Here is a 57,325-nt window from a genome sequence, read left to right as displayed (position 1 = left end):
GTCGACGGCCATCGGCCCGCTGGTGGGTGGTCTGCTGATCGACTCTCTCGGTTGGCAGTCGGTGTTCTGGATCAACCTGCCGATCTGCGCCGCGGCGCTCGCCGGCACATTCCTGGTGGTGCCGGAGTCCCGCTCGGCATCGGCTCGCCGCATCGACCCGATCGGCCAGGTCTTCGCGGTGGTCACGCTGTTCACGCTCGTCTTCGGCCTCATCGAGAAGCGGCCGCTGATGCTGATCGTCACGGTTGCGGCGCTGGCCGGGTTCATCTGGCATGAGCGTCGCCACCCGACCCCGTTCATCGACCTGCGGTTCTTCCGCAGCATCCCGTTCTCGGCCGCGACCGTGACCGCGGTGTTCGCGTTCGCAGGGCTCGCCGCATTCCTCTTCACCATGTCCATCTATCTGCAGGACACGCGGCACTTCTCATCGATCGAGACCGGCGTGCTGTTCCTCCCCATGGCGCTCGGCGTGTTCCTCGCCGCGCCCCTGTCCGGACGGCTCGTCGGCAGATACGGGACGCGGCCCTCTCTCCTCGGCGCCGGGATCCTCATGACCGCCGCTTCGGTCCTGCTGACGACCGTGACCTCGGCCACGCCGGTCCCCCTACTCGTCGTGGTGTTCGCGGTCTTCGGCGTGGGCTTCGGTCTGGTCAACGCTCCGATCACCAATTCGGCGGTGAGTGGGATGCCCATCGAACGCGCCGGTGCCGCGTCCGCCGTCGCATCGACGAGCCGGCAGGTCGGATCGAGCCTCGGCGTCGCCCTGTGCGGTCTGCTGGCGGGGGCGGGGCTCTGGTGGGTGATCGCGGCACTCGCGGCCGGCGTGCTGGTGCTGGGAATACTGTCGAATTCCGCTGCAGCGCAACGCTCGGTCGAGCGCACGGCGCCACTGCTCGGGGCGGGGGCCGGCGATGCCCGATGACACTCCCGACGAGGTCTGGGCGCTGCTCACGCACGCGGTGATGGAGCGCCGCGGGGCGTTCCGTCGCGCGGCGGCCGAGCGAGCCGGACTACCCTTCAGCAGGGTTCGCGTGCTCAAGCGGCTGCGGCGCGGCCCCATGACGATCGGGCGCATTGCGGAATCCGCCGATATGGACGCCCCGGCCGCCACCGTCGCCGTCAACGACCTGGTCGAGCGCGGGCTCGTGGACAGGACCCCGGACCCGCACGACCGTCGCGCGCGGCTGGTCTCGCTCACGGCTGCGGGACGGGCCACAGTAGCGGACGCCGTCAGTCCACCTGGAATCGCGCCACCCGAACTCGAGGCCCTGACCACGGACGAACTGCGCGTGCTCGCAGATATCGCCCGCAGGCTGCAGGTCCCCTGAATCAGCTTGCGCGGATCGAGATCCCGGCATCGTCGAACACGGCCGTCGACTGCGCGGCGGCGATGCGCCACCGGCCGTCGTCACGGGAGAGCACGTAGAGCGGCGCGGTGTCCGGCACATGGCGCAGCCGGGCACCGTCGAGGGCGTGCGGGCGGACCCGCACGGTGACGACGGCGACGTCGGGGCGCACGAACAGGATCCGCTCGATGTCGTAGTCGCCGGTGTGGTCGGCCATCGAGCGCGGCAGCGCGGTGGCGGTGAACGCGTCGATCGCGGCCCGGCCGGTCAGCCGCCGGCCGTGCGCGGTGGTCCACACGGCGTCTTCGCGGAAGAGCTCGCGGAACTCCGCAGCGCGGCCCGCACGCTGCACCCGCGGCAGCCGCTGCACGAACTCCACCACGGCGCGCACGTCGTCGTCGGTGCCGCCCACCGAGAGCGGGGCGATGGGGTGCGGGGAATCAGACATACTTCAACCCTCCCGCATCAACCCCACTCGAGGTCAACATTGCGCTCACGCCGATCGGATCGGCACCGCTCAGCGCCCCGTGAACACGGCCGGCCTCCGCTCGACGAACGACCTCATCCCCTCCGCACCGTCGTCGGTGCCGAACAGCCTCGCCACCTCGGGCGCGAGACGCTCGGCCGCCGCGGCATCGCCCTCCAGGCGCGCTCGGTGCGCACTGTCGAGCACGGCCTGGACCCCCAGTGGGGCAGCCGATTCGGCCACGGTCCGGGCGATCTCCCGAGCGCGGGCGAGCGGATCACCGTCGACGATCTCCTGCACGACGCCGATACGGTGTGCCTCCGCGGCGTCGAACTCGTCTCCGGTGAGCATCCACCGCATGGCGTCGCCCCACCCCGCCGTCCGCGGGAACCGCAGGGTGGCCCCGCCGAACGGGTAGATCCCACGGCGCACCTCGAGTTGACTGAAGCGTGCGCCCGTCGAGGCGACGCGGATGTCGGCCGCGAGCAACAGCTCGATGCCCAGCGTCATGACCCAGCCCTGTGCCGCGGCGACGATCGGTGTCGTCCAGGTGCCGTCGAGCCGCCACGGGTCTCGCCCGCCCTCCGGAAACGGCGAACGTCCCGACGCGATGGCGGGCCCGACGTCCACGAGATCCAGACCACCGGTGAAGTGGTCGCCGTGGGCGAACAGGACGCCGCACCGCAGGTCGCCGTCCTCCTCTAGCAGCGCGTAGGCCTCGGACAGCTCGCCCAGCATCGCCAGGTCGAACGCGTTGCGCTTGTCTGGTCGGTTCAGCCCGATGAGCAGAACGTGCCCGTCCCGCTCGAGCGTGATGGTCTCCAATGGTCACTCCCGTCTGCCTTGTAGACCGATCGGTCTACTCGGCAGCCGACGCTACACCGCTATAGACTGATCGGTCTATAGGAAGGACTTCGGAGATGACGACCGTCGGGCCCCGGCAGCGACTGCTCACCAGCGCCGCCGTACTCATGTGCGAGCGCGGAGTACATGCGACCGGCGTGGCCGAACTGCTCGCCCACAGCGGCACGGCGAGAGGGTCCCTGTACCAGTACTTCCCGGGTGGCAAGACCGAACTGATGGAGGCCACCACACGCTGGGCCGGCTCCGTGATCGGCGACGTGTTCGCCGAGTTGCTCTCGGGTCACGATGCGGCGGACGCGGTCACCGGCATGGCCGGCTACTGGCGACGTGTGCTCGCGGAGAGCGACTACACGCGCGGGTGCCCCGTACTCGCCGCTGCCGGCGCGGGCCCCGACGAGCCGGCCCTAGCCGCCGCAGCCGAGGAGGTCTTCGAGTCGTGGCGCCGGCGGTTCGCGGCCCGACTCGTCGCCGACGGCGCCGATGCCACCTCGGCCGAACAACTCGCGAGCGTCTGCATCAGCACGCTGGAGGGCGCCATCGCGCAGGCCCGCGCTGCACGCGACACCGCCGCCCTGGACGCTGCGGGCGCGGTACTCGCGCCGTTGTGCAGGGCGGCGGTGCGGACTTCGGTGACCTGAATCAGGCCGAGACCTCGACGCTCTCAGCGGGTTCCGCCACCTGCGCCCCGGGGACCGCGAGGTGGAAGTGCGGCCGGTTCTTGCCGACGAAGCTGCCGAACCAGGACAGGACGGCCACGTACCTGTTGCGGAAGCCCACCAGGTACAGGAGGTGCACGGCGAGCCACATCATCCACGCGACGACACCGGTCAGCTTCACCGGCCCCACCGACGCTACGGCGTGGAACCGGTCGATGGTGGCCATCGACCCCTTGTCGAGGTAGCGAAAAGCGGTCCCGCGGGCCGTTTTTCCCGCGATGATGCAGGCTGCGTGCCGCCCCTGCTGCATCGCGACGGGCGACTGACCGGGCAGCCCGCCCAGGCTCGTCATGTCACCGATGGCGAAAACGTCCGCATGGCCGCCGACGGTGAGGTCGTCACCCACCAGTAGGCGCCCCGCACGGTCCTGCGCGCAGCCGGTGGCCGCCGCGAGGACGCCGGCGAAGCCCGACGCCTCGACGCCCGCCGACCACACGACGGTGCGCGCGGGAATCCGCGCGGCCCGGCCGTCGGCGTGCAGCTCGACGCCCTCGTCGTCGACGGCGGTCACGACGGCCGCAGTGCGCACGTCGACGCCCGCCCTGCGCAGCGTGCGCGCCGTGTACTCGGACAGCTTGCCGCCATAGACGGGGAGGACGTCGGGCGCACCGTCGACGAGGACGACTCGTACGTCGTCCGCGGGAATTCCGCCCGACCCGCTGTCGAAGTAGCGGCGGGCGAGTTCCCTGATCTGCCCGGCGAGTTCGACGCCGGTCGCGCCGGCCCCGACCACCACGAAGCTCAGCAGCTCATCCCGCTCGGCCGAAGACGGAAGTGCATGCGCAAGTTCGAAATTCGCGAGGATATGGTCGCGCAGCGTCAGGGCGTCGTCGATGGTCTTCAGCGCGAACGTGTTCTCCGCGAACTCGGGGTGCCCGAAGTAGGACTGACTCGCGCCGGTCGCCGCGACGAGGTAGCGATAGCCGACGACGGTGCGTGCGTCACCCCAGCGATAGGTCACGGTCTTCGCGTCGGCATCCACATCGATCACCTCACCGAGACGGACGTCGATGTTCTTGTGGCGCCCCAGGATCGAGCGTATCGGGGGTGCGATCTCGCCGGGCGCGAGGACGCCGGTAGCGACCTGGTAGAGCAGCGGCTGGAACAGGTGCTCGGTCGTCTTCGAGACGACCAGCACGCCGAGGTCGGTGCCGGCGAGCTTCTGGGCGGCGGCCAGAGCGCCGAACCCCGAGCCCACGATGACGACGTCCACATCGATGCGGACGGGCTGCGTAGTGGTCATGGCGAACTCCTTCTTCTTTCGGTTACCTCTCATACAACGCCCGGTGCGACCGGTCATCAAGCGCGATTACGCGATACTATTGATCGATGATCGAGATAAGTGACGCCACTCACCGCTGCCCATCGATCGCAGCAAGGAACGCCTTGTGGAGCTGAATAGGCTGCGGCTCTTCGTGTCTGTGTGTGACGAGCTCAGTTTCTCCCGGGCCGCGGAGCGCGAGTTCGTATCGCAGTCGTCGATCAGTCATCACGTCGCCGCACTCGAACGCGAGCTGGGCGCGAAGCTCCTCGACCGGTCGACGCGCACCGTGCGGATCACCGACGTCGGCGCACGCGTCCTACCGATCGCCCGCCAGATGCTCGCGCTCGAGCAGGCTATGCACACCGCCGCCGCAGAGCCACGCGAGAAGATCCGGATGGCCGGCAACATGAGCTTCGGGGCCCAGGCGCTCGCCGCGGTGTCGCTACTGCGCCGCGAGTACCCGGACACCGAAGTCGATTTCGTCATCAGACCGTTCGCCGAGCGCGTATCCGCCGTGGCACGTGGTGTGTGCGATATCGCCCTGATCCGAGGGTCGACGTCGATGCCGGGCATCCAGCTCGAGCCACTGTGGTCTGGCGACCTGGCGATAGCGGTCGCCCGCCGGCACCCGCTGGCCGCGCGGAGCACGGTGGACATCGGAGAGCTGGCGGACTACCCGCTCCTGTTACCGCCGCGCGGAGAGCAGGTGCTGATCCACAAGGTCGTAGACGAGGCGTTCGCGGCGACCGGCCGCACGGCGATGATGGGCCCGCCTGTGCCGCAGCAGAAGTCATCGCTGCTCGAGATCGTCGCCGACCCGCGTGCCTGGACCGTGTTGTACGCGTCCACCGCACCGCCATCAGCCGAGATCGTGCTGCTACACGAGGCGGACGCGCGGCTCACGGTCACGGCCTCCGCGGTACTACCCGACGATCGCGAGGCCTCCGCCCCGGTTCGGGCATTGCTGTCGGCGCTGCGCGAGGTCGGCCCCCGCGGCGAGTACGCCTGAGTCGCCTGGCCGCCGGCGGAGATCGCGGCGCACACGAAACAGACGATTCGGGCAACCCGGCGGCTCACCTGTGAGACCTCTGTGATTAGGTAGGCCTTACCTGTTCGACAGAGAGAAGGAAGCATGTCCCTGCGAAGCACACTGCGGGTCGGCCTCGCGGCCACGATCATCGGCCTGGTGGCCGCGTGCGGCACGTCCGCGCCGGACCCCCGCCCGACATCGCCGTCGTCGACAGCAGGGGGATTCCCGCGCACCGTCATAGACGCGACGGGCGAAGTCGAGATCCCCGCACAGCCTCATCGTGTTGCGGCCCTGGACAACTCGTACGCCGAGGCAGTGCTGATGCTGGACACGCCGCTGATCGCGTACACGCAGTATCACAACATCACCGACGCGCTGCCCGGCTACCTCGGAGCATCTGCGAAGAACTACGGCGCGCACGCGGTGTCGGTCGGGCCGATCGCGTCTCCCGACCTGGAGCAGCTGATCACCCTGAAGCCCGACCTGATCGTGAGCGCGAAGGTCCGGCACGAGAAGATCCACGACAAGCTCGCCAAGATCGCACCGACGGTCATGTCACAGACCACTGGGCCGACGTGGAAGCAGAACATCACGCTGCTTGCCAAGGCGCTCGGCAAGGAGCAGCTCGCCGCCGAGCGGATGCATGAGTACGAGGCCGCCGCCAAGCAGGTCGGCGACGCCGTGAAAGCGAAGGCCGGCGCGGGAACCACGATCTCGGTCGTTCGGTTCCTGGACGGCCCGACGCGCTTGTACGCCCTGGACTCGTTCTCCGGCAACGTCCTGCAGGACGCCGGGCTCGCACGCCCCAAGCCGCAGGACGTGCACGAATTCACCGTGGAGATCAGCGAGGAGCAGATCGCGATGGCCGACGCGGACAAGATCTTCACGACGACCTATGGCGACGCCGGCAACGCGGCCAAGTCTGCATTCGCGCGTAACCCACTGTGGACTCCGTTGGCGCCCAAGGTCGTTCAGGTCTCCGACGAGGAGTGGATGACATCCGTCAGCGTGCAGGGCGCCTACCGCATCCTGGCTGACATCGCGAGGGCGTTCGACGTGCCGGCACCGAAGACGCCGGCCTGGATGGCCTGACTCACCCGGATCGCGGCGCAGACCCGGCGATTCGCCCGGTCTGCGCCGGTTCCGTTGCGGTGCATCGACCGGAGGGGCATGGTGGGCACCATGGCCACGAACCCGTTCCGCTTCGCAGTCACAGCCCTGCCAGCGCCGAACCTCGGTGACTGGGCGTCCTACGCCCGCGCCGTGGAGGCCGACGGCTTCGACGCCCTGCTGATCCCCGAGAACTACCCGCTGCCCGACGGTTTCACCGCCGCTGGGGTGGCGCTCGGCGCCACCACGACCCTGGAGGTCGGCACGTTCGTCGTAGCGTCACCGCTGCACGATCCGAGGCATGCGGCGTGGCAGGCCCGTTCGCTCGCCACGGTGAGCGGCGGCCGGTTCCGACTCGGCATCGGTACCGGGCGACCGGATGTGGCCGCCGACGCCGAGGCACTCGGCGTCCCGTACGGCACCGCGGGGGAACGCCTCGCGCGCGTCCAGCAGACGATCGACGCGCTCGCGGAGATCGACGGCGACGGACCGCACACGCCCGTATTGCTCGCGGCCGGCGGCCCCAAGGCCCTCGCGCTGGGCGCGGCGCGCGCCGACACCGTGGCCCTCGCGGTCCCGCCGTCGACGACGGCGCAGCAGCTCGCCGCCGCCACCGAACCGCTGCGTGGGCGGGTCGAGATCGCGGCGTCGGTGTTCGTGGTGGGCCGCGAGGCTCCCGAGTTCGTGCAGCGTTTCATAGGCTCCGACCTGGATGCGCTGGCGGCGAACGACTCCCCCGCGTTGCTCGACGGCGACACGGATCAGATCTGCGAGACCCTGATCCGCCGGCGCGAGCAGTACGGCATCTCGCTGCTGTCGCTCGGCGGCCACACCGTCGACGCGATGCGCCCCGTCGTGGCCCGTCTCAGGGGCCGGTGAGGTCGACCCGGTACTCGATCTCGAGACCCGCGTAACCGTCCTGCCACGCCCGGACGTGCACGCGCGCCACGGCGAGCGCATCCTCCGGGCGGGCCGGCCGGACCACGAGACCTACTGCGCCAGCGAGATGTCCGCGCGAGCGGGGACGACTACGGGGTGGATGCCCGACATACGCTCGAGGACGCGGACGACCTGGCATGAGTAGCCGTACTCGTTGTCGTACCAGACGTAGAGCACCAGGTTGACGCCGTCGACGATGGTCGCCAAGCCGTCGACGATGCCCGCGCGATGCGATCCGACGAAGTCGGTGGACACGACCTCCGGGGACTCGACGTAGTCGATCTGCTGGCGCAGCTTGGAGTGCAGCGAGACGCGACGAAGATAGTCGTTGACCTCGTCCTTCGTCGTCTCCCGGTCCAGCGTGATGTTGAGGATCGCCAGAGACACGTCCGGGGTGGGCACGCGGATACTGGAGCCGCTGAGCTTGCCCTCGAGCTCCGGCAGCGCCTTCGCGACGGCCTTGGCGGCACCGGTCTCGGTGATCACCATGTTGAGCACCGCCGAGCGGCCCCGGCGGTCACCCTTGTGGAGGTTGTCGATGAGGTTCTGATCGTTGGTGAACGAGTGCACCGTCTCGACGTGGCCTCGCTGGATGCCGTACGCCTCGTTCAGCGCCTTGAGAACCGGTGTGATGGCATTCGTGGTGCAGGAAGCCGCCGACACGATCCTGTCCGCGTCGGTGATCGTGCTGTCGTTGATGCCGTGCACGATGTTCTTCAGCGGCGCCTTGCCCGGCGCAGTCAGCAGTACTCGCGCGACGCCCTTGCTCCGCAGGTGCTGTGCGAGCCCCTCCTCGTCGCGCCAACGACCCGTGTTGTCGACGACGAGGGCGTCGGAGATTCCGTACGCGGTGTAATCGATCGATGCCGGATCGTCGGAGTAGATGACCTGGATCCGCGTGCCATTGGCGACGATGACGTCGTTCTCCTCGTCGAGCGTCACCGAGCCCGGGAAGGGACCGTGAACAGAGTCCCGAGCCAGCAGGCTCGCTCGCTTCTCCAGGTCGTTCTTCGCACCCCGGCGGACGACGACGGCCCTCAGCCGCAGGCCGTGTCCGTTGCCGCCGTGGCTGATCAGGATGCGCGCGAGCAGGCGCCCGATCCGGCCGAAACCGTAGAGCACCACGTCGGCGCCGTCCTCAGCACCAGCCTCAGGCAGGTTCCGCTTCGCGATCTCCTCGCGCAGGAAGCGCTCGACAGCGGCGTCGTCACCAGCGGCGTCGCCGCGCTCACGCAGCAGCATCGCCAGCCGGGCCACGTCGATCGAGGCCGGTGCCGGCGCGATGGCGAGAAGACCCCGCAGCACCTTCTCGGTCTGCTCCAGGGTCAGGGCCTCGTGACCGAGCTCCTGTGCTCGCTCGTGCACCGATATGACAGCGGTGGCGGACAGGTTGATGATCCGGTGCCCGTGGATCGACGTGACGACGCCGTAGTCGCGGTACAGGCGACCGATCAGGGGGATCAGCCGCTCCGCGAGCTCCTCGCGCGCCACCCATGCGTCCCGGTGCGTGTCATACGACGCGCGGGAATCGCCCGTACCCTGTGAGTTCTCAGCCATCGCCTCAAATACCTACCGCTTCGTCCGAATCGACCCTGACACGCGAGACAGTATGCCAACCGCGTTGATGTGCTGTTCATCACTCCTTCACCGGCCGGTAGCCGACAGTGCCCGGGACAGTTTGCCGCCGTCTATTCCAGGTTTGCGCCCGGCCCTGGCTACCCGCTGGTAACCGGGTGCACGATGGAGTTATGAGCACCTACTTCGATATCGACATGGGCCCCGATACCGAGGCGACCGTAGAGACCTTCACGGGTCGCGAGCTGTACAACGCGTTCAGCGAGGACTACGACGGGGTCACCGACCGAGCCGCTCAGATCTTCGACAAGAACGGCACGCTGCTGGCGTCGGGCCGCCTGATGGGCCTCCGGTTCGAGCCGGTCGGTCAGCTCGCCGCCGACGGCTCGCAGGAGACGCGCGTGCTGTACAGCTTCGGCTCGCTGAACCCGGACATCCCCTGGGATCGCTCGCACCGCATCGAACTCACCCGTCGCTGACACCGCTGCCACGCCCCGGTCCTAGGGTGGGGGCATGCGAGCAGTAGTGGTGGAATCGAAAGGCGCTGCGGCGCAGGTAATCGATGCCGACGAGGCCTCGATGCTCCAGGGGGATGTGCAGGTCGACGTACTCTACTCCAGTTTCAACTTCAAGGACGGCCTCGCCATCGCTGGCTCAGGCGTGGCACGAACCTTCCCGCTCATTCCCGGCATCGACGTCGTAGGTCGGGTCACGTCCTCCTCTTCGGAGGCGTGGAAGCCCGGTGACGTGGTTGTGGCGAACGGCGACGGCCTCGGCGAATTCAAGCACGGGGGCTTCGCCACCCGCGCCCATCTGGCTGCGGATTCGCTGGTGCGACTCCCCGACTCGATCTCCCCCGACCGTGCTGCGGCGATCGGCACGGCCGGGTTCACCGCCATGATCGGGGTGCTCAAGCTCTCCGACGCGGGTCTCACGCCGGACTCCGGCGACATCCTCGTGACGGGCGCTGCGGGCGGCGTCGGGTCGGTCGCGATCTCTCTGCTCGCGCGGCGTGGATACCGCGTGGTCGCCTCGACAGGGCGCATCGACGAGCAGGGCGACTACCTGCGCGGCCTCGGCGCCGCAGACCTCATCGACCGTGCCGAGCTCGCCGAGGCCGGGCGGCCGCTGCAGTCGCAACGCTGGGCGGGAGCGTACGACTCCGTCGGCAGTGCGACCCTCGCGAACATCCTTGCGCAGACGAACTACGGCGGCACCGTCGTGGCCTGCGGCCTCGCGCAGGGGCCGGATCTGCCGACGACGGTGATGCCGTTCATCCTGCGCGACGTCACGCTGACCGGCGCGAACTCCGTCGACGCACCGCATGAGGTCCGGCAGCGGGCGTGGGACGCTCTGGGGTCGGAACTCGACCTCGGCCTCCTCGACTCGATGACCGAGACGATCAGCCTCGCCGACACGATCACCCTCGCACCCGAGATCCTTGCCGGGCGCGTCCGCGGACGCACGGTCGTCGACGTCAACAGCTGAACCATCGATGCGCGGCCGGAACCACGAAACCCCAGCAGGTCCCGAGGGATTGCTGGGGTTTTCGCGGAGCCGCCCACGGGAATCGAACCCGCGACCTGCTCATTACGAGTGAGCTGCTCTACCGACTGAGCTAAGGCGGCGTAGCCCGCGCGACAATGCCGTAGCGGGCCGAGTGCACAGTCTACTGACCGACACCTCGCCGACCAAACCGGCTGGACAGGCACCTTCGGGCGTCAGCGCCCCGACCTGCGCAGGGCGGAGGAGACCCCGGCAGCCATGGCGTCGAGGGCGACGACGGGCTTGACGTTCTGATCGATGGCCTCCCGGCACGCGAGGATCGCTTCGACACACTGCAGCAGGCGCTCGGGTGAGGCGAACCCGGCGAGGCGGCGGGTCTGGTCGGCCTCGTCGGGATGCATCAGCGTCACGGAAGCTCCCGTGCCCTGCACCAGGGCATCGCGGAACAGGGAGGCGAGGTCCATGAGCGCACGATCGAGCGTGTCGCGGACCGCACGCGTACCCCGCGCCTTCTGCCGCTTCTCGAGGTCCTTGATCTGGCCCGCGCTGCCCCGCATGACACCGGCGGTGCCGCGACCCGTGCCGCCGGCTCCGAGCGCGGTCTTCAGCTCCTCGGTCTCGCGCTCGTTGATCTCGGCGTTCGCATCGTTCGCCGCGGTCGCCGCGTCCTTGTAGAGCTTCTCGACGGCGCCGTACACCGCGTCGGACGTGGCGGCACGCGCCAGCGCGAGCGCCTGTTTGCGCTGCGCCTGCGCGTCGGGGTCGGTTGCCAGGCGCTTCGCGCGCCCGACGTGGCCCCCGCTCACCCCGGCCGCCCACGCGGCACGCTCGCCGTCGATGCCGTCCCGCTCGAGGACCGCAGCGATCGCGGTCGCCGACGGCGTGACGAGCGGCACATGCCGGCACCGGGACCGCAGGGTCACGGAGATGTCCTCTGGATCCACGCTGGGTGCGCACAGCAGGATGATGGTCTGGTCCGGCGGCTCCTCCACCATCTTGAGCAACGCGTTCCCGGCCTGCTCGGTGAGGCGGTCGGCGTCCTCGATGAGTACCACCTGCCAGCGCCCCACGGACGGCCTCCGCGACGCGTCCGCCACCACCTCGCGCATCTGCTTGACGGCGATCGACAGCCCGTCGGGCGCGATCGCGCGCACGTCGGCGTGGGTACCGGCCAGCACCGTCGTGCATGCGCGGCAGCGGCCGCACCCGGGCTGATCGAGGTCATCGCACTGGAGAGCGGCGGCCAGCGCGCGGGCGGCCACCGAGCGACCCGACCCGGGCGGACCCGTGAAGAGCCAGGCGTGCGTCATCGCGGAACCGGCGAGATCCGCGACCGTGCCCGAGGACAGCGCGACCTCCCGCGCGGCCTGCGCCGCGGCGGTCATCGTCGCGACCACGGAATCCTGGCCGACCAACCGGTCGAACACACCACTCACGGCACACCAGCCTAGCCGTGTCTCGGCCACGGAAGCTCACGCTAAGTTGGGTGGGTGTCCACAGCGCCCAGTCGAATCAGCCGCGCCCTGCGGCTGGCGCGCTGGCTCGCCAAGACACCCTGGCCCATCTTCGCGCTGGACATCCTGCGGTCGAACATCGTGGGCGCGGTCTTCGTGTTCGGCTTCCTGCGGTTCGCTCTGCCCGTGGACGACTCGGTGCAGCTGCAGTCGATCGGTGGCGTCAACCTGGTGCTCTTCGTCGGCTATCTCACGCTGGCGAGCGTGATCGGGACCGCGGTCGGCCTGTATATGACGATGCCGGTGCTGCGGTGGCACCGGCGGAGCGCACCCCACGACCCCCGGATATCGAAGCGCGCGCTCTCACTGCCGCTGCGTATGGCGTTGCTGCAGGCGGCCCTGTGGTTCGTCGGCGGTTGCATCTTCGTGTTCGTCAACTTCGACCACTCACGGCGCGTCTCGGTGGTGATCGCGCTGACGGTGCTGCTCGGCGCCGGCACGACCTGCGCCCTGTCGTACATGCAGACCGAGCGGGTACTGCGGCCCATCACGGTCGCCGCGCTCGCGCAGGAGCCACAGGGGACGAAGGGACTCTCCGTCACCACCCGCATCATGCTGAGCTGGGTACTCGGTACGGCGATGCCGATCATCGGGATCATCATGGTGGTCTTGATCGAGCATTTCGGGATCATCGACACGACCGATACGGCTGTGGTCAATCCGGTCCTGCTGCTGTGCCTGGTGGCGCTCGCGGCGGGCGCACTCGGCACGATCCGGGTGTCGTCCGCGATCGGCGATCCGATCAAGGAGCTCTTCCGGGCGCAGCGTCGCGTGCGCGACGGCGACTTCGGGGCATCAGTGAAGATCTACGACTCGTCCGAGCTGGGGTTGCTGCAGGCCGGGTTCAACGACATGGTGCACGACCTAGCCGAGCGGCAGCGGATGCGCGACATGTTCGGCCGTTACGTCGGCCAGGACGTGGCGCGCCAGGCGCTAGAGCACGGCACGCAGCTGGGCGGGGAGATTCGCGAGGTGTCGGTGCTGTTCGTGGACCTGGTGGGATCCACCCGCATCGCCGTCAGCGAGGAGCCCGCCGCCGTGGTCGAGCTGCTCAACGACTTCTTCAAGGTGGTCGTCGACACCGTCGACCTGCACGGGGGGTTCGTCAACAAGTTCCAGGGCGACGCCGCACTCGCGATCTTCGGCGCGCCGCTGCACCACCCCGACTCTGCGGGCGCTGCCCTGGCGGCCGCGCGCGACATGCGCGGGCAGCTGCGGGACGTGCTCGGCGGCACCGGCTTCGGCATCGGGGTGTCGGCGGGCACCGTGGTCGCAGGCCATATCGGAGCGAAGGCCCGCTTCGAGTACACCGTGATCGGTGACCCGGTGAACGAGGCAGCCCGTATCACCGAGCTCGCGAAGAACGAGCCGTCGTGCCTGCTCGCCGCGGGCCGCGCCGTCGCGGCATCTACACAGGCCGAGCGCGACCTGTGGGTTCTCGGCGAACGCGTCGAACTGCGGGGCCGGGGCGAGCTCACACAGCTCGCCCGCCCCCGATTCGCCGAGTAGCTTTCAGCGGCCGTTCGGGGTCAGAACGGCGGGTCGAGTTCCGCGGTCGCGGTCGCCGACGCGCCGGTCGCCTTCTTCGCCGCCGCCGCGGTGGTCTTCTTCGCAGCGGTGGTCTTCTTGGCGGCGGTGGTCTTCTTCGCCGCCGCGGTCTTCTTCGCGGCCGTCTTCTTGGCCGGCGCCTTCTTGGCGGTCTTCTTCGCCGCCTTCTTCTTGGCCGGGGCGCGCAGGCGCCGGTCCGCGAGCAGCTCCGCGGCACGCTCATCGGTGATAGTCGCGACCTCGTCCCCCTTGCGCAGGGAGGCGTTGGTCTCACCGTCGGTCACGTACGGACCGAATCGGCCGTCCTTGATCACCATCGGGTTACCGGACGCCGGATCGGACCCGAGCTCGCGCAGCGGCGGGGCGGCCGCGGCCCCGCGGCCGCGGCGCTTCGGCTCGGCGTAGATCTTCAGCGCCTCGTCGAGGGTCACGGTGAACAACTGCTCCTCGTCGGCCAGCGACCGCGAGTCCGAGCCCTTCTTCAGGTACGGCCCGTAGCGGCCGTTCTGCGCGGTGATCTCGTCGCCGGACTCCGGGTCCTGTCCCACCACGCGGGGTAACGACAGCAGCTTGAGCGCGTCATCGAGCGTGACGGTCTCGATGTCCATGCTCTTGAAGAGCGACCCGGTCCGAGGCTTGGGCCCGTCCGGCTTCTTGCTCTTCTTGGCGGGCTTGCCCTCGCCATCGTCCGGGCCCTCATCGGGAGTGGGCAGGATCTCGGTCACATACGGCCCGAAGCGCCCGTCCTTGACGACGACCTCGTGGCCGGTCGCGGGGTCCACACCCAGCGGCCGCCCGTCCTGCGGCGTCGCGAAGAGCTTCTCCGCGACCTCCTCGGTGAGCTCGTCGGGAGTCATCGACTCCTTGATGTTGGCGCGCTGGCTCTCCTCGGCACCGTCGGCTCCGACGACGGTCCGCTCCAGGTACGGGCCGAACCGGCCTACGCGGACGAACACAGTCCGGCCTTCCGCGTCCCGGTACAGCGGGATCGAGTTGACCTCACGGGCGTCGATGCCCTCGAGGTTCACGCCGACCATCTGCTTGAGCCCGACGCCGTGGTCGGCCTCGGCGGTCTCGTCGCGGCCGTCGGGATCCTCACCGCCGAAGTAGAAGCGCGAGAGCCACTGCGTGCGCCCTTCGTCGCCCGAGGCGATCTGGTCGAGATCGTCCTCCATGGAGGCGGTGAAGTTGTAGTCGACCAGCGTCCCGAAATAGCCCTCGAGCAGACCGGTCGCCGCGAACGCGACCCACGACGGGACCAGAGCGTTGCCCTTCTTCACGACGTAGCCGCGGTCCTGAATGGTCTTGATGATCGACGCATACGTCGACGGGCGCCCGATACCCAACTCCTCCATGGTCTTCACGAGCGAGGCCTCGGTGAACCGCGCGGGCGGGCTGGTGGTGTGGTCGTCCGCCGTGAGCTCCGCTGCGGTCACCGTCTGCCCCTCGCGCAGCTGCGGCAGCCGCGACTCGGCGTCGTCCGCCTGACCCAGGCTGGTCTCGTCGAGGGTCTCGACGTAGGCCGACAGGAAGCCGGGGAACGTGATGGTCCGACCGGACGCCGTGAACTGCGCGACCTCGCCCGTGCTCGACGTGCCCTCGATACGCAGGCTCAGGGTGGTGCCCTTGGCATCGGCCATCTGCGAGGCGACGGTGCGCTGCCAGATCATCTCGTAGAGCCGGAACTCGTCGCTGTTCAGCACCGACGCCAACTGGCCCGGTGTCTGGAATGTATCGCCGGCGGGCCGGATCGCCTCGTGCGCCTCCTGCGCGTTCTTCACCTTCCGCGTGTACTGGCGCGGGCTCGGGTGCACGAAATCGGAGCCGTAGAGTTGCCGAGCCTGGTTACGCGCCGCGTTGATGGCCGTCTCGGACAGCGTCGTCGAGTCGGTACGCATGTAGGTGATGTAGCCGTTCTCGTACAGCCGCTGAGCGATCTGCATGGTGCGGTCGGTGGAGAAGCGGAGCTTACGGCCGGCCTCCTGCTGCAACGTCGACGTCATGAACGGCGCATAGGGGCGGCGGGTATAGGGCTTCTCCTCGACGGAGGTCACCGTCATCGGCCGGTCGCGCAGGCCGTCGGCCAGTGCGGTCGCGCGCTGCGCGTCGAGGACGACGACACCGGACGCCCGCTTGAGCTGCCCGCGCGAGTCGAAGTCGCGACCGGTGGCGATCTTGTCCCCGTCGACGGCGGCGAGACGCGCGGAGAAGCGCCGGGGCGTCGCGTCGGCGCCCGCATCGATACTCGCGGCGATGTCCCAGTACGCAGCGGAGCGGAACGCCATACGCTCGCGTTCACGGTCGACGATGATGCGCGTCGCCACCGACTGCACGCGGCCCGCCGACAGCCGCGGCATGACCTTCTTCCACAGCACGGGGCTGACCTCGTAGCCGTACAGCCGGTCGAGGATACGGCGGGTCTCCTGCGCGTCGACGAGGTTCATGTCGAGCTCACGCGGGTCCTCGGCCGCGGCCAGGATCGCCTGCGGCGTGATCTCGTGGAAAACCATCCGCTTGACGGGGACCTTCGGCTTGAGCGCCTCCAGCAGATGCCAGGCGATGGCCTCCCCCTCGCGGTCACCGTCCGTCGCGAGATAGAGCTCGTCGACGTCCTTGAGCAGGGCTTTCAGCTCGGTGACCGTGGACTTCTTGCTGGGGGACGTGACGTAGATCGGCTCGAAGCCGTGATCGACGTCGACCCCGAGGCGCGCCCAGGGCTCACCCTTGTACTTGGCGGGGACCTCGGCGGCACCACTAGGCAGGTCGCGGATGTGGCCCATCGACGCGCGGACGGTGTAGTCGTTCCCGAGGTACGAGGCGATCTTCTTGCCCTTGGCAGGGGATTCCACGATCACCAGGCGGCGAACACCGTTCGAGTTCTTGGTCCCCGCTCCCGCGCGCTGTGCCATGTAGTTCCCCTTCCCGTCGCCCGTCACGTCCCTCGACCACCGGCTGGTCTCCGGCTCGAATGGTCCGCTTCGCGTAACGCCACGCAGTGCGCAGTATGTCGCACCGCGGGCTCCACCTTATATACAGGTGCCGCTGCGCAGTCCACCTCATATCGCCGGAGACGCGTCAGACGAGCGGCCACGCAGAGTATGCAGCGGGGTCCACAGGTGGCTCGCCGATCATCTCCACAAGCCGGGTCAGCCGCCGACGCCCCGACACGCGGAGAGCGGGATGCGAGCCTCGGGTCCCGATCAGCGTCGGCGCGACTCCGGTGCGCATCAGGGCGGTCGCGAGGGTCGAATAGGACTCCGGGCTGTGCGGGTCGAGGCCGAGCTCGTAGCGGAGCACGTCCTCGTCGTCGGCGCGGCCGGACGCGAGCGCCCACAGCCGTACTGCGCGGGGGCCGGGGACCCAGGTGGGCGGGGCCAGCTTGACCGCACCGCGGGTCCATTCCTGCGCGAGCGGAAGCAACGCCGGCGACGGTGCGGTGCCGACGACGGGCGAGCCCTCGTCCGAGATGCCTCGCTGTGCGATCAGTCCCGTTCCGGCGATCATCGCGGCGATGGCATCCGCGCGCCACTCGTCGGCGACCACCACGGATACCCGGGCCTGTCCGCCGACCGCGACCACCTGGCCCGCGGCCGCGAGCAGCCCGGCCAGATCGGCCGCGGACGGCGCGGTCTGATCCGCGGAGAACAGGGACAGTTGGGACACACCACAACCCTATGACGGCGGATGTGCCGCCGCAGAATCCAGTTGTCGGCTCCGGGAGAGCGAATCTGTCCGTAACGACGCCCAGAAACGTCGTCTGCGGCGAGTCCGGATACGGCGGTCGCGAGTCCGGAGAGACGACGATCCCCCCGGACCGAAGTCTGGGGGGACCGTCGTCAGTGCGAAGTCTTCGCGTGGGTGAGGCTCAGAGCGCGCGGACGCCGGTGGCCTGCGGGCCCTTGGTGCCCTGGCCGACCTCGAACTCCACCTGCTGGTTCTCCTCCAGGGTGCGGAAGCCCGACCCCTGGATCTCGGAGTAGTGGACGAAGACGTCATCGGAGCCGTCGGACGGCGCGATGAAGCCGAATCCCTTCTCCGCGTTGAACCACTTCACAGTTCCCTGTGCCATTTGTTTCCTTACCTTCTTGCTACCGGTTTGGACGCCGCCTAGGCGACGCCTGGCCGGTTCCGGCCGCCATACCCTTCATGGAGCCGCTCGTAGGAGATTCCCCCACGCTCAAATCCTCAAGTACCACGCCCGCAACCTCGACCCCCCGACCCCGATCCAGCTGAATGGACCGACTCCGGCGGAGCTGCGACCGCACACAGTCAATCACGATTTCGTCGCCATTGACAGCTCACAGGCAGAATTTGCTTGTCGTTAACCATCGATCTCGGACATGGGCACGGCACATACGGCCGGTAGCATGGTCGTTCGGCATGCGCGGGCACGCATTGCCGCTGCATACGAACGAGAGAATCTAGTTGTCGCACAACACCTTCGGTCAAGAACTCTTGCACCGCGTGCAGGCCGGGGCAGGCGGAGGCGAGTCCCCCGTCACCCACGTCCGGGAGATCGGCTCTCGGGGAGCGGATCTCGCCGATTGGCCCGATTGGGTGGCTCCCGCCGTCCGGGAGACGCTCGCCGAGCGCGGCATCGAACGCCCGTGGCGCCATCAGGTGATCGCCGCGGATCACGCTCACGCGGGCAGGCACGTCGTGATCTGCACGGGCACGGCGTCCGGTAAGTCCCTCGCCTACCAGGTCCCCGTGCTCACCGACCTGGCCTCCAACCCGCGGGCGACCGCCCTCTACCTCTCACCGACCAAAGCGCTCGGAACCGATCAGCTACGGTCCGTCACCGCGATGATCGACGGTCGCGCGGACTTCGCGACGATCGCACCCACCATGTACGACGGCGACACGTCGCACGAGATGCGACGCTGGGCGCGCACCGACAGCCGCTGGGTCTTCACCAATCCCGACATGCTGCATATGGGCCTGCTTCCGGGCCATGCGCGATGGTCACGGCTACTGCGGGGACTGCGCTACATCGTCGTGGACGAGTGCCATCACTACCGCGGCGTGTTCGGGTCCAACACCGCACTCGTCCTGCGGCGCCTACTGCGCGTGGCCGCCCGGTACGGCGCCCACCCCGTGGTGATCGCCGCGTCGGCTACCACCGCGAATCCCGGTGCGGCGGTGAACCGATTGATCGGGGCGGAGTGCCAGGCGGTGACCGACGACGGGTCGCCGCACGGCGCGCGCACCGTCGCCCTCTGGGAGCCGCCCCTGATGCCCGAGGTCACCGGCGAGAACGGGGCGCCCGTGCGGCGGTCGGCCGGGGCGGAGGCGGCCCGCATGATGGCCGACCTCGTGGTCGAGGGGGCGCGCACGCTCACGTTCGTCCGATCACGGCACGCCGCGGAGACGACGGCCCTGCGCTGTCGTGGCCTCCTCGAGGAGTCCGCACCGGAGTTGGTTCCGCGTGTAGCCGCCTACCGCGCGGGCTATCTCGCCGAGGACCGGCGTGCGCTCGAGCGCGGCCTCGCCGACGGCGACCTGCTCGGCGTCGCGACCACCAACGCCCTGGAACTGGGCGTCGACATCGCCGGCCTGGACGCCGTAGTAGTCGCCGGATTCCCGGGCACAGTCGCATCGTTCTGGCAGCAGGCGGGGCGCAGCGGCCGCCGCGGGCAAGGATCGCTGGTGTTGCTCGTCGCGCGTGACGATCCGCTCGACACGTACCTGGTACACCACCCCGAGGCACTGTTGGATCGTACCGTCGAGGCCACGATCACCGACCCACGTAACCCGTACGTCCTTGCGCCCCATATGTTGTGCGCAGCGATGGAGCTGCCGTTGACGCGGGAAGAGGTGGACGCACTGGGCGCGTCGGACGTCATCGAACGGCTCGTCGACGAGGGCCTGCTGCGTGCGCGGCCGGCAGGCTTCTTCATCGCGCCCGGTGTGGAACCGCATGGAGGCGTCGGCATCCGGGGAGGTTCTGGTACGGAAGTACTCATCGTGGTAGAGGAGACGGGGCAGCTCCTGGGCACCGTCGACACCGTGCGAGCTATGTCGACGGTGCACGAGGGTGCCGTGCACATCCACCGTGGCCAGTCGTATGTGGTGGATTCCCTGGACCTCTCCGAGGGTGTCGCTCTCGTACATGCGGAGGAGCCGGACTGGACCACATCCGCCCGAGACGTCACCGAGGTGTCGGTCACCGGCGTGCTCGACACGGCGACGCTCGGTGCGGTGACGATGTCGTTCGTCGAAGTAGAGGTGACGCAGCAGGTCGTGGGGTACCTGCGAACGCTGCGCACCGGTGAGGTGCTCGACGCGGTGGAGCTCGAGCTGCCTGCCACGACCCTCGAGACCCGCGCCGCGCTCTACACGATCACCGAGGATGCGCTGCTCGCCGCCGGACTGGAGGAGGAGCGCTGGCCTGGCTCGCTGCATGCCGCCGAACACGCGGCGATCGGGCTCCTGCCGCTGGTCGCGTCGTGCGATCGCTGGGACATCGGCGGGCTGTCGACTGCGCTCCACGCGGACACCGGGCTGCCGTCGGTGTTCGTGTACGACGGCTACGACGGCGGCGCGGGCTTCGCAGAGCGCGGGCATGCGATGATGCGCGAGTGGCTGTCGGCCACCCGCTCAGCTGTAGCTGCGTGCGAATGCGAGCGCGGGTGCCCATCGTGCGTCCAGTCCCCCAAGTGCGGCAACGGAAACGATCCCCTCGACAAAGCCGGTGCCGTCGTCGTACTGGACCTGGTGCTCGCGGCACTCGGGTGATGTCGCCACGCCCAACTAGACCGCCGCGCGGACGGCGCGGACGAATCCGGCCATCAGATCGATGCCCTTGACCCCGCGCGAGGCCTCGACACCGCTGGACACGTCCACTCCCGACGGACGGTGCATGCGCAGGAGCTCCCCTACGTTCGTCGCGTCCAGGCCGCCGGCCAGCAGCCAGAACCCAGCGGGTGGCGACGGCAGGTCCACTGCTGCGAAACGCTTCCCGGATCCGGGGGCGACGGCGTCTATCAGGAGGCGCTGGTCCCGCGGCCATTCGTGCGGCCATTCCGTGTACCGGGCCGCCGACACCGCCCGCAACGTGCGCATGCCCGATGCGGCGAGTTCGTCCAGGTCCCGCGCCGGCTCGGAACCGTGCAGCTGGACGGTGGTCACACCTGATTCCCTTGCCGCCATGAGCACTTCGTCGATCGGTTGGTCGCGGAACACACCGACGGTCTCGACCTCCGGAGGGACCAGGGCGGTGAGCGCAGCCGCCTCTTCCGGCGACACGGTGCGCGGGCTACCCGGCGCGAAGACGAAACCGACCGCGTCGACCCCCTGGTCGACCGCGGCCTGGACGGTGCCGGGGGTGCTCAGCCCACAGATCTTGATGCACGGCATAAGCGCCATACTGCCTGCGCCTGGGTCGGGGCCGTTGCGCAGGGCTTCGCGGGCATCAGTCCGCGCGGCCGATCGGCGTACCGACGATGCGGTCCTTGACGGGTAGCGCGCGGCAGAACGCGACCGATCGGTCGACCCACGCGCGCAGGTCCTCGTCGGTGGCCACCCCCTCGGGGGCGATGCGGAGCCAGCCGCGCATGGACCGACCACCCATGATCGCAGTGCTGACGTGCTCACCCTGCGAGAGTCGATCGGCGAGATCAGGTTCCATGCGTGCCAGCAGCCCCTGACCGACCGCGACCGCCATGTTGCCACCCACCAGGAACGCGAGGCCGCCGAACATCCGCTTCTCGGTGATCAGCGGCTCGCCACCCAACAGGTCCCGGATCCGCTCCGCGAACGCCTCGTCGTATGCCACGCGCCCACTGTGCCCGAATGCCGTGCACAGTGCAGCGGGTTCGGCGAGCGGGCCACAGTCGCCGTCACCGCGGGCCCGCGCGGGCCGATGCGGTCGCCGCGCCCGCCACGAACAGGGCGAAGGCGGCGGGCACGTGCACTACGACAACGGCGTCCAGTCCGTCGACGGTGCACGACGCCATTTCGCCGCCGTTCGCCACCGCGATGGTCGAGGCCGCCCCGCAGGCCCCCTCGGGGTCGATCACGGACGCCGCGGCGGCAAGCGCAGAAAGGTCCGCCGCCGCCTGCGCCCGGTGTCGCGCGCACAACACCGTCGCGACCCCGTCGTCGGCCCGCACGAGCGAGCGCAGGCGATCAGCCATCGCCGGCTCCAGGCTCCATGGCCGCGACCGCCGACGCGCTCAGCGTCAGGCCTGGTAGGAGCGGGACGGACGTCTCCACCCGGACGGTCACGGTTTCGCCGCTCTCGGACGTCTCGAAGCGCGCGCCTGGCGGCGCGACCGCCGAGACGACCGCAGCCACCCGCTCACCGTCGCCGCGGGCGTGCAGCCGCGCCCCTATCCCGTGGACGTGTTCAGTGCCTTCGCGATGATCGACGACAGTCCGGAGACTATGTCGTCTCCGGTGACGACCGTGTAGAGGACGGCCCCGAACGCCGCCGCCGCGATGGTGCCGATCGCGTATCCCAACGTGCGCGTTTACACCCCTATCAATCGAGACACGCAGCTTCGCCCCCGCCGCTCACCGCATTCTCGTATGCTGCGTGAAAGCGGGGCGATCGAGGGAGGAACCGATGGCACGGAAACGAAGTTCAGAGTCACGTGTGTCGCTCTACAGGCTAGTCGGGCTCCCGTCCCTCGAAGCTGCGATCCGAGAGAAGTACTCAGAGTTCACGCAAGAGCATGTTGAGATCGACGGAACCCCCGGGCTTCTGTACTGGGGGAGCACTCCTGAGTCGTCTGTCAAGTGGGGAAGCACGCTCGCCGAATTGACCGGGACCTCAATAACGCTGAAGAACTCGGTTCCTGCCGCGGTCCTGCTCATCCCTGATGACGGGACCGACGACGGCGAGACTGTTGCGTGGGCGCTCTCATTCGGCATGGGGTTCCAGTTGCTGGACCAGCGTTTTGTGGACAACGGGTTTGGGCAGCGTGTCGCTATTCGGTGCGCGAACCCAATGAGCCTTCAGTCCATAACCAAGACATCGCTCGACGAACGCGCGAAGACGGACAGGTCATCGATTCCCGCTGGCGCGCCACTTCGGAGCTTCGGCTTCGAAGATATCGGCGAGGTGGCAAGCAGGGTGGTTGCCAGCGGGCAAGTGCCGGGAATCGGCGATGGAAAATTCGTTACCGTCAAGGGTGCTGATGCACTGAGCATGCCCCTAGCGTGCAAGCCGAAAGGATTCTTAGGCAATATCAGCAGGATCAAAAGCATTCTTTCTTCTCCGCCTGCTAGCGACGAACTCGCAGACCTAGAACGGTTGGTTCGAATCAAGAGCAAGGATCTCATCGAGGAACTCGACGAAGAGCTCCTCGACTGCATCGCATCAGATGATCCGCAGGCATATCGACTCGGATTGTCTTGGCCGCACGAGACATTGGACGAGTTCGGAATTGCTCAAGCTCATAAAATTACTGGAGCAGGAGGCCGTGGCGTCACTGACGGTCTGCCGTCGTTCGAAGACATCATCGCGCCACTGAAAAAGTACGAGCGAAATATGTGGCCGATCATGCTTGCCAAACTCGCCGTATTCCTCTATGAAAGCACCGACCCGAACACCCTCACTAGTGCACGCTTGCCACTCAGAAAGTGGCTGACCTACGAGACGGAGAAGGAGGGGAAGCGCTACTTCCTGCACAGCGGAACTTGGTATATTATGGACCAGACGTACGCCGACTCGGTAGGTCGACGAACCCATGAGATTTTCGAGAAGGACGCACCGATATCAGACCTTCAGGTCTGGCGTTCCGGCGTAGACGAAGCCGCCTATAACGAAGAGCTAGCCCTCCACCTCAAAGGGCTGTGCCTGGATAAGGACTTGGTATCCGGCCCCGGCAAAAGGGGGCGCATCGAGGCTTGTGACGTGATGCTTCCTGGTGGAACGTTCATCCACGTCAAGCATGTTCATTCGTCTGCGCCAGCAAGCCATTTGATCGCACAGGCGTTAGTCTCCACCGACACACTCACTTACGACGACCAAGCCAAGAAGGAGCTACGCGCCAAAATAAAGAAGAAGGGCGGAGACGGCAATACCTACCCCGTGAAGCCCAAAAATGTGGTGATTGTATTAGCGCGCGAAAAGACACCCCTCAGCGCCGACAATCTTTTCACTTTCACTCGTGTCAATTTGGGGCGTCAGGTGAGGTCTCTCGCGGCGCGCGGGATTGAAGTCTACGTTGTGCCGGTTCTAAAGGAAACGAGCGCAGCGTCGCAATGATGCGCTCGTCCACCTCGGGCGGCACGTCCACCGCTTGGCTAGTCACCCACGCCAGCCAGTAGTCCTCAAGGAGTTGGTCGAGCTGTTCATCGTCCACACCAGTTGGACGCACCGGCCTGGCGATCGGTTCCCAAGTCGTCCCGTGCGCCTCGCGTAAGTGTGCGCACGTCGATGTGCGCGTATTGCGCAGTCGGGCGCTCAGCATTGCGCTCGGGTGCCCGTGTGGACGTGCTGCACGTGTCGTTGCTGGTCACAGCACTCACGTGGCTCTTTCGCCTACGACCTTGGACAGCCGGCCCCGGTCTCTTATGGTCCTCACGTTCAACCGTGAGCAACGCTCACGACCGCACCGAAAGGTCCAATCACCGTGGCTACCACCAACTTCGCCACCATCGAGGCTGCCGAGAAGGTCGGGACTCCCGACGCCAAGACGTTTCGCAAGTTCCTTCGCGCTGTCGGCTACGACAAGCGTGCCGAGGAAGGACGTGCCCGCTACGCGTTCGACTCCAAGGACTTGACCGCGCTCAAGCGCCAGTACGCGGCCTACCTCAAGGAGCAGGAGGCCAAGCCGCACCAAGGCCGACGACGCGACCGACGAAGCCTGACCACACCCAACGGGAACATCGCCTCCGCTCTCATGCGGGGGCGGTGGAGTAGACCCGGCTCAGGGCGCCCTGTAAGGGACCTCGGATGTGGTCACCGCGACGTGACTCAGGTCAGGTTGACCGGCCAAAAATCTCTCGATCGAGTATTTTCGGGCCTCTTCATGCGGGCCCGGACCAACCATAACCTCACGCACAGACTTGGGATCGAAACCGATCCGCATTCGCGGAACCAACCCTAATGCGGACTGTGAATAGAAGGTCTCTGCACCGCCAGATATACAGATACGTCGTTCCCGCTCCGGCCAGAAGGATTGGTGCTTCAAGAGCATTGATATCTCGACTAGTCGCCTAAGAAACGCTCGAAGAGACGGGGATTGATCGTAGGTTAGATCGCCTTCCTTCCCTGCTCGAGTTCCCTGGAGAAAATCGTTCACCGCTTCGTCTACACGTTTTTGCAGGTTCCATGTCTGATACTCAACAAGCGCTGCAGTGATCGTTGGCTGGTCTGTTAGCATGCCACCACTCTCATCCACCTGTTGGATCGAGTCTTCAAACGCTTGTCCGTCGAACTGAATTGAGTAACCCCCGCCTCGGTTGCCATATGCCTGCCACTGTGTCAGGGAGTCGCTTGCACACGACAGACATGAGACAAACGGAGCGCTGTCCCGAAGCAAGGTGTCGCGCGAGGTTAATGCTGCAGCACCCACGAACTGGTACAGCTTGTGCAGGACATACGCCGTGCTGGCCCATTCCTCGTCAGCCTCCTTGTCGACCAGTTTCGCGGCCTCCTTCTCGCCGTTCTTGAGCAATTCATTGATCCAGGATAGGCCAAACTCGATCTCGGACGAGTCGTTTAGGTAGTAGGTATGAGTGGCCCAGATTTGACTGCTTGAAAGTATCCCCCACAAGCCTCCAATATCGGTGTAGTGGAACAAACCCATGTCCTCGTGCCACGGGTCGACTCGCGAGGCGTCGAGGTTGTAAGACCAGTTCGCGAGACTGAATTCGGTGTTCGCCTCAGGGGGCTTAATCTTCACGGCCACGCAGAAAGTATCCCAGGCAGTCCCGACAGGCGGTGACCGATTCGCCGCGTGCACGACCTCCGGTGAGCGCGTGTTGGGCGCTCAGCACCGATCTCAGGCGTCAGTGCGCGCCTCTTTACGCATCGCTACGCGAGAGCATCACCGACCTCGTTCCCAGCGAGGTGGTCCGTCACGCGGTCGTCGGGTTCGAACGCCGCAACGGGCAGCTGCCTGGCCGCTCGTCGCGGCACCACATCGAGCGCAACATCCACCAGCTGCACCTGCTGTTGAGTGTGCGGTGCCGGGACCTGCCCTGGTGGGTACACGACACCTGGGACCTACGGATCGACCCGCGGATCCCGCGCCGCGAGCACGAACCGATGCTCGAGACCGGCCTCCGATTCGACCGGATCACCCCGGTCTGGCTGCGCGAAGGAATGCGGTTCTATCTGCGGACAGCACTGACCACGGAGATGCTGCGCTGGTCGACCGCATCCGATCGGTGCCGCACGGCCGCCCGGCACCTCGGACCGTTCCTGACCGGCATAGGCTGCGACGACCCACGGATCACCGAGGACCCACGGCGGTTGCGGGCGGTATTCACGGAGTACACCGCCTACTTGCGTCGTCCCGATGTCGGCCGCGACGGCGGCCGGCTCACCGACTACATGGTCGGGCAGATCCAGTCACAGGCACAGACCTTCTACACCTTCGTGACCGACCACGGTCTCGAGGCCGCCGATGCAACCGGTGACGACCGGTGGAACGAGCTGACCCCGGCGCACACCCGCCTGTGGGGCCCGTCCGCACACACCCGCAACTCAACGCGCAGTCGGGAGCTGACCTGGTACGCCACCACCGACCTGCAGCGGATGCTGTCCTACCTCGACATGCTCACCGCACCGCGGGACGAAATGGTCGAGATCGTCCACCCGGACGGCCGCCGCTCCTACGTGGCAGGACTCGGCGACCCACAGGCTGCCCGGGCGTGATTGTTGTAGGCAATGACGGGACGCCGCGCATCGGAGATCCTGACGCTCGACCACGACCCTATCGAGGCGATCCCCGGCGCCGAGAGGCCGCCGGGCGCAGTCGACGACGGCACCTTCGTCGCGAAGCTGCGATACCAGCAGACCAAGGTCGATGGCGTCGTGCCGACGATCCTCGTCGAGCAGGCGGTGGTCAACGTCATCAGAGAACAACAGCAATGGCTGACAGACACCTTCCCCGGCGTCGACTCGAAGTACCTGTTCATCGGGGTCAAGCATCAATTCCGCGGCCGCGAGCCCCGGCCCTACGCCACCTACCGTGCTTCCCTCGCGCAGCTCGACCGGATCCACGGCCTCACCGACTTCGCCGGCCAGCCGCTGAAGTTCACCCAGACCCACCGGCTGCGGCACACCCGCGCTACCGAGCTACTCAACGACGGTGTCCCGTTCCACGTCGTGCAGCTATCTGGGACACCGCGATCCGAAGACACCCGGAAGCGGATCGACGCCGCACGACGCACCTTGAAGAAGGCCGGGCAGCCCGTCAACATCAACGCCGTCGCAGCCAAGGCCGGAGTATCCCGTGCCACCATCTACCGGCACCCGGACCTCGCCGACCGAATCCGCGCCCAACGCAACACACCTAGTACGCCAGTTACACCCCCCGCACCGACGTCCACCGACGACAGCGTCATCCACGCCCTGCGCCGCACCATCCGCGACAAAGACGAACAGATCCACCGCCTACGCGCAGAACTGCAGGCGCAGGATCGGGCCCTCGCTGCCGCTCACGCCGAGATCGAGCGCCTCACCCCGCCGTGAGCAAGCGCTTCACCGATCACCTAGGTCACCGCCTGCAGCAAACTCCGCCTCCCATACCGGCCAGTCCGGTCCCGGCGGGCGAGCTTCACCGCGCGCCGCGCGGTTCGCGGCCCGCTCCTGCGCGAACCACGCCTCCACATGAGCAGGCAATGCCTGGATATCACCTTCACCTCCGACACCGCCGTCCGCGTTGACCGTCGCCTCCTCGTCGTTCCTGTCCACATCAATTAGACGCATCAGGACACGGTCCGGTTCCATCGATCAGAGCCCGAGCCCAGCGAGCACGGGACAGGATCAGTGCCCGTGAAACCGACGCAAAGCTCCGTTCCGTCCATCTTTGGCCAGCTCCGGTCGCCCTCCGCTGACTCGGCGCCAGGCCGCCGCCACATGAGGGGGCCGTCCTGGCGCCGAGTCTGACGACGGTGCCCTTCTACGCCGGGAGCTTGTATTGCCTGTGCACCACGGTGGCGGCCGACGTCTCGTTCGGCCAGACCCAGATGGTGAACCGCTCAGTTAGCAGATCAGGATCCGTAGGTTGATCCTGCGGGTTAGCAATTTCACCTCTGTCTCGTTCGGCGAGTGCAGCATTCATCCCGGTTCCGGTGACCCGCATGCGGTACCGCCCCGGCGGTATTGACAGGCTTCGCAGGTCGCCGTCCACCAGTCTGCGATCGGGTGGAGCGTCGATGTCGTCGAGGCCGCCAACCGTTGCGGGTCGGGGGAACTCGACGTCGAACTCGGCTTCGCCCTCGCAGTCGTCTGTCACGTCGGTGTCGTCTGCGCCGTCGCGGATGTGAACCGTGACACCGACGAACCGGGTGTCGGTGTTGACGCTGACGCGCACGAATCCAGTTGCAACCTGGATGAATCCAGCGACAGACCGGATCGATGCGGGGTCGTTCAACTGGTCGTCCAGGACGCTATCTCCGTCGGTGATGAGAAACTGGCCGTAGGTGACCTTGACGCGGCCGCGTGCTGTTACGGGGGTATGGATCATCTGTGCTGTCCCTTCGTCGTTGGGGCTTGCCGCCGTCACGGGATGACGTCGTACCGGTCTCCATCGATGACACGGTTGGCGGCGGTCATCCCTGCCAGGGTGCCCCCTTGAGAGCTGTTCTCCGCGGCGGGTACCCATGCGATCGAAGCACCTGCGCCGCCTTCGCTGGTCGATGCGAAGGGGTACTCATCGCAGGTGCTGTCGGGGCTGGGCTTGGGACCGAGGACCGCTTCTGCGTTTCCGCACGCGGCACGACGATTGGCGTCAGTGGCCGGGCTGTTCTTCGTGAGCGTCGACGGCTTGCCCTGGGCCTGCGCGGCGCGGATGTGACTGGTCACGGTGGGCGCGTTCGGGAAGTTCACAGTGGGAAGGTAGTTGGGATTGACGCATCCGACCGTGGCGCGAACGACGTTGTCGCAGCGAACCTCCAGACCTGAGGTCGTCGCTCCCACTCCGTTGTCGCCGGGTACGGGGGTCGTGTCGTCCCAACGATAGACCAGCCGTGTGCGGGGCGGGGCCGTATTGTACGCGGCGGGCGTGAACGTGCCGCTGCCGTTCGCGACCAGGCCAGGCACGAGAGCGACGTCGAACTGCTTGAACGACTGACCTCCGGGCGCGTCGCTGTCGAGGTAGCTCAGGTACAGGTGCCATGCCCCGGGGACCGGTGTGCCGGTCGCGGTTACCTCCGCGGTGACGTTGACGGTCACGGTGCCGCTGTCTGCGGCGGAGGTCATTCGCATCAGGAACTCGATGTGCCATGAGCCTATGAGCGTTGACGGTCCTCCAGGGATCCCGGCGAACTGGTCGATCGTCGCGTTGAAGATGCCGCAGCTGGTGAATCGGTTCTCGCCGCATGAGCCGACGGCGTTCGGGAGCGCGAAAGCCCCTCTGGAGCCAGGGGCTTTGGTGGTTCTTGTGGTCGCCTTCTTGCTCTTCGCGGCGGGTGGGGTCGGGGAGGGAGACGGTGGTGCTGCAGCGGCGGGGACGATCCCTCCCGTCGTAATCAGCAGTGCTGTCGCGGCGGCGCCAAGCCACCGAGCGGATCGGGTCTTCCGGGTCATCGTCGTGCCCTCTCAGGAGATGAAGGGCCGCAGTCGCGGGTCCGAGACTGCGGCCACTGGCCACGGATGACCAGGTGGAGAAGATCTTCGATACCCGTCCGAAGAGACGGATCGATATCCTGATGTTGGTGCTAAACAGAAACATAACGGCGATCATTCCGAAATCAGACGAAATGCTCAGAATGTCGCACGTGCCGGAAGCGCGGCACGACAGGCGCGGCGAGACCGCCGGGCCGGCAGCCGAGCATGCAGTGAGGTCCATCGCTGCGAGACCCGTGCCCATTCATCCGATTGTGGGTCGAACTTCTCGGCCGGAAAGGCCGCACTTCACAGCGATCCGTGGCGCTCCGACCATGCGCTGCCGAGGTACGCCCACAACGCCCGGTACGGGCGTTAGGTCGTCGCCCGGCAGGGCCTCCATTACCTGCACGGCGGCGCGAGTCGCCCCCTCCCAGTCCTGTTGCCACGCCTTGGCCCAGGCGTGGACCTCGCGTGAGGCGCTGGTGGCCAGTTAGGCGGCGGCGGGGTCGAGCTGGCGGGTGTGTTCCCGGCGAAGGTCTCCCAGTTCGGGTTCGGCGTCCTCCTGCCAGATGTCGTCCTGGACGAGCGCACTTCGGGCGAGGCTGACGAGTTCATCCGCCGGGCGCTGACTCTGCTCGAATCCGAAGGCGATCTCGGCCTGCAGTTCGACTGGCAGGGTTCGGCGGATCTCTGTTCGGGACAGGAACCGCAGCAGCTCGGCGCCGGTGACGACGACGACTGCCCAGTCCTTGGGCCCACGGGTGCAGCGGCCGGCTCCCTGCACCACGCGGGTGCAGATCCGCGGCGGCAGTCCGGCGATACCGCGGACCGGGGAATCCGGCCAGCGTCTCGTTCGGCCAGACCCAGATGGTGCGTTTCCGCATGCGGCGCGACGGTTGGCGTCAGTGGCCGCGAGGAGTGACACGCGTCGGCGCTGCTCCTACAGCAGAGTCTCTTGCCGACTCTCCGGCTGTATCCGATCGAGCGCGTGGCCGAGCTCTGTGCGGGAGGTGATGGCGCGGGCTCCCGCGTCTATCAACAGTCGATTGCCAACCGGCGTGTCTGCACCGAAGTTCAGGGCGAACACCGGCCGGCCGCGCTTGAGTGCGTCGCGGCCGGCGGCCAACGTTCCCCCGCGATCACCAGCTTCGATGACTACTAGAGCTTTGCCGAGACCGAATATGACGTGATTTCTCGCCATCGCAGCGTATGCTGCCCACGGTTGCGTAGGGCGGAATTGGGAGACGACTAGAACTCGCGCAGGATCGAAGCTCCGGGAGAACTCAGACTTAACTTTGAACGAATTGATACCCTCCGCGAGGACAATGACCGTCTGACCACCATTGTCAAGCGCGGCCAGGTGAGTAGCAGTATCGACACCTCTCGCATACCCCGAGACGACCGTTAGTCCACGTTCGCTTACTTCTACGCCGCACGCGCGAGCAGCCCTAAGCCCCAAATCACTGACGCGTCTGGACCCACACATTCCTGCTCCGGGCGCCGTCAATAATGCGATATCGCCGTGACAGAAGAGAGTCGGCACGACGGGGCGCGTCCCGATCATGAGACTTTCCGGAAATTGTGAGCTTCCAGCGTTAACTGCGTAGATTCCTCGGGCGTCCAGGTCTGCAGCTTCGGCCTTGAGGGATTGGCGCGACTCGCCGGATAGAGCCTTCCAGGCGTCTCGCAACAGCGCCGGGTCCGGGTCGACCAATGCTCGAGCAGCCCTAGCAGGACTACCGTAATGCTCGAACGCCGTGAGCGCACGTAGAGTCTCAGCCGTTGTTGTCATGTCAACGCCTCATCGTCTTCGCAGCAACTACAGCGTGGACGGCGCTGGCTCCTGCCGTTCGGGCCGCACGTCCGACCTCGGCCGCAGTCTCACCGGACCTCCACACGTCGTCCACGATAACGCAGTTGCCGTGGATCATCTCGGGGACGGAGAACAGACCAGCTATCGATGCAGCTTGATCCCCTTTTCTCTCAGGTCGGACAGGTCCAATCGTCGAGATCAACGGCCGCCCGAGACGTGTGGCAACTCCTGCCGCGATACTCTCTCCGACGCTGCTGCCATTCCCCTTCGACCCTGGAACACTTACTATGCGGCTAGCACTGTTAAGTATCGGGTGCCGCCTAATCGTATCTGCGACCTTCTCGACAATTTTCTCGCGACAAAGGCGCTGCATACCTGGATCCGATACCCAATATTTCGCACGAGACACCAGCTCGCCCGAGTTAGTATTCTTCCATTCTCCACCATCTTCTGCTGGAGGAATCTTGTAATAGTCCAGAGCCAAAGCCAGGTCCAGCGGCGCCCAGTTGCCAGTCGGCAGACAAAGACGATCCTTCAGGAGATCCAGCAAGTCCGGCAGTGTCTCAGGAAATTGGCCTGAATAGCGGAGACAGACCTGATACTGATCGGAAGGACTAACGCCCGTCTTGATGAAACCGCCGGGAAGGCTGCGTTGGACGTGCATTATCGGCAATTCGGGCGAGGCTATAAAAACATCGAATCGATACCGTGGATCGGAACTCTCCTGGATCTCGTAAGCGTTGATCCGTGACGGGCTCGCAGGGTAGATAAACTCGTTGATTGTCGGTAACAAAATAACCCCTACCTCTACCTCTGTCTATACCCCGAGATGTAGCTGCGACATGATATCAGACGATCCGACCACGGGCCTCGTGGATTTCTCGACGTTTGAAGGGAAACGATTGCGCGGCTGGTTCGTCTAATTGATGTGAGGGCTGATAGGTTCAGCCAGGGAGCGAAGGCCCTTCCGCCGCGTTGGGTGGAGACCTGGGCGTGGCCCGCGGTGCAGATCTTGGCGTAGGAACACCTATACGGCCGAACTGAACCGCCGGACGGGGGGCGGCGCTCCGATGAATGTCAGCGGTCACGAGATGCTTGAGGATTCGCTTCTCGTGCTCGGTTGCTTCTTGCTGCAGGGGACTGCACGCGGCGGACGAGTGTCTTGGAAGCCGTTGCAGTGACGAAGGTTTCGGCGTCCCAACCGGTACGAGCGCGGAGCTTCGCAGCTATAACCACCATCTCCGCAGGGGCCGCCTGCGCGGGGGATGTCACGGAGCAGTTTGGGGGCGCGGCGATGCCCCCGGCTGAACAGTTGCCGCGTTGACTGAGACAGAACAAGTTCATAACGAACCGTCCAGGGTGTCTGACACATCAGATAACCCCGTCTCAGACGATGACGGCTCGCCCACCTCGTCCTCTGCGACAGTCTGAGACACGCGGTGACACTATACAGATAAGATCGCTGCGGCGAGCTGAGAATGCCATGCCGCCCGCGTCATACCGCCGAGCGCCGCGAGCGCCTCGAGTCTTGCCGGCACCTCCGTGGGCGAGTTGGCGTGTACCGTCCCGGCGCCGCCGTCGTGGCCCGTGTTGAGCGCGGTGAGCAGGTCGATGACCTCGGCGCCGCGGACCTCCCCCACCACTATCCGGTCCGGTCGCATCCGGAGCGCCTGCCGCACCAGGTCGCGGACGGTGACCTCCCTTGCGCCCTCCACGTTGGCGCCGCGGGCGAGCAGCGAGATCACGTGGGGATGAACCGGATTCAGCTCCCGTGCGTCTTCCACGCAGACGATCCGTTCGGCGGGTGCGACCTCGCCGAGCATGCCGTTGAGCAGCGTGGTCTTCCCGCTCCCTGTACCGCCGACGACCAGGAACGCGAGGCGCGCCCGCACGATCCCCTCGAGCAGTGCAGCGACCTCGGCGGGGACCGCCCCGGACGCAGTGAGCGACCTGAGCGTCTGAGTCGCCGGGCGCAGGACGCGCAGGGAGATGCAGGTCCCGTTCTGCGCCAGCGGCGGGAGCACCGCGTGCAGCCGTATCCCGGTTCCGGAACGAGCTGCGCCGGGCAGGTGCCCGTCGACCCAGGGCTGAGCATCGTCGAGCCGACGTCCCGCGGTCAAGGCGAGCCGAGTGGCCAGGCGACGCACCGCCGCATCATCCTCGAGCCGCACGTCCGTGCGTTCGAGCCCTCGTCCGCGGTCGACCCATACCCGGTCCGGCCCCACCACCAGAACGTCTGCAACGTCCGGGCGCGCCAGTAGCGGGTCCAGCCGCCCAGCGCCAACGAGCTCCTTCTCCAGGTAGGCGAGCCCGTCGAGCAGCTCCGAATCACCGAGGACTCCACCGCATTCCGCGCGTAGCGCGTCAGCCATCACCTCCGGCGTCAGTCGCGTGGGGTGCAGCGCCAGCCGGTCTCGGACGCGGGAGAGCAGATCGCCGGTCATGCGACTGCCCCCGCCCCAGAGCGCTGAGCGCGACCGCGGACACCGTCGAGAACCCGTCCCGCGGCGTCCGCCAGGGGCGAGCCCCTGCGCAGCCGGAGCCCGCCACCGTCGACGGAGGCGTCGAGCCCGGGCTGCGCACGCATGGCCGCTAGGACCGGCACACCGACGGCCCGCTCGACCTCCACGGCTCGCAGGCCACCCGGTGCGGGGCCGCGGACGACGAGGCGCAGCGCTCGCGCACGGGTCCCGAGCGCGTCGGCGACGACGCGGCTGGCAGCGCATCCGCGGAGCGTGGCCGCCGTGACGAGAACGCATAGGTCCGCGACCTCCAGGCAGGCCGCAGTCACACCGTCGTCCCGTCTGGGCAGGTCTACGACAGTGATCCCCACGCTACGGCGGCCGGCGTCGAGGACCGCGAGCACGGCCTCTGTGCCGATATCTGCGCCGCCACGTCCAGCCGAGAGCACCGCGAGCTCGTCGGCGCGGCCGGGCAGGGCGGCCACCAGTGCCCCGGACGGCACCTGGCCGCCGCGCAGCGACAGATCCGGCCACCGCAGACCCGGCATGTCCTCGCAGCCGAGCAGTAGGTCGAGACCTCCACCCCACGGGTCGGCGTCGACGGCCAGCACACTGAGGCCACGTGCCGGGGCCGCCAGGGCCAGCGCGGCAGCGAACAGCGATGCACCCGCCCCACCGTGTCCACCCAGCACGGCCACCACCTGGGAGGTCTCGGCACCGTCGGCCTCGTGGCCCGACAGGAATCGGGCCAACGCACGCAGATCCTCCGGCAGCGCGAACACCTGCGCCGCCCCGAGGTGCATGCCGAGCCGCAACTCCTCGAGCCCTGCGTGCGCGCACACCACGGCTACCCCGTCGCGTCTCGGCAGCCGCACCTCGCCGACCGCAGCGATCAGCTCCCGCGCCGCATCGATGTCGACCACCAGGCACGATGTCGTCGCCCACAGACTGCGCGGCTGCCCCAGATCGACATCGACCACGGGCCGCGCCGCTGCGGCCGCCGCACGTGCGACACCGTCGGCCAGTTCCGGCCGCCGCACCGCTACCCCGATCCCACTCGTTCGCATGCCACGACCATGCACCCGATCACTGACGGCAGCGCCCCGGCAGCAGCCGACCTGTGTACCGGACGGCGGGCATACGCGCCGCTGTGAATGAACAGCTCGCGGCGGGCCCGGCCCATCGGTTGCGTATGGCATCATGCGCGGCTGCCGTCCCGGCCCCCAACCGGACGGTAGGGTGAGGGCCGTGAGTGCCCCCGATATCGGAGTCCCCGCACGTCGCGTGGCCGCGTTCTTCGACCTCGACAAGACGATCATCGCCAAGTCGTCGACCATGGCGTTCTCGAAACCGTTCTTCGAGCAGGGCCTGATCAACCGGCGCGCGGTGCTCAAGTCCAGCTATGCGCAGTTCCTCATGCTGCTCACCGCCGCCGATGAGGACCAGATGGATCGCATGCGCGACCATCTCACGCAGATGACCGCCGGCTGGGATGTCGAACAGGTGCGCTCGATAGTCCGCGAGACGCTGCACGACATCGTGAACCCGCTGGTCTTCGAGGAGGCCGCAGACCTCATCGTCGGTCATCACACCCGCGGGCACGACGTGGTGATCGTGTCTGCCTCCGGCGAGGAGATGGTGCGGCCGATCAGTGATCTGCTGGGCGCGGACTACTCGATCGGCACGACGATGGCGGTTGACGACGGCAAGTACACGGGAGAGCTCGACTTCTACTGTTTCGGCGAGAACAAGGTCACGGCTATGCGCGAACTCGCCGAGCGCAATGGGTACGACCTCGACCAGTGTTTCGCCTACTCGGACTCCATCACCGACGTACCGATGCTCGCGGCGGTCGGGCACCCCACCGCCGTCAACCCGGACCGGCCGCTGCGTCGCGAGGCGAGTGAGCGCGGGTGGCCCGTGCTGTCGTTCTCCAACCCCACACCGCTCAAACACCGCATCCCGACGCCCTCGCGGACTTCGGTACTCACGGGATTGGGCCTTTCAGCTGCGGCTGCCGCTGCCGGCGCCGTGACATATGTTCTGCTGCAACGGAATCGGGACTCGCAGTAGAGAATCTTCGATTACTTCCGGCGAAGTGCTTGATGTGACGGCGGTCACAAGGTACAAATAAAGCACGGAGCGGCGCAAGGCCAGATCCTCACCGGAAGAGAAGGTCGAGGATCCCCGGAACGCCAAGGCTCCTAGCACGGACACCAGGCACCCACGCGGAGCGCGCCGCAAAGAGGCAGAAGCGTTGTGGGCCTGCGTTATTCGGGACCGTGGTCAGCACGGGCCGGAGCAGTCGGACTGCACGGCCCTCATCCCGGACGACGCCGAGGCCACCTACACAACCCACCTAGCACGCTTGGTAACCGGGATCCGTGCTTGCGAACGGCGATTCGGACCCGTTCTGAGGAGCGCACTGAACTCCATCCCAGTGCGAATTCCCTCAGCGCAGGCCGGGTCGCCGTTGCGCGTGCGCAGGCGGTAAGGCCACCGAGCGTCCGCGGTCGCCTGTCTCTACCTCTCCGCGATCGCGAGACCCTCGCGCGCGCCGGCTTCAAGGGCGGAGCAGCACAGTGTCACCCACGCGACGACCCCGTCCTCGCTCCCCGTTCCGAACGCGTCGGCGGCGGACGCGTACCCACTCGCGAACTTGAGCCACGTGGTCTCCGGGATCCCCAGCGCGTGCGGGTCCAGCCCGGACGCGACGGTCACCAGCCGGGACGCGGCGCGGGCGACGACACCGTCGGCCGTCCCGAAAGGACGCAGCGACAGGATCTCCCCGTGCACGACCGCGGCGAGGACCGGGGCGGCTACCGACGTCCCGCCGGTGACCAGCTGAGACAGCAGTGCCAACCGATCCCCGGCACCTGGCCGCGGCCGGCCGAGTTGCTCGGGATCGTCGACCAGGTCCGCAGCGGCCAGCGTGTGCAGCCGCGCCAACACCTGGAGCGGCGCGCGGCGCCACACCCCGACGGTGCCGTCGAGGGCCGGCGTGTCGATCGCCTGCGCAACCCTCATGGCCCCCGCGAACACGGGATCGTCGACATCGGCGTCGCGCGAGAGATCCACGACGCCGCCGTCCAGGGCAGCAGAGGCGCGTGCGCCACGTAGCGACGACTCGGTGGCCGCGGCACCCCACTCCCGACGGTTGGCGGGGTGCCGGTGCACCTTGCCCAGGGCCTCACGCGCGGCAGCCGCGGCATCGGCCACTGCCGGCATCGCAGCGAGCGGGGCGAGAGGATCGGTCACGGTGCACAAGCCTAGAGGTAGGCGCCCCACCTCCCGAACACGCCTCGGTCGGCGTCGCGAGCGTTCACATGGCGATCGCTGCGCTGACAGAGGCGTGTTGCGGACGTTCAGCCGGCGAGCTCGATCGAACCACCCGGGATCGAGTCGAGAAGGTTGCGCGTATACGCGGACTTCGGATTCGCGTACACCTCCTCGGTGGTGCCGAAGTCGACGACCTGGCCCTTCTGCATCACCACGACGTCGTCGGCGATCTGCCGGACCACCGCAAGGTCGTGGGTGATGAAGACGTAGCTGAGTCCGAACTCGCTCTGCAGCCGATTCAGTAGTGTCAGGATCTGCGCCTGCACCAGCACGTCCAGCGCGGAGACCGCCTCGTCGCACACGACCACCTCGGGATTGAGCGCCAGCGCTCGGGCGATCGCCACGCGCTGTCGCTGTCCGCCGGACAGCTCGTTCGGGAATCGCTCCATCACCGACTGCGGCAGTGCCACCAGGTCGAGCAGTTCCTTCACCCGCTGCACCCGCGACTTCGAGTCGCCGATCTTGTGTACCCGCAGGGGTTCCGCGATCGACCGGAAGATCGAGTACATGGGGTCCAACGACCCGTACGGGTTCTGGAAGATGGGCTGTACCCGCCGCCGGAACTCCTTCGCTGCGCCACCGGACAGCGTCGCGACGTTCGCGCCATCGAAATCCACCGTCCCCGACGTGGGCTTCTCGAGGCCGAGCACCATCCGGGCCACGGTCGACTTGCCCGAGCCGGACTCGCCGACGATGGCCGTCGTCGTGCCCCGCCGCAACGTGAACGACACGTCGTCGACGGCGCGGAACGCCGTTGACTGGAACGGCAGCTTGCCGCGGATGGGGAAGTCTTTCACCAGGTTCCGCACGACGATGACGTCGTTCGGCCCCTGCGCGCCCGCGGCGTGCAGTTCCTCTGCTACCGAGCTGTCGCCGGCCTCGACAGCCAGATCGGTCGCGGGGTTCGGGGTGCTCGGCGTCGAAAGCCGACGCGATGCCAGCGACGGTGCCGCGCGCACCAACCGCTTGGTGTACTCGTGGTGGGGGTCCTGCAGGATCTCCAGCGCCGGCCCCGATTCGACGATCCGTCCCTTGTACATCACCACGAGGTGGCTGGCCCGCTCGGCGGCGAGGCCGAGGTCGTGCGTGATCAGCAGGACGGCAGTGCCGAGCTCAGCTGTCAACGTGTCGAGGTGGTCGAGGATCTGCCGCTGCACGGTCACATCCAGCGCCGAAGTCGGCTCGTCCGCGATGAGCAGCTTCGGCCGGCAGGCGAGGCCGATCGCGATCAGTGCGCGCTGGCGCATGCCGCCCGAGTACTCATGCGGGAACTGGTTGACGCGACGATCCGCGTCCGCCATACCGGCCTCGCGCAGGAGCTCGATCGCCCGCGCACGAGCGTCCTTCCCCTTCGCGGCGCCGTTCGCCTCCAGGGTCTCCTGGATCTGGAAGCCGACGCGCCACAACGGATTCAGGTTGGTCATCGGATCCTGGGGCACCAGGCCGATACCGCTGCCCCTGACCTTCTCGAAATCCTTCTGTGACGCCTGCGCGAGGTCCTGCCCGTCGAACAGGATCTCACCTCCGGTGACTCGGCCGGTGCCGGGGAGCAGCCCCAGCACCGCAGCCGCGGTCGTCGACTTCCCCGAACCGGACTCCCCCACGATCGCGACCGTCTGGCCGGGATACACCGTGAGGCTCGCGCCCTGCACCGCGTTCACCTCGCGCCCCTGAGAACGGAACTGCACCTGCAGGTCCTTGATGTCCAGCAGCGGCTGCACGTTGTTCTCCGTGCCCTTCTTGTTCGCGTCTGCCATCAGCGGGTCCTCGCCTTCGGGTCGAGTGCGTCACGCAGGGCGTCGCCGAGCATCATGAATGCGAGCACAGTGATCGCCAGCGCGGTCGCGGGATAGAACAGGATCGGCGAACCGCTGCGCAATTCGGTCTGCGCCGCGGAGATATCGATGCCCCACGAGACAGCCGTCGATGGGAGTCCGATCCCGAGATACGACAGCGTGGCCTCGGTCACGATGAAGATGCCGAGCGAGATGGTCGCGATGACGATGACCGGACCGAGCACGTTCGGGACGACGTGGGTGAACAACGTCCGGAATCGGGAGGCGCCCAGCGACTTGGCCGCGGTGATGAACTCGTCGCCCCGGATCGCGATGGACGCCGACCGCGCGATGCGCGCGATCTGTGGCCAGCTGAAGATCGCCAGAACGATCACCACCGTCATGACATTGCGGGTGGGGAAGGCCTGGAGAGTCACGACCGCGGCCAGGATCAGCGGGATGCCGAAGAAGATGTCGGACAGCCGCGAGAGCACCGAGTCGATCCAGCCCCCGAAGAACCCGGCAACCGTTCCGACCAGGCCGCCCAACACCACCACGACGATGGTGGTCAACACACCCACCAGTACTGAGGCGCGCGCACCGTAGATGGTGCGGGAGTAGATGTCGTAGCCCTGTTTGTCGGTACCGAAGAGATGGTGCGAGCTCGGCGGGTCCATCGACCGCGCCAGGTCCGCGTAATGCGGATCCTGATGCGCGAACAGGCCTGGGAACAGCACCACGACCAGGATCAGGACGATGAGCACGGCCGAGACGATGAATGCGGGCTTGGTCCGCAGCTCGCGCCAGGCGGATCGCCAGAACCCCGCCGGCTGGGCATCAGCGTCGACGGCGTCGATCGCGTCCACCTTCACCTCGTCGGGTGGCGCGACGAAGCGCTCCTGGCCCGGTTTGATGTTGTCAGGCATAGCGAATCCTCGGATCGAGTACGGCATACAGCAGGTCGACTACCAGGTTGCACACCAGGTAGACGAGCACCAGGACGGTGACGAACGAGACGACGGTGGGAGCCTCGCCGCGGATCAACGCCTGGTAGATGGTGCCGCCGACGCCGGGGATGTTGAAGATCCCCTCGGTCACCAGCGCACCCCCCATCAGCGAGCCCAGGTCGGCCCCGAGGAAGGTGACCACGGGGATCAGCGAGTTCCGGAAGACGTGCACGATGATCACGCGCCGCCGGGGCAACCCCTTGGCCGTGGCAGTCCGCACGTGATCTGCGGTGAGATTCTCGGCGACGGACGACCGCGTCAGACGAACTACATAGGCGAAAGACACTGCGCCGAGCACGAAGCCCGGCAGCAGCAGGTGATAAAGGTCCAGGTGGCCGCCGACGGTGACGGGGAAGATCCCCCATTTCACGCCGAGCACGAACTGGGCCAGGAAACCGATCACGAAGATCGGGATGGCGATTATGACCAGGGACACGAAAAGGATCGTGGTGTCGAACCACTTCCCCTTCTTGAGGCCCGAGATCACGCCGAAGAACAAACCGAAGACCGCCTCGACGACGAGTGCGATGAGCGCCAGATCGATGGTGACGGGCCACGCGCGCTTCATGACATCGATTACGGGCTGACCCGAGAACGAGTTGCCGAAATCGAGCGTGAACACGCCTGTGATGTAGTGGAGATATTGCAGGTAGAAGGGCTGATCCAGGTGGTACTGCGCACGCAGGTTCGCGATCACGGCTGGTGAGACGGGCTTGCCACCCGTCAGCGCCTGGATGGGATCTCCCGGTACCAGGAAGACCATGGCGTAGACCAGGAAGGTGGCGCCGAAGAAGACGATCACCGCCTGGCCGAGCCGCCGGAGGATATATCTCAGCATCTCGATGTTCCTATGCCGGAGGCAGGCCGCACCCGATGTCACATGCCGTCGCATATGACATCGGGTGTGGTTCCCGCACGATCAGGTGTTCAGGACTTGGTGACGTTCGGGTAATCCGGCAGGCCGTTCCAGGTCAGCTCAGCCTTGACTCCCTGCGCCGTGCCACCGGCCTGGGTGTAGTCCCACAGGGGAATCACCGGCAGGTCGGCGAGGAGCATCGCCTGTGCCTCGTTGGTGAGCTTGTACGAGGTCTGCGGATCCAGCGACTGCTCCGCGTCACGCAACTTGGCGTCGAAGGCCGGGTTGTCGTATCGGGCGTCGTTGGACCCGGCGCCCTTGGTGTACTGCGGACCGAGGAACTCGATCATCGACGGGTAGTCCCCCTGCCAGCCCGAACGGAACGGGGACTTCGCCACTCCCTTGACTGCGGCATCGCGGATCTGCTTGAACTCGGTCGTCGGTGCGCCGTGCGCGTCGATACCGAGGGTGTTCTTCAGCTGGTTACTCACCGCATCGATCCACGCCTTGTGGTCACCATCCGAGTTGTACGAGAACGCGAGAGCCCCCGACCACGGCGAGATCGCGTTGGCCTGCGCCCAAAGCTGCTTCGCCTTGTTCGGGTTGAAGTCCAACACGTCGTTGCCAGGGATCGAGTCGCTCCACCCGGGCAGGCCACGAGCCGTGAAGTCCTTGGACGGCGTCCGCAGCCCCTGGAAGATCGTCTTGGTGATCTCCGGCCGGTTGATGGCGAGCGAGATGGCCTGTCGGCGGAGCTTGCCCTCCTGCCCGCTGAAGTGGGGCAGGTAGTAGGGAATGGTGATCTGCTGATCACTGGCTGTCGAACGCGTCAGCGCACGATCGCCCAGATCCTTCTTGAAAGTTCCATAGGCGCTCTGAGGAATCTGCCAGAGCACATCGAGATTGCCCGCCTGCAGATCCGAGTACGCGGTGTCGAAGCTGGAGTAGAAGATGAACGACAGCCCGCCGTTCTTCGGAGCATCGGGGCCCTTGTAATCCGCGTTCTTCACGAGATCGATCCGCACGCTGTGCTGCCAGGCATCAGGCTTCGAGAGCTTGTACTGACCGTTGCCGACCGGGTGCTCGCCGAACTCCTTGGCACCCTCCTTGAAGAAGACGTCCGGCACCGGCTTGAACGGCGTGAAGCCCAACCCCAGCTTGAAGTCGATGTTCGGCTGCGTGAGCTTGACGGTGAACGTGTAGTCGTCGACGACCTTCAGGCCCGACATCTCGTGCACGGTCGAGTTCGGAGCATTGACGGCTTCATAGCCGTCGATTGGAGCGAAGAAGTCGTGCTGCAACTGTGCGTTCTTGGGATCGGCTCCGAAGTTCCACGCCTTGACGTAGTTCTCCGCCTTGACGGGCGTGCCGTCTGTGAACTTCCAGTCCTTCTTCAAGTGAACAGTGAAGTTCTGGTTGTCCTTCGTGTCGACCGATTCGGCGTTCGCCAACTCGGGCGTGCCATCCGCCTTATACGCGTAGAGACCGGTGAACAGGGCGTCGACCACGCGGCCACCCTCGTTCTCCGCCGTGTTGGTGGGCACCAGCCCGTTCTGAGGTTCGGACCCGTCTGCCTTGATGATGGCGTCGGAGCCCGTGCCCCCGCCGTCACCGGATCCCGCCGTGCTACATCCTGTCAGCGCAAGCGCGCCCACGGCGACTACTGCCACCGCGGCGCGCATACCGCGCGCACCCCTGAACTTCGATGTCACTGAACGTTCCCTCCAACCGAGTATCGCGGGCGCGAGTGTGCCCGCGTCCGAGTAGTGAAGCCGGCGCCCGGACCGGGCGAGTGGCCCGACCGGTCATTACCGGCAAGTAGGTGGGATCACCATAGACCCAGCACGCTCGAGGCGCGCGTCAACTCAATTTTTTCCCGCACCATGATCCGATGCAGGGAACCGGTGACACGCCGATGCCGCAACCGGTTGCACACCTGCCCGAGGCGACGGTTCTCGGGCAAACCCTTTCAGCGACCTACACCGCTTCCCTACGATGGAAGCCATGTCCTCAGATGCACCCGCCGTATACCCGCCGTCCGAAGAATTCGCAGCTCAGGCCAATACTCGGGGCCGAGAGCTGTACGACAGTGCCAATGCGGACCGGCTCGGCTTCTGGGCCGAGCAGGCGCGCCGCCTGAGCTGGGACACCGACTTCGGTGAGGTGCTCGACTGGAGCGGCGCGCCGTTCGCCAAGTGGTTCGTCGGCGGGCGGCTCAACGTCGCCTACAACTGCGTGGATCGGCACGTCGAAGCCGGAAACGGTGACCGGGTGGCCATCCACTGGGTCGGCGAGCCCGGCGACACTCGCGATATCACCTACGCCCAACTCCGCGGCGAGGTGTCCCAGGCCGCCAACTACCTCGCATCGCTGGGGCTCGAGGCCGGCGACCGCGTCGCGATCTATATGCCGATGGTTCCCGAGGCCCTCGTCGCGATGCTGGCGTGCGCACGGCTCGGACTCACGCACTCCGTCGTCTTCGCGGGCTTCTCGGCGACGGCCCTACGTTCACGCATCGATGACGCACAAGCCAAGGTCGTCATCACCACCGACGGGCAGTTCCGGCGCGGGAAGCCCGTACCGCTCAAGGCGAGCGTCGACGAGGCGATCGACACCGAAGTAGACGGGCGCACTGCCGAGACGGTCGAGAAGGTCCTCGTCGTGCGGCGCTGCAACAACGAGATCGACTGGCATGACCGGGACGTGTGGTGGCATGACACCGTCGGCCAGGCCGCGGCGGAGCACACCCCGGAGGCCTTCGACTCCGAGCATCCCCTGTTCCTGCTGTACACCTCGGGCACCACGGGTAAGCCGAAGGGCATCGTGCACAGCTCGGGTGGCTACCTCACGCAGGCGTCCTATACGCACCACTACCTGTTCGACCACAAGGCGGGCGAGGACGTGTACTGGTGCACCGCCGACATCGGATGGGTGACCGGACACACCTACATCGTCTACGGTCCGCTCTCCAACGGCGCCACACAGGTCGTCTACGAGGGCACCCCCAACTCGCCCACCGAGCACCGCCACTTCGAGGTCATCGAGAAGTACGGGGTCTCCATCTACTACATCGCACCGACCCTGGTCCGCACCTTCATGAAGTGGGGCCGCGCAATCCCGGACGCTCACGACCTGAGCTCGATCCGCGTGCTCGGCTCCGTCGGCGAGCCCATCAACCCCGAGGCGTGGCGCTGGTACCGCGACGTCATCGGCGGCGGGAAGGCGCCCATCGTCGACACCTGGTGGCAGACGGAGACCGGGGCGGCGATGGTCGCCCCCCTGCCGGGAACCACCGCATGCAAGCCGGGCTCGGCGATGGAGCCCATCCCGGGTATCAGCGCGAACATCGTGGACGACGACGGCAACCCCGAGCCCCGCGGCGAACAGGGGCTGCTGGTCCTCGACCAGCCGTGGCCGGCGATGCTGCGCGGCATCTGGGGCGACGACCAACGTTTCCGTGACACCTATTGGTCCCGCTACGAGAAGCAGGGCTGGTACTTCGCGGGCGACGGCGCGCGCTACGACGAGGACGGTGCCCTATGGGTGCTGGGCCGCGTCGACGATGTCATGAACGTCTCGGGCCACCGGATCTCCACCGCCGAGGTCGAATCGGCACTGGTAGGACACGCCGGGGTGGCCGAAGCCGCCGTCGTCGGCGCATCCGATGCGACGACAGGGCAGGCAATCGCCGCGTTCGTCATCCTCCGCGAAGGCGTCGACGCCTCCGACCCCGAGGCGCTCATCGCCGAGATGAGGGAGCAAGTGGCCAAGGACATCTCGCCGATCGCGAAGCCGCGCGAGATCAACATCGTTCCCGAGCTGCCGAAGACCCGGTCCGGGAAGATCATGCGCCGCCTACTCCGCGACGTAGCCGAGGGCCGCGAGCTGGGCGACACCTCGACCCTGGTCGATCCCAGCGTCTTCGAGGACATTCGCAAGCAGCGCGTCTGACGCGCCGCGCCTACGGGCGGTAGGTTCGAGTCACTGTGTCGACCGTGATCGCGCCTACCGCCCTCTCCGCGTATCGGCGCCTACTCCCCTACTGGCGGCTCACGGCCGCGGGTTTCGCACGGCAGTCTACGTATCTGCTGGCGGCTGCCGCAGGCTTGACCACGAACACGGTCTTCGCGTTCCTCAAGATGGGCATCCTGCTCGCCACTCTCCGCGCAGCGGGTGGCAGCGCGGGCGGCTACACGCCGGAGCTTATGGTCTCGTACATCTTCCTCTCGCAGGGGCTGCTCGCGGCGGTCGGCGCCTTCGGTGGCGACGGCGAACTGGCCGAACGCGTGCGCACGGGCGACGTCGCCGTCGACTTCCTGCGGCCCGTCGATGTGCAGTTGGCCAACCTCGCGGATTCGGTCGGCGGCGCGGTGTACAGCCTGATCCCGCGCGCGCTGCCGGTGGTGGCGGTCGGATCGGCCACCGGAATGATGGCCTGGGCGTCCGAGCCGATCGCGTACCCGCTCGGCGCCGCGAGCCTGCTCGCCTCGATCGTGCTCGGCCGGTCTCTACTGTACTGCGTTGCGGTGCTGGGATTCTGGCTCGTCGAGGTGCGTGGTATCCAGCTCTTCTACACGGTGGTGTCGACGTTCCTGATGGGGATGTTCGTACCGATCGGCATGTTCCCCGGGTGGCTGCAGGCACTGTCGACATGGACCCCGCTCGGCTGGATCCTGTTGCCTCCCTGCGATATCCTCTCCGGCCGTGTGCAGGTGTCCGACGGCGTGTCGACCGTCGGGATCCAGATCGCCTGGGTCACCGCGACACTCGTGCTCGGCACGGTGCTGACGCGGGCAGGCCGGCACCGACTGGAGGTGCAGGGTGGCTGAGCGGCCCGGATCCCTCGCGCCGTACCGTGCCGTGCTCGCGTCGCGGATCGCCTCCCAGACGGCGTACCGCCCATCTCTGGCCTTCGACCTGGTGACCGCGGTGATCCTGGGCGCGGTCGAGCTCGGTGAGGTGTGGTTGTTGTTCCACAACGCGACCGTCATCGGCGGCCTCACGTTCTCCGGTGTGCTGCTCGTGTTCGCGCTCGCGGACGGCTCGTTCTGTATCGCCGACGTGCTGTTCGGACATCTCGACCGGCTGCCGCGCTTCATCCGGCTCGGCCAGATCGACGTGTTCTACTTACGGCCACAACCGATCCTGCTGCAACTCATGACCGCGGACATCCGGATCAGTCGGCTCACACGGCCGCTCGTGAGTGCCGCCGCACTCGTATACGCGCTTACGCACAACGACATCCAGTGGGGGCCGGCCACCATCGGAATACTCGCGATGGCTCTCGTGTGCAATCCCGTGATCTACTCCGCGGTGTTCGTACTCGCGGCAGGACTGCAGTTCTTCCTGGTCAACGGCGGCGAGTTCACCAACGCGTTCGTGTACGGCGGGCGATACGCCTCTACGCAGCCGGCGTCGGTGTGGCCTACGGCCGTCAAGGTCACGCTGGGCTTCATGCTGCCGCTGGCGTTCACGGGTTACCTTCCCGCGCTGGTGATCCTCGGTCTACCCGGACAGGGTGCGCTACAACCGTGGCTCGCATGGCTCCTGCCGGCGGCTACCGTGTGGGTGGTGGCACTGGCCGCCGTGGCGTGGCGGAGCGGGCTGCGACACTATCGGGGAGCGGGCGGATGATCATCGAGGCACACGGACTGACAAGGACATTCGTACGGCACCGACTGCGCGGTCAGCACATCGTCACGACCGCGGTCGACGATCTGGACCTCGCCGTCGAACCGGGCGAGTCCGTCGGCTACATCGGTGCGAACGGCGCCGGGAAGTCGACGACCATCAAGATGCTCATGGGCATCCTGGTTCCCACGTCGGGCACGGTGCGCACCGTCGGTGTCGACCCGATCGGACGGCGGCGGCACGTCGCACAGCGGGTAGGCGCGGTGTTCGGGCAACGCTCGCAATTGTGGTGGGATCTGAGCGTCCTCCGTTCTCTGAAGATCCTGGCCGCGATCCACAGGATTCCCGACGGCGACGCTGCCCGCCGCTCGGACCGTCTCGGCGAGCGCCTCGAGCTGACCGGGTTCTGGGACAGGCCTGTGCGGCAGCTCAGCCTCGGCGAGCGGATGCGCGCGGAGGTCGCTGCGGCACTGCTGCATTCGCCCGAACTGCTGATCCTGGACGAGCCGACGATCGGGCTGGACGTCGTCAGCAAGCAGCGCCTGCGGGAGTTCCTCATCTCCGAGCGTGCCGAACGCGGTCTCACGCTGCTGCTCACCACGCACGATATGGGCGACGTCGAGCGGCTGTGCGAGCGGATCCTCGTGGTCGACCATGGCCGCAAGGTGTTCGACGGCACCGCTGCGGGCTTGGCCGCCACGGTCGGTGCCGGACGGGTACTGGTCGTCGACCTGGACCGCCCGATGCAGGACCTGACGAGCCTGCCGGGTGCGCGACACCTCGAGAGCGAGGCGGGCGGACTCCGTCAGCGGTTCGCTCTCGACGGCGACGTACCGGACGCCCTCGCCGCCCTGACCGCGCAGGTGGGGCTTCGAGACATAGCGATCGAGGAGCCGGACATCGAGGACGTCGTACGGCGTCTCTATGCCCGGAGCAGATAGCGGAGGCGCAGAATGGGATTCACGCGCGAAGAGCTGCTGGCGTACGCCGGTGCGGAGGTTCCGGATCTGTTGCCGAGCCCGTGCCGGCTACTGTTCGTCGGCATCAATCCGGGTCTGTGGACGGCCGCCACGGGCGCACACTTCGCCCGGCCGGGCAACCGCTTCTATCCCGCGCTAGCAATAGCGGGCATCGTCGGGCACGTGATCGACGCTTCGGACGGAATGCGGATGGAAGACCGCGAAACGCTGTTGCACAGCGGGATCGGCATCACGAACCTGGTGCGCCGCGCGACGGCAAAGGCCTCTGAGCTGACGCCCGAAGAGTTACGCGAGGGCGGCGAGCGGCTACGCGCAACCGTGCGAAGCACCTGCCCGCGCGTCGTCGCGGTCGCCGGAATCACGGCCTACCGCAGCGCTTTCCGCCAGCCGAAGGCGGTCACGGGAAGACAGCCACGGGATCTCGAGGGCGCGCAGTTGTGGGTCGTCCCCAACCCCAGCGGCCTCAATGCGCACGACACTGTCGACTCCCTCGCGCGCGCCTACCGGGCCGCAGCCGACGCCGCCGGGCTCACAGACCCTGGGGCCCGTCCCTAGACGCTCTCCAGCTCGACGTCACGGGTCTCGCGCATCGTCAGGAGCGCGACCAGCGTCAGCACTGCTGCCGCGGCGAGGTACACACCCACCCAGAAGACGCCGTACGACGAGACGAGCCATGTCGCGATGAAGGGTGCTATCGCTGCGCCCAGAATCGACGCGAAGTTGTAGGAGATGCCGCTGCCCGTGTACCGGACGTTGGTAGCGAAGAGCTCCGGCAACACCGCACTCATCGGCCCGAACGTCAGCCCCATGAGTCCGAGGCCGAGGATGAGGAAGAGCAACATGCCGCCCTCGCCCGTATCGGCCGGGTCCAGCAGCACGCCGAACGACAGGCCGAACACGATGATCGCCACCGTGATCACGATGAGCACGACACGTCGACCATAACGGTCTGCGAGCCAACCGGACACCGGCACGAAAGCGGCGAAGAACAGCACGGCGACCAGCTGTAACTCGAGGAAGTCGACGTACGGGATGGTGATCTTGCCGCCGCCGTGATCCGCGACCTTCCCCGTGCCGTACGAGGCGACCCAGGTCGTGACGATATAGAACAGCGTGTACGTGGCCAGCATGACGAATGTGCCGATGACCAGCGGGCGCCACGCCGTCCGCACGACCTCGCCGACCGGCGACTTCACGCGCCGACCCTCGGCCACCGCCTGCGCGAAGACGGGTGTCTCCGTCAATTTGAGCCGAACGTACAGCCCGACCACCACGATCACCGCCGACAGCAGGAACGGGATGCGCCAGCCCCAGGTGAGGAACGCGTGGTTGCTCGCCGCGGTCTTCGCGTCGAAGTCCATCGCCAGCATGATCAGGAGGAAGACGCCGTTGGCGAAGAAGAACCCGAACGGCGCCCCGAGCTGTGGCCACATCGCTGCCCAAGCCCGCCCGCGCTTATCCGCGGTCTCCGTAGCGAGCAACGCAGCACCGGACCACTCGCCGCCCAGCCCCAGGCCCTGACAGAAGCGCAGCAGCGCGAGGAGCACCGGCGCGAGGTATCCGACCTGGTCGAATGTCGGAAGCAGGCCGATGAGGAAGGTGGCGATACCCATCGTGAGCAAGGATCCGACCAGCGTCGCCTTACGCCCCACCCGGTCACCGAAGTGGCCGAACAGGATCGACCCGAGCGGCCGCGCGACGAACGCGAGGCCGAACGTGGCGAACGAGCTGAGCAGCGCCGCCGTCGAATCCGATTTGGGGAAGAAGAGCGTCGGGAAGACGAGGACCGCCGCCGTCGCGTAGATGTAGAAGTCGAAGAACTCGATAGTGGTGCCGACCATCGACGCGACGACGATGCGGCTTCGCTTGACGGCCGGGCGCGCCGCGACCGTCTCAGAAGGGTGATTCACGAAGAAGAAGCGTATAACGCCGGTCTTTGGACCCGCGCCAAGACCGGTGCAGAGACCGCCCGCGGGCGGCGACGGCGCGTCGACCGGGGTGCCGTACGCCCGCCCGGCGCCGACCTCTGGCACCATAAGGACGAACCCAAGGAGGACGACAGTGAGTTTGGACAGCACATCCACCACCGGCACGCCGCGAACCCTGTCGGCGATCCCCCTCTCCGACCCGTCGGTGACAGCCACCGGCGAGCCGAGTATCGGAGCCCTGGTGCGGGACGCCAGCGCGCAGGTCAGTTCCCTGGTCAGAGCCGAGGTGGAACTCGCCAAGGCGGAGACCGTCTCCGAGGTCAAGAAGGCCGTGACCGGCTCGGTGTTCTTCGTGATCGCCGGCGTCGTTCTGCTTTACTCGTCCTTCTTCCTGTTCTTCTTCCTCGGCGAGTTGCTCGATGTGTGGCTGCCCCGCTGGGCCGCGTTCCTCATCGTCTTCGCGCTGATGGTCGTCGTCGCTGTGGTCGCCGGCCTGCTCGGCTATCTCAAGGTGCGCAAGATCCGCGGCCCCAAGAAGACGATCGCCTCGGTCAAGGAAGTGCCCTCCGTGCTGCCTACCGGCAAGCGCGACTGACCAACCTGACGAGACGTTGACCGCTCCAGACCCGTCGACGGTACGGTTCACGGGCCCCTGGCAGCACCATGACGTGCGTGCGAACGGGATCCGCATGCACGCCGTCGAGTACGCCCCGGGCGGCGACGCGACCGCGCAAGGGCGCCCCCTCGTGGTCTTCCTGCACGGCTTCGGGGGCTTCTGGTGGAGTTGGCGGCACCTGCTGCCACAAGTGCACGACGCGGGCTTCCGGGCCGTCGCCGTCGACCTCCGCGGCTACGGCGACAGCGACAAGCCTCCCCGCGGCTACGACGGCTGGACCCTGTCCGGTGACGCGAGCGGCCTCGTGCGCGCGCTGGGCCACTCGAGCGCCGTACTCGTCGGCCACGCCGAGGGCGGCCTCGGTTGCTGGGCCGCGGCGACGGTACACCCACGCGCAGTCACCGCGATCGCCGTCGTCAGCTCACCGCACCCCATCGCGCTGAAGCGCTCTACGCTCCGCAACAAGGGACAGCGATCCGCGATGCTGGGACACATCACGTTCGCGCAGATCCCCCGGATGCCGGAGGATCGGCTCACCCGCGACGACGGCCAGGCGATCGTCGACCTGATCGCGGCCCGCAGCGGCTCAGCATGGCGCGATACCGCGGACTACCTCGAGGCCGTAGGCAACTACCGCAGCGCGATCCAGATCCCAGGCACCGCGCACTGCGCGTTGGAATACAGCCGCTGGGCGTGGCGTAGCCAGTTCCGGCCCGACGGCAGCCGCTTCATGAACCGCATGAACCAGCGGCTGCACATCCCCGTCCTGGCGCTGCGGGGCGAGGAAGACCCGTACATCCTCCAGCAGTCCGTGTACTCGAGCCACGACTGGGCCGTCGACTACCGTCCGCGCGAGATCACCGGCGCCGGCCACTACGCCCACGAGGAGGCCCCTGCCGACGCGGGTCCGCAGCTCGTGGAGTTCCTCCGCTCCCTACCCGGTCCGCGCCTGCTCGGCTGACCGGTCCATCTCTCGGCTCCTGGGGCCCGGCGGCGCCAGGAGAGCAATGCCTCCTCGCATACGCCGAGAAACGGGCGTCATCCCTCCGTGACGCACTGCCCCGTCGACACCCTGGAGGTGAGCGACGGAGCCTCGGTGAACGCTTGGCCCACCTGCTGCGCAGTCAGTGCGAAACCGGTGTCGGCGTCATCGACGGCGACGCCGAACACGACCCCGATCACCTGCCCGGCTGCGTTGAACAGCGGTCCGCCCGAGTTGCCGGGGCGCACCTGCCCTCGGATCGTGTACACCTCGCGACGCACCTCCCCGACGCGATAGATGTTGGCACCGTCGAGCACCTGCTTGGAGCGGATTCGCGCCGACGACAGCGTGAGCGGCCCACCGCCCGGATAGCCGAGCGCGAAAGCCGCGTCGCCGGTATGCGCCGCGTCGGCCGCTACGGGCAACACCGGCGCTCGCAGGCCCGGAACGGCGAGGATCGCGAGGTCGGTCTGCGGATCGAAGGCGACCGGGCGCGCCGGCAGCTCGCCCTCTGCGGTCCGTACCTGCAGTGCTGTCGTACCAGCCACGACATGCGCATTCGTCAGAATCCTGCCGGGCGAGACGACGAAGCCGGTCCCCTCGAGAGCTCGCTGGCAACCGGGCGCCTGGCCGTCGATGCGCAGGACCGAGCCGCGGACGCGCTCGACGACGGGATCGGACAGCGACATGACATCGGGCGGGTCGACGTCGATGATCGGCGTGCGGCCGAACGGGCCCAACACGTCGGGCAGTCCGGATGTGTCCACGACGCGCGAGAACTTCTGTGGCAGGTCTTTGACGAACTGCGGTGCGAGCCTGTCGACCTCGGCGAGCACGGCCGAACCGCGTATCGCGCGCGATACGACGGGAGTGGCGGACGACGTCAGCGGGATCGCCAGCAGCCACGCCGCGAGCAGCAACGCGATCGCCTGGACAGCGGCGCCGACGAGACTGTCGATGCGCCGCAGCGTGCGGGTGGGCAGGAAGCTGCGAGCAGCGCGCCCGAGCACCATGCCGGCGATCTCGCCGACGATGACCAGCCCCGCGAGCAGGCCGATCCCGGCGAGCAGGCGCATACGCGAGTCCTCGACATGGTCGATCACGTGCGGCGCGAGCAGGACGCCCGCCGCAGCGCCGAGGACGACACCGACGAACGCCATCGCCGACGCGACGGCGCCTTGACGGAAGCCCGAGACAGCGGCGACGACGACGCCTGCGAGAACGATGAGGTCGACCCAGGCGGAACCGGTCACGGCCGCCTCCGCTGCGCGGCGCGGCGCAGTTCGTCGCCGAGGTCCCGCACGTCTCCCGTATCCCAGGGGACCTCCCACCCGGCCGACGACAGGAGCGCGTTGAGCAGTCCACCCGTGAAACCCCACACGAGCATCGGTCCCACCGCGAACGCGGGACCGCGGTATCCCGCCTTGCGCACCATGAACCGGTGGGCGGGATCGAGCAGTTCGGCCAGCGGCACGCGGCGCACCAGCGCGGTCTCGCCCGGGTCGACGACCCCGACCTCGCTCGGGTACGTCGTGGTCGCGACCACGGGGGTCACGATGAACGAGGAGACCGGCACCTCGATCGGGTGCAGGGTCTGCAGTACGCGCACGCTCGCCGGGTCGATCCCGGTCTCCTCCTTCGCCTCGCGGAGTGCGGTGGCCACATCGTCGGAATCGCCCTCATCGCGCTTACCGCCCGGGAACGCGACCTGTCCAGCGTGCTGACGCAAGGCCGAGGCGCGCTGCGTGAGGAGGACGGTCGCGTCGGCGGGGAGCTCGTCGCCGTCGCCGGTGCCCTCGAACAGCATGAGCACGGCGGCCTTGCGCGGGCGCCGCACGCGCGTCAGAGCCGCGACCGCGCCGCCCCGGTGCCGCAGTTCGTCCTCTATCCCGTCGAGGCCGTGGGCCAGGGGCGAGAGCCAAGCCGGCAGGGCCGCAGCCGGCAGGGCCGCGGGTTCATGGGCGGTCATATCGTCACCCCCAGGGTGTCACGAACGACCTGGGCCACGTCGTCGGCCGACGTGAAGGGGCTGGCGTGCACCCCCGCCACACTGCCATCCGCGCGCAACAGGATCGTCGCGGGATACACGCGCGGCGCCTCCGCGGCTACGCCGACCCGTCCCTCCGAGTCCTGCACCCCCGGCAGATGCACCCCGAGTTCGGCCAGCAGGTCGAGCCCCGCGGCCTCGGCTGGATCGGCGTGCACCGTCAGGAGCGTGACGCGGCCCGCCGCGCGTTTCGCGGCCTCCGCGAGCGCAGGCAGCTCCACCCGGCAGGGCCCGCACCAGTACGCCCAGATGTTGAGCAGGGCCGGCTTGCCTGCGAGCATGCGCCCGACGTCGACCGGCCTCCCGTCGCCCATGCACGTGACCGTCAGGCCGGCCATCGGTCCGGCGGGGCGGGCCGCAGGGTCGACCGGATCACAGCTCGGCAGGGCCGCCTTGGCGCGCGACGCCGCGAGCTGTTCCGGACTCGCCGACGACGATGCCTGCGCACCCTCGTCCGGCGCAGGCGCGGACTGCTGGCGCGGCCAGATCGCGACGGCGAGCGCCACTACGACTATGGCGCAGACAACCGTCCAGCGAGCGGCGGGACCGAATCGCGGCGCGCTCACCGGGAGCCCCGGCCCGCACGCTGGGAGGCTGCGCGCGCGGACGCCTTCGCGGCCTTGGCAGCCTTCTCTGCGGACCGCTCTGCCGCCAATGCCAGCAGGTCGTCGCGCTCGGGCCCCTTGACCAGGGGGGCGGCCTCCTCGGGTGAGGTCGGCCCCGTGCCGTAGGACGGGCAGTCGGAGGCGAGCACACACACGCCGCACGCGGGCTTGCGCGCATGACACACACGCCGGCCGTGGAAGATGACGCGGTGCGACAACTGGGTCCAATCGCGCTTCTCGATGAGCTCGCCCACGGCGCGCTCGATCTTGACCGGGTCGGTCTCCTCCGTCCAGCGCCAGCGCTGAACGAGCCGGGAGAAGTGCGTGTCGACCGTGATCCCCGGGATGCCGAACGCGTTCCCGAGCACAACGTTGGCCGTCTTCCGGCCGAAACCGGGCAGCGTCACCAGGTCTTTCAAACGATCGGGGACCTCGCCGTCGAAGCGCTCCACGAGAGCCTGGCCCAGCCCGATGATCGAGCTGGTCTTGTTGCGGTAGAAGCCCGTGGGCCGGATGAGCTCCTCGAGCTCGGCCCGCTCGGCTCCCGCGTAGTCCGCTGCGGTTCGATACCGCGCGAAAAGCGCTGGTGTGACCTGATTCACGCGAACATCGGTGCACTGCGCCGAGAGGATCGTCGCGACCGACAGCTCCAGCGGGTTCGTGAAGTCGAGTTCGCAGTACACGTGGGGAAACGCGATCCCCAGACTGCGGTTCATGCGGCGCGCACGCCGCACCAGGGAAAGGCGGGACTCCTGCTCGCTCGGCACGAGAATCCATAGTAACGACGCGGCCCCGTAGGCATCGTTGCCGATCCGAGACCTTGGCTGTGTTTACTTACCCGCGTGCAAGGACTGATCGGACTGCTGTTCCCCGTGCTGCTGATGCTGTTCGCACTCGCCATGGAGAGAGTCGAGAGCCGCGTCACCGCTCCCGCGCGCCGCGCGACGCCGCCGCCGGCCGACGACGACCAACCCGACGTCGAGACACTCGCAACCATCGGCCTCCCGATAGCCGTCGACCTGCACGAACTCGATCACGAGCCCTCCGAGGCACAGGCCGGCTGACGCTCCGGCACAGCGGTAGGAATGCCTCCCAGGAACGGACACGGTAAGTTGGGGGCGGTGTGTGGATGTGGAATCGGCCACTCCGACCCCTCGGGCGCCAGTAAGCTCACACCGCCCAGAGTGCACACCCCTGCACTGACTACTGAACTCACAAGGAAGAGGTAACCGTGGACGAGGTCTTGGCCCGGGCCGGCATATTCCAGGGTGTCGAACCCAGCGCGGTCGAGGCGCTCACCAAGGATCTGATCCCGGTGGAGTACCCGCGCGGCCACATCATCTTCAACGAGGGCGAGCCCGGCGACCGGCTGTACATCATCCTCTCCGGCAAGGTGAAGCTCGGCCGCCGCTCGCCGGACGGCCGCGAGAACCTGCTCTCGGTCATGGGACCGTCGGACATGTTCGGTGAGATGTCGATCTTCGATCCGGGCCCCCGCACGTCCGGTGCCACCTGCATCACCGAGGTCCGTGCCATGACGATGGACCGCGAGGCCCTGCGCGCATGGATCCGCGACCGTCCCGAGATCGCCGAGCAGCTGCTGCGCGTCCTCGCCCGCCGGCTGCGCCGCACCAACAACAACCTCGCGGACCTGATCTTCACGGATGTCCCGGGTCGCGTCGCCAAGCAGTTGCTGCAACTCGCCCAGCGCTTCGGCACCCACGAGAACGGCGCCCTGCGGGTCACCCACGACCTGACCCAGGAGGAGATCGCCCAGCTCGTGGGCGCATCCCGCGAGACCGTGAACAAGGCACTCGCCGACTTCGCGCACCGCGGCTGGCTGCGCCTCGAAGGCAAGTCGGTGGTGATCACCGACTCCGAGCGGCTGGCGCGGCGCGCCCGCTAGACGACTCGGATGAAGAGGGCCGCCCCACATCACGTGGGGCCGCCCTCTTCGTCGTCCAGACACTCACCCCTGCGCGGCGAGATAGTCGAGCTGCGCCTTGACGGACTGCCTCGCCGCGGGCCACACCTTCTTGTCGACGTCGGCGTAGACCCGCTTCACCACCTTCATGGGCTTCGCGTCCGCCGCCTGCAGCCCGAGGTCGGCGAGCGTGGCACGTACCTGCTCGAGCCGATCGTGGCGATGTTCGATGTAGCCCTCGACGATGGGCCCGGCATCGTCGTGCTCAGGGCCGTGGCCGGGGAGCAGGATGCGCCCCCTCGCGTGCTCGGTGAGCAGGTCGAGTGACGCGAGGTAGTCCGCAAGGGTGCCGTCCTTGGTGTCGAGCACCGTCGTACCGCGGCCGAGGATCGTGTCGCCGGAGAGCAGCGCGCCCGGGCCCTCGCCCCCGTCTACGAGGAACGACAGCGAATCCGCGGTGTGCCCGGGCGTGTGCAGGACCGTCAGCTCCAGGCCGGCGACGGCAACCTTCTCCCCGCCCCGGAGCGGCGTCGCGGCACCCCGGCAGTACTTGTGCTTGTAGGCGCGAATCGGGCTGCGCGTCAGCTTCTCCCAGCGTTGCAGCCCGCCGGTGTGGTCACGGTGGCGGTGCGTCACGAGCGTCAGCGCGACAGTGCCGGCGGCCGCCGCGACGCGAGCCAGATGGCCTTTGTCGTCCGGTCCGGGGTCCACGACGACCGACTCCTTGCGGCCCGGCGCGCGCAGGATCCAGGTGTTCGTGCCGTCCAGCGTCATCGGCCCCGGGTTGTGGCACAACAGCACGGACGCGTTGGGGGTGACCCGCCTCAGCACCTTGTACGCGGGATGCTGCAGCGGCGCCGAATCCTCGCTCATTCCGCCAGGATAGTGCCGGACGTCAGTGGACGGCGACCACCAGCTCCACCTCGACGGGCGCGCCCAGAGGCAGCTCGGCCACACCGACGGCGGACCGGACGTGCCGACCCGCGTCACCGAAGATCTCGCCGAGCAGCAGGGATGCTCCGTTCAGCACGGCGGCCTGCGCCGAGAAACCCGGCGCGGAGGCCACGAAGCCTGTGACCTTCACTACTCGCTCGACATGATCGATACCCACCAGCGAATCGATCGCGGCAAGCCCATTGAGCGCGCACAGCCGCGCCAGTTCGACTGCGGTGTCGACGTGTACGACGCCCTCGGCGGTCTCAGACACCTTGCCGTGCACGCGCAGTTCGCCGTCGACGATGGGCAGCTGTCCTGCCGTGTAGATGAGGTCGCCGTGCCTGGTGGCGGGGACGTACGCCGCGAGCGGCGGCACGACCTCGGGCAGCGTGATCCCGAGCTCCGCGAGGCGCTCCGACCAGCTCACGAGATGGCCCGCTTCATATACGCGACGTGCTGCTCGCCGGTCGGCCCCGGCAGGACCGTGACCAGCTCCCAGCCGTCCGAACCCCATGTGTCGAGGATCTGCTTGGTCGCGTGGGTGAGCAGCGGGATCGTCGCGTACTCCCACGTGGTCTTGTCGCTCATCGGCGGCCTCCTTCGTCTCGCATGCGTTCACCCTATCGAGGAGGACGCGGGTTGCCTGCCCTATATGCTGCGCACGTGGTGTCGAGCGACGGAGCGGACCTGACGTCCGCCGCGGGCTGGCCTCCCGAACTGCTGCGGGCCCGTCTGCACCTGGTGTCCGGCAAGGGCGGGACCGGCAAGTCGACGGTGGCGGGGGGGGGGGGGGGCGCGGGGGGGGGCGCGGGG

General features: G+C 67.5%; 56 protein-coding genes and 1 tRNA gene (1 of these 57 cut by a window edge). 23 read left to right on the top strand and 34 right to left on the bottom strand.

What is annotated here, in order from left to right:
* Both P0W64_RS03090 and P0W64_RS03085 read left to right on the top strand, forming a co-directional pair.
* Positions 1–922, top strand: the 3' portion of a protein-coding gene (locus P0W64_RS03090; protein WP_275478594.1) for an MFS transporter. 452 nt of this gene lie to the left of the window's left edge; only the last 922 of its 1,374 coding nucleotides appear in the window; its start codon lies off the left edge, out of view; its stop codon occupies positions 920–922.
* Entirely contained in the window at positions 912–1,328 is a 417-nt protein-coding gene (locus P0W64_RS03085; RefSeq protein ID WP_275478593.1) for a MarR family transcriptional regulator, read from the top strand. The genes P0W64_RS03090 and P0W64_RS03085 overlap by 11 nt, the downstream gene beginning before the upstream one ends.
* Before the next feature lies 1 nt (position 1,329).
* Here P0W64_RS03085 and P0W64_RS03080 read toward each other — a convergent pair whose 3' ends face one another.
* Entirely contained in the window at positions 1,330–1,794 is a 465-nt protein-coding gene (locus P0W64_RS03080; RefSeq protein ID WP_275478592.1) for an SgcJ/EcaC family oxidoreductase, read from the bottom strand.
* Between the two features lie 69 nt (positions 1,795–1,863).
* Entirely contained in the window at positions 1,864–2,637 is a 774-nt protein-coding gene (locus P0W64_RS03075; protein ID WP_275478591.1) for a crotonase/enoyl-CoA hydratase family protein, read from the bottom strand.
* Between the two features lie 95 nt (positions 2,638–2,732).
* Between P0W64_RS03075 and P0W64_RS03070 the strand changes: the two genes are divergently transcribed.
* Positions 2,733–3,314, top strand: a complete 582-nt coding sequence (locus P0W64_RS03070) for a TetR/AcrR family transcriptional regulator (protein ID WP_275478590.1) — start codon at positions 2,733–2,735, stop codon at positions 3,312–3,314.
* A 1-nt stretch (position 3,315) separates the two neighbouring features.
* Here the strand turns inward: P0W64_RS03070 and P0W64_RS03065 are convergent, their stop codons facing one another.
* Positions 3,316–4,635 (bottom strand): NAD(P)/FAD-dependent oxidoreductase, encoded by a 1,320-nt coding sequence (locus tag P0W64_RS03065; RefSeq protein WP_275478589.1) that lies wholly within the window; start codon positions 4,633–4,635, stop codon positions 3,316–3,318.
* 145 nt (positions 4,636–4,780) lie between these two features.
* On the opposite strand from P0W64_RS03065, the gene P0W64_RS03060 reads away from it, so the two are divergent.
* The 3 genes from P0W64_RS03060 (at position 4,781) to P0W64_RS03050 (ending at position 7,675) form a co-directional block, all read left to right on the top strand.
* On the top strand, positions 4,781–5,665 hold the full coding sequence (locus P0W64_RS03060) for a LysR family transcriptional regulator (protein WP_275478588.1): 885 nt from the start codon (positions 4,781–4,783) through the stop codon (positions 5,663–5,665).
* Positions 5,666–5,788: 123 nt separating this feature from the next.
* Complete coding sequence (locus tag P0W64_RS03055) at positions 5,789–6,778, top strand: iron-siderophore ABC transporter substrate-binding protein (RefSeq protein ID WP_275478587.1); 990 nt, start codon at positions 5,789–5,791, stop codon at positions 6,776–6,778.
* A gap of 90 nt (positions 6,779–6,868) precedes the next feature.
* A complete protein-coding gene (locus P0W64_RS03050; RefSeq protein ID WP_275478586.1) occupies positions 6,869–7,675 on the top strand; it encodes an LLM class flavin-dependent oxidoreductase in 807 nt (268 codons plus the stop codon).
* Positions 7,676–7,786: 111 nt separating this feature from the next.
* Here P0W64_RS03050 and P0W64_RS03045 read toward each other — a convergent pair whose 3' ends face one another.
* A complete protein-coding gene (locus P0W64_RS03045; RefSeq protein ID WP_275478585.1) occupies positions 7,787–9,292 on the bottom strand; it encodes a glyceraldehyde-3-phosphate dehydrogenase in 1,506 nt (501 codons plus the stop codon).
* 191 nt (positions 9,293–9,483) lie between these two features.
* On the opposite strand from P0W64_RS03045, the gene P0W64_RS03040 reads away from it, so the two are divergent.
* Together P0W64_RS03040 and P0W64_RS03035 are read left to right on the top strand one after the other, a co-directional pair.
* The gene (locus P0W64_RS03040) at positions 9,484–9,789 is read left to right on the top strand and encodes a hypothetical protein (protein WP_275478584.1); all 306 of its coding nucleotides are present in this window, start codon (positions 9,484–9,486) and stop codon (positions 9,787–9,789) included.
* Positions 9,790–9,823: 34 nt separating this feature from the next.
* The gene (locus tag P0W64_RS03035) at positions 9,824–10,798 is read left to right on the top strand and encodes an MDR family oxidoreductase (RefSeq protein ID WP_275478583.1); all 975 of its coding nucleotides are present in this window, start codon (positions 9,824–9,826) and stop codon (positions 10,796–10,798) included.
* A gap of 67 nt (positions 10,799–10,865) precedes the next feature.
* Here the strand turns inward: P0W64_RS03035 and P0W64_RS03030 are convergent.
* Together P0W64_RS03030 and P0W64_RS03025 are read right to left on the bottom strand one after the other, a co-directional pair.
* Positions 10,866–10,938 (bottom strand) — tRNA-Thr (locus P0W64_RS03030).
* A gap of 93 nt (positions 10,939–11,031) precedes the next feature.
* Positions 11,032–12,252 (bottom strand): DNA polymerase III subunit delta', encoded by a 1,221-nt coding sequence (locus tag P0W64_RS03025; RefSeq protein ID WP_275478582.1) that lies wholly within the window; start codon positions 12,250–12,252, stop codon positions 11,032–11,034.
* A 54-nt stretch (positions 12,253–12,306) separates the two neighbouring features.
* Here P0W64_RS03025 and P0W64_RS03020 point away from each other — a divergent pair, with 54 nt between their 5' ends.
* Positions 12,307–13,839: an adenylate/guanylate cyclase domain-containing protein gene (locus tag P0W64_RS03020; RefSeq protein ID WP_275478581.1), complete on the top strand. Its 1,533-nt coding sequence runs from the start codon at positions 12,307–12,309 to the stop codon at positions 13,837–13,839.
* Between the two features lie 20 nt (positions 13,840–13,859).
* Here the strand turns inward: P0W64_RS03020 and topA are convergent, their stop codons facing one another.
* From topA to P0W64_RS03005, 3 genes are all read right to left on the bottom strand, one after another.
* Entirely contained in the window at positions 13,860–16,787 is a 2,928-nt protein-coding gene (gene topA, locus P0W64_RS03015; protein ID WP_275478580.1) for a type I DNA topoisomerase, read from the bottom strand.
* 166 nt (positions 16,788–16,953) lie between these two features.
* Positions 16,954–17,541 carry a hypothetical protein gene (locus P0W64_RS03010; RefSeq protein ID WP_275478579.1) on the bottom strand — a complete coding sequence of 196 codons (588 nt, stop codon included), beginning with the start codon at positions 17,539–17,541 and terminating at the stop codon, positions 16,954–16,956.
* 202 nt (positions 17,542–17,743) lie between these two features.
* Positions 17,744–17,947, bottom strand: coding sequence for a cold-shock protein (locus tag P0W64_RS03005; protein ID WP_275478578.1), 204 nt, complete (start codon positions 17,945–17,947; stop codon positions 17,744–17,746).
* A 356-nt stretch (positions 17,948–18,303) separates the two neighbouring features.
* Here P0W64_RS03005 and P0W64_RS03000 point away from each other — a divergent pair, with 356 nt between their 5' ends.
* A complete protein-coding gene (locus P0W64_RS03000) occupies positions 18,304–20,616 on the top strand; it encodes a DEAD/DEAH box helicase (protein WP_275478577.1) in 2,313 nt (770 codons plus the stop codon).
* A 15-nt stretch (positions 20,617–20,631) separates the two neighbouring features.
* Here P0W64_RS03000 and P0W64_RS02995 read toward each other — a convergent pair whose 3' ends face one another.
* The 5 genes from P0W64_RS02995 to P0W64_RS02975 form a co-directional block, all read right to left on the bottom strand.
* On the bottom strand, positions 20,632–21,237 hold the full coding sequence (locus tag P0W64_RS02995) for a phosphoribosylanthranilate isomerase (RefSeq protein WP_275478576.1): 606 nt from the start codon (positions 21,235–21,237) through the stop codon (positions 20,632–20,634).
* A gap of 55 nt (positions 21,238–21,292) precedes the next feature.
* A complete protein-coding gene (locus P0W64_RS02990) occupies positions 21,293–21,655 on the bottom strand; it encodes a TfoX/Sxy family protein (protein WP_275478575.1) in 363 nt (120 codons plus the stop codon).
* Positions 21,656–21,719: 64 nt separating this feature from the next.
* Positions 21,720–22,016, bottom strand: a complete 297-nt coding sequence (locus P0W64_RS02985) for an Rv3654c family TadE-like protein (RefSeq protein ID WP_275478574.1) — start codon at positions 22,014–22,016, stop codon at positions 21,720–21,722.
* On the bottom strand, positions 22,009–22,203 hold the full coding sequence (locus P0W64_RS02980) for a TadE family type IV pilus minor pilin (protein ID WP_275478744.1): 195 nt from the start codon (positions 22,201–22,203) through the stop codon (positions 22,009–22,011). Before P0W64_RS02980 ends, P0W64_RS02985 begins: the two co-directional genes overlap by 8 nt.
* Before the next feature lie 8 nt (positions 22,204–22,211).
* Complete coding sequence (locus P0W64_RS02975; protein WP_275478573.1) at positions 22,212–22,343, bottom strand: DUF4244 domain-containing protein; 132 nt, start codon at positions 22,341–22,343, stop codon at positions 22,212–22,214.
* 134 nt (positions 22,344–22,477) lie between these two features.
* Here P0W64_RS02975 and P0W64_RS02970 point away from each other — a divergent pair, with 134 nt between their 5' ends.
* Entirely contained in the window at positions 22,478–24,094 is a 1,617-nt protein-coding gene (locus P0W64_RS02970) for a DUF6119 family protein (RefSeq protein WP_275478572.1), read from the top strand.
* A gap of 664 nt (positions 24,095–24,758) precedes the next feature.
* Here P0W64_RS02970 and P0W64_RS02965 read toward each other — a convergent pair.
* Positions 24,759–25,742 (bottom strand): DUF2971 domain-containing protein, encoded by a 984-nt coding sequence (locus tag P0W64_RS02965; protein WP_275478571.1) that lies wholly within the window; start codon positions 25,740–25,742, stop codon positions 24,759–24,761.
* Between the two features lie 62 nt (positions 25,743–25,804).
* On the opposite strand from P0W64_RS02965, the gene P0W64_RS02960 reads away from it, so the two are divergent.
* Positions 25,805–26,713, top strand: coding sequence for a hypothetical protein (locus P0W64_RS02960; protein ID WP_275478570.1), 909 nt, complete (start codon positions 25,805–25,807; stop codon positions 26,711–26,713).
* A 12-nt stretch (positions 26,714–26,725) separates the two neighbouring features.
* Positions 26,726–27,532, top strand: a complete 807-nt coding sequence (locus P0W64_RS02955) for a TetR family transcriptional regulator (RefSeq protein WP_275478569.1) — start codon at positions 26,726–26,728, stop codon at positions 27,530–27,532.
* Positions 27,533–27,962: 430 nt separating this feature from the next.
* Here P0W64_RS02955 and P0W64_RS02950 read toward each other — a convergent pair whose 3' ends face one another.
* The 6 genes from P0W64_RS02950 to ssd all read right to left on the bottom strand — a co-directional run bounded on the left by P0W64_RS02950 (position 27,963) and on the right by ssd (position 34,953).
* Positions 27,963–28,568 carry a hypothetical protein gene (locus tag P0W64_RS02950; protein WP_275478568.1) on the bottom strand — a complete coding sequence of 202 codons (606 nt, stop codon included), beginning with the start codon at positions 28,566–28,568 and terminating at the stop codon, positions 27,963–27,965.
* On the bottom strand, positions 28,565–29,269 hold the full coding sequence (locus P0W64_RS02945) for a NucA/NucB deoxyribonuclease domain-containing protein (RefSeq protein ID WP_275478567.1): 705 nt from the start codon (positions 29,267–29,269) through the stop codon (positions 28,565–28,567). The genes P0W64_RS02950 and P0W64_RS02945 overlap by 4 nt, the downstream gene beginning before the upstream one ends.
* Positions 29,270–30,101: 832 nt before the next feature.
* Complete coding sequence (locus P0W64_RS02940; protein ID WP_275478566.1) at positions 30,102–30,398, bottom strand: hypothetical protein; 297 nt, start codon at positions 30,396–30,398, stop codon at positions 30,102–30,104.
* 153 nt (positions 30,399–30,551) lie between these two features.
* A complete protein-coding gene (locus P0W64_RS02935) occupies positions 30,552–31,403 on the bottom strand; it encodes a DNA-processing protein DprA (protein ID WP_275478565.1) in 852 nt (283 codons plus the stop codon).
* A 1,466-nt stretch (positions 31,404–32,869) separates the two neighbouring features.
* A complete protein-coding gene (locus tag P0W64_RS02930; RefSeq protein WP_275478564.1) occupies positions 32,870–33,868 on the bottom strand; it encodes a TadA family conjugal transfer-associated ATPase in 999 nt (332 codons plus the stop codon).
* Positions 33,865–34,953 (bottom strand): septum site-determining protein Ssd, encoded by a 1,089-nt coding sequence (gene ssd / locus P0W64_RS02925; protein ID WP_275478563.1) that lies wholly within the window; start codon positions 34,951–34,953, stop codon positions 33,865–33,867. The genes P0W64_RS02930 and ssd overlap by 4 nt, the downstream gene beginning before the upstream one ends.
* A 181-nt stretch (positions 34,954–35,134) precedes the next feature.
* Here ssd and P0W64_RS02920 point away from each other — a divergent pair, with 181 nt between their 5' ends.
* Positions 35,135–35,959 (top strand): HAD-IB family hydrolase, encoded by an 825-nt coding sequence (locus P0W64_RS02920; protein ID WP_275478562.1) that lies wholly within the window; start codon positions 35,135–35,137, stop codon positions 35,957–35,959.
* 450 nt (positions 35,960–36,409) lie between these two features.
* Here the strand turns inward: P0W64_RS02920 and P0W64_RS02915 are convergent, their stop codons facing one another.
* The 5 genes from P0W64_RS02915 to P0W64_RS02895 all read right to left on the bottom strand — a co-directional run bounded on the left by P0W64_RS02915 (position 36,410) and on the right by P0W64_RS02895 (position 42,545).
* Positions 36,410–37,144, bottom strand: a complete 735-nt coding sequence (locus P0W64_RS02915; RefSeq protein ID WP_275478561.1) for an oxidoreductase — start codon at positions 37,142–37,144, stop codon at positions 36,410–36,412.
* A gap of 107 nt (positions 37,145–37,251) precedes the next feature.
* Positions 37,252–38,982: an ABC transporter ATP-binding protein gene (locus P0W64_RS02910; protein ID WP_275478560.1), complete on the bottom strand. Its 1,731-nt coding sequence runs from the start codon at positions 38,980–38,982 to the stop codon at positions 37,252–37,254.
* Positions 38,982–39,926: an ABC transporter permease gene (locus P0W64_RS02905; RefSeq protein ID WP_275478559.1), complete on the bottom strand. Its 945-nt coding sequence runs from the start codon at positions 39,924–39,926 to the stop codon at positions 38,982–38,984. Before P0W64_RS02905 ends, P0W64_RS02910 begins: the two co-directional genes overlap by 1 nt.
* Complete coding sequence (locus tag P0W64_RS02900) at positions 39,919–40,845, bottom strand: ABC transporter permease (RefSeq protein ID WP_275478558.1); 927 nt, start codon at positions 40,843–40,845, stop codon at positions 39,919–39,921. The genes P0W64_RS02905 and P0W64_RS02900 overlap by 8 nt, the downstream gene beginning before the upstream one ends.
* Positions 40,846–40,934: 89 nt before the next feature.
* Positions 40,935–42,545, bottom strand: coding sequence for an ABC transporter substrate-binding protein (locus P0W64_RS02895; RefSeq protein ID WP_275478743.1), 1,611 nt, complete (start codon positions 42,543–42,545; stop codon positions 40,935–40,937).
* Between the two features lie 322 nt (positions 42,546–42,867).
* On the opposite strand from P0W64_RS02895, the gene acs reads away from it, so the two are divergent.
* From acs to P0W64_RS02870, 5 genes are read left to right on the top strand one after another with little or no spacing between them, the layout of a single operon-like run.
* Positions 42,868–44,814, top strand: coding sequence for an acetate--CoA ligase (gene acs, locus P0W64_RS02890; protein WP_275478557.1), 1,947 nt, complete (start codon positions 42,868–42,870; stop codon positions 44,812–44,814).
* A 44-nt stretch (positions 44,815–44,858) separates the two neighbouring features.
* Complete coding sequence (locus P0W64_RS02885) at positions 44,859–45,692, top strand: ABC-2 family transporter protein (protein ID WP_275478556.1); 834 nt, start codon at positions 44,859–44,861, stop codon at positions 45,690–45,692.
* Positions 45,685–46,497: an ABC-2 family transporter protein gene (locus tag P0W64_RS02880; RefSeq protein WP_275478555.1), complete on the top strand. Its 813-nt coding sequence runs from the start codon at positions 45,685–45,687 to the stop codon at positions 46,495–46,497. Before P0W64_RS02885 ends, P0W64_RS02880 begins: the two co-directional genes overlap by 8 nt.
* On the top strand, positions 46,494–47,435 hold the full coding sequence (locus tag P0W64_RS02875; protein WP_275478554.1) for an ATP-binding cassette domain-containing protein: 942 nt from the start codon (positions 46,494–46,496) through the stop codon (positions 47,433–47,435). Before P0W64_RS02880 ends, P0W64_RS02875 begins: the two co-directional genes overlap by 4 nt.
* A 12-nt stretch (positions 47,436–47,447) precedes the next feature.
* On the top strand, positions 47,448–48,029 hold the full coding sequence (locus P0W64_RS02870; RefSeq protein WP_275478553.1) for a mismatch-specific DNA-glycosylase: 582 nt from the start codon (positions 47,448–47,450) through the stop codon (positions 48,027–48,029).
* On the opposite strand, the gene P0W64_RS02865 is transcribed toward P0W64_RS02870, so the two are convergent.
* Entirely contained in the window at positions 48,026–49,315 is a 1,290-nt protein-coding gene (locus tag P0W64_RS02865) for an MFS transporter (protein ID WP_275478742.1), read from the bottom strand. The genes P0W64_RS02870 and P0W64_RS02865 overlap by 4 nt on opposite strands.
* 220 nt (positions 49,316–49,535) lie before the next feature.
* Here P0W64_RS02865 and P0W64_RS02860 point away from each other — a divergent pair, with 220 nt between their 5' ends.
* Both P0W64_RS02860 and P0W64_RS02855 read left to right on the top strand, forming a co-directional pair.
* Complete coding sequence (locus tag P0W64_RS02860; RefSeq protein WP_275478552.1) at positions 49,536–49,997, top strand: phage holin family protein; 462 nt, start codon at positions 49,536–49,538, stop codon at positions 49,995–49,997.
* A 16-nt stretch (positions 49,998–50,013) separates the two neighbouring features.
* The gene (locus tag P0W64_RS02855; RefSeq protein ID WP_275478550.1) at positions 50,014–50,979 is read left to right on the top strand and encodes an alpha/beta hydrolase; all 966 of its coding nucleotides are present in this window, start codon (positions 50,014–50,016) and stop codon (positions 50,977–50,979) included.
* 77 nt (positions 50,980–51,056) lie between these two features.
* Here P0W64_RS02855 and P0W64_RS02850 read toward each other — a convergent pair whose 3' ends face one another.
* The 4 genes from P0W64_RS02850 to nth are packed head-to-tail and all read right to left on the bottom strand — an operon-like array spanning position 51,057 to position 54,368.
* Positions 51,057–52,253: a MarP family serine protease gene (locus tag P0W64_RS02850; RefSeq protein ID WP_275478549.1), complete on the bottom strand. Its 1,197-nt coding sequence runs from the start codon at positions 52,251–52,253 to the stop codon at positions 51,057–51,059.
* Entirely contained in the window at positions 52,250–52,969 is a 720-nt protein-coding gene (locus P0W64_RS02845) for a CoA pyrophosphatase (protein WP_275478548.1), read from the bottom strand. Before P0W64_RS02845 ends, P0W64_RS02850 begins: the two co-directional genes overlap by 4 nt.
* Positions 52,966–53,613, bottom strand: a complete 648-nt coding sequence (locus P0W64_RS02840; RefSeq protein WP_275478547.1) for a TlpA disulfide reductase family protein — start codon at positions 53,611–53,613, stop codon at positions 52,966–52,968. The genes P0W64_RS02845 and P0W64_RS02840 overlap by 4 nt, the downstream gene beginning before the upstream one ends.
* Entirely contained in the window at positions 53,610–54,368 is a 759-nt protein-coding gene (gene nth / locus P0W64_RS02835) for an endonuclease III (protein WP_275478741.1), read from the bottom strand. Before nth ends, P0W64_RS02840 begins: the two co-directional genes overlap by 4 nt.
* 126 nt (positions 54,369–54,494) lie before the next feature.
* On the opposite strand from nth, the gene P0W64_RS02830 reads away from it, so the two are divergent.
* The gene (locus P0W64_RS02830; protein ID WP_275478546.1) at positions 54,495–54,716 is read left to right on the top strand and encodes a hypothetical protein; all 222 of its coding nucleotides are present in this window, start codon (positions 54,495–54,497) and stop codon (positions 54,714–54,716) included.
* A gap of 167 nt (positions 54,717–54,883) precedes the next feature.
* Positions 54,884–55,558 carry a Crp/Fnr family transcriptional regulator gene (locus tag P0W64_RS02825; protein WP_275478545.1) on the top strand — a complete coding sequence of 225 codons (675 nt, stop codon included), beginning with the start codon at positions 54,884–54,886 and terminating at the stop codon, positions 55,556–55,558.
* 63 nt (positions 55,559–55,621) lie between these two features.
* On the opposite strand, the gene P0W64_RS02820 is transcribed toward P0W64_RS02825, so the two are convergent.
* From P0W64_RS02820 to P0W64_RS02810, 3 genes are read right to left on the bottom strand one after another with little or no spacing between them, the layout of a single operon-like run.
* Positions 55,622–56,449 (bottom strand): MBL fold metallo-hydrolase, encoded by an 828-nt coding sequence (locus P0W64_RS02820; RefSeq protein ID WP_275478544.1) that lies wholly within the window; start codon positions 56,447–56,449, stop codon positions 55,622–55,624.
* 22 nt (positions 56,450–56,471) lie between these two features.
* Entirely contained in the window at positions 56,472–56,939 is a 468-nt protein-coding gene (locus tag P0W64_RS02815) for a RidA family protein (RefSeq protein ID WP_275478543.1), read from the bottom strand.
* Positions 56,936–57,100, bottom strand: a complete 165-nt coding sequence (locus tag P0W64_RS02810) for a hypothetical protein (RefSeq protein WP_275478542.1) — start codon at positions 57,098–57,100, stop codon at positions 56,936–56,938. Before P0W64_RS02810 ends, P0W64_RS02815 begins: the two co-directional genes overlap by 4 nt.
* Positions 57,101–57,325: the final 225 nt, after the last annotated feature.

Source organism: Tsukamurella sp. 8F, from assembly GCF_029167375.1.
GTDB lineage: Bacteria > Actinomycetota > Actinomycetes > Mycobacteriales > Mycobacteriaceae > Tsukamurella.
Note: the sequence above shows the minus strand (reverse complement) of the source record. Positions and strands in the feature narration are given on the sequence as shown.

Excerpts from the sequence above, each read along its gene's own strand:
- P0W64_RS03085 (WP_275478593.1), top strand. The coding sequence starts at position 912 with ATGCCCGATGACACTCCCGACGAGGTCTGGGCGCTGCTCACGCACGCG.
- P0W64_RS03080 (WP_275478592.1), bottom strand. The coding sequence starts at position 1,794 with ATGTCTGATTCCCCGCACCCCATCGCCCCGCTCTCGGTGGGCGGCACC.
- P0W64_RS03070 (WP_275478590.1), top strand. The coding sequence starts at position 2,733 with ATGACGACCGTCGGGCCCCGGCAGCGACTGCTCACCAGCGCCGCCGTA.
- P0W64_RS03065 (WP_275478589.1), bottom strand. The coding sequence starts at position 4,635 with ATGACCACTACGCAGCCCGTCCGCATCGATGTGGACGTCGTCATCGTG.
- P0W64_RS03055 (WP_275478587.1), top strand. The coding sequence starts at position 5,789 with ATGTCCCTGCGAAGCACACTGCGGGTCGGCCTCGCGGCCACGATCATC.
- P0W64_RS03050 (WP_275478586.1), top strand. The coding sequence starts at position 6,869 with ATGGCCACGAACCCGTTCCGCTTCGCAGTCACAGCCCTGCCAGCGCCG.
- P0W64_RS03045 (WP_275478585.1), bottom strand. The coding sequence starts at position 9,292 with ATGGCTGAGAACTCACAGGGTACGGGCGATTCCCGCGCGTCGTATGAC.
- P0W64_RS03040 (WP_275478584.1), top strand. The coding sequence starts at position 9,484 with ATGAGCACCTACTTCGATATCGACATGGGCCCCGATACCGAGGCGACC.
- P0W64_RS03035 (WP_275478583.1), top strand. The coding sequence starts at position 9,824 with ATGCGAGCAGTAGTGGTGGAATCGAAAGGCGCTGCGGCGCAGGTAATC.
- topA (WP_275478580.1), bottom strand. The coding sequence starts at position 16,787 with ATGGCACAGCGCGCGGGAGCGGGGACCAAGAACTCGAACGGTGTTCGC.
- P0W64_RS03005 (WP_275478578.1), bottom strand. The coding sequence starts at position 17,947 with ATGGCACAGGGAACTGTGAAGTGGTTCAACGCGGAGAAGGGATTCGGC.
- P0W64_RS02995 (WP_275478576.1), bottom strand. The coding sequence starts at position 21,237 with ATGCCGTGCATCAAGATCTGTGGGCTGAGCACCCCCGGCACCGTCCAG.
- P0W64_RS02985 (WP_275478574.1), bottom strand. The coding sequence starts at position 22,016 with ATGGCTGATCGCCTGCGCTCGCTCGTGCGGGCCGACGACGGGGTCGCG.
- P0W64_RS02955 (WP_275478569.1), top strand. The coding sequence starts at position 26,726 with ATGACGGGACGCCGCGCATCGGAGATCCTGACGCTCGACCACGACCCT.
- P0W64_RS02945 (WP_275478567.1), bottom strand. The coding sequence starts at position 29,269 with ATGCGAATGACCTCCGCCGCAGACAGCGGCACCGTGACCGTCAACGTC.
- P0W64_RS02935 (WP_275478565.1), bottom strand. The coding sequence starts at position 31,403 with ATGACAACAACGGCTGAGACTCTACGTGCGCTCACGGCGTTCGAGCAT.
- P0W64_RS02930 (WP_275478564.1), bottom strand. The coding sequence starts at position 33,868 with ATGACCGGCGATCTGCTCTCCCGCGTCCGAGACCGGCTGGCGCTGCAC.
- ssd (WP_275478563.1), bottom strand. The coding sequence starts at position 34,953 with ATGCGAACGAGTGGGATCGGGGTAGCGGTGCGGCGGCCGGAACTGGCC.
- P0W64_RS02910 (WP_275478560.1), bottom strand. The coding sequence starts at position 38,982 with ATGGCAGACGCGAACAAGAAGGGCACGGAGAACAACGTGCAGCCGCTG.
- P0W64_RS02905 (WP_275478559.1), bottom strand. The coding sequence starts at position 39,926 with ATGCCTGACAACATCAAACCGGGCCAGGAGCGCTTCGTCGCGCCACCC.
- P0W64_RS02900 (WP_275478558.1), bottom strand. The coding sequence starts at position 40,845 with ATGCTGAGATATATCCTCCGGCGGCTCGGCCAGGCGGTGATCGTCTTC.
- P0W64_RS02895 (WP_275478743.1), bottom strand. The coding sequence starts at position 42,545 with ATGCGCGCCGCGGTGGCAGTAGTCGCCGTGGGCGCGCTTGCGCTGACA.
- acs (WP_275478557.1), top strand. The coding sequence starts at position 42,868 with ATGTCCTCAGATGCACCCGCCGTATACCCGCCGTCCGAAGAATTCGCA.
- P0W64_RS02875 (WP_275478554.1), top strand. The coding sequence starts at position 46,494 with ATGATCATCGAGGCACACGGACTGACAAGGACATTCGTACGGCACCGA.
- P0W64_RS02870 (WP_275478553.1), top strand. The coding sequence starts at position 47,448 with ATGGGATTCACGCGCGAAGAGCTGCTGGCGTACGCCGGTGCGGAGGTT.
- P0W64_RS02865 (WP_275478742.1), bottom strand. The coding sequence starts at position 49,315 with ATGGTCGGCACCACTATCGAGTTCTTCGACTTCTACATCTACGCGACG.
- P0W64_RS02845 (WP_275478548.1), bottom strand. The coding sequence starts at position 52,969 with ATGACCGCCCATGAACCCGCGGCCCTGCCGGCTGCGGCCCTGCCGGCT.
- nth (WP_275478741.1), bottom strand. The coding sequence starts at position 54,368 with ATGAACCGCAGTCTGGGGATCGCGTTTCCCCACGTGTACTGCGAACTC.
- P0W64_RS02820 (WP_275478544.1), bottom strand. The coding sequence starts at position 56,449 with ATGAGCGAGGATTCGGCGCCGCTGCAGCATCCCGCGTACAAGGTGCTG.
- P0W64_RS02810 (WP_275478542.1), bottom strand. The coding sequence starts at position 57,100 with ATGAGCGACAAGACCACGTGGGAGTACGCGACGATCCCGCTGCTCACC.